The sequence below is a fragment of the Roseateles sp. P5_D6 genome (assembly GCF_054049415.1).
This window is the reverse complement of sequence record NZ_JBFUMK010000017.1, coordinates 1-57,510: the sequence shown is the minus strand read 5'-3', so window position 1 is coordinate 57,510 and position 57,510 is coordinate 1. Positions and strand designations below refer to the sequence as shown.

General features: G+C 66.7%; 46 protein-coding genes (1 of these 46 only partly in view). 30 read left to right on the top strand and 16 right to left on the bottom strand.

The window, feature by feature from the left end; translation table 11 throughout:
• The 7 genes from ACXJKM_RS21200 to ACXJKM_RS21170 form a co-directional block, all read left to right on the top strand.
• Positions 1-436 carry the 3' portion of a carboxymuconolactone decarboxylase family protein gene (locus tag ACXJKM_RS21200; RefSeq protein ID WP_457354985.1) on the top strand. The gene continues 44 nt to the left of window position 1, outside the view, so the window shows 436 of its 480 coding nt (coding positions 45-480); its start codon lies beyond the left edge, outside the window; the stop codon is at positions 434-436.
• 138 nt (positions 437-574) lie between these two features.
• Positions 575-1,648: an NAD(P)-dependent alcohol dehydrogenase gene (locus ACXJKM_RS21195; RefSeq protein ID WP_457354983.1), complete on the top strand. Its 1,074-nt coding sequence runs from the start codon at positions 575-577 to the stop codon at positions 1,646-1,648.
• Between the two features lie 7 nt (positions 1,649-1,655).
• On the top strand, positions 1,656-4,313 hold the full coding sequence (locus tag ACXJKM_RS21190) for a bifunctional acetate--CoA ligase family protein/GNAT family N-acetyltransferase (protein WP_457354981.1): 2,658 nt from the start codon (positions 1,656-1,658) through the stop codon (positions 4,311-4,313).
• Between the two features lie 39 nt (positions 4,314-4,352).
• Positions 4,353-6,401, top strand: coding sequence for an arsenical pump-driving ATPase (gene arsA / locus ACXJKM_RS21185; protein WP_457354979.1), 2,049 nt, complete (start codon positions 4,353-4,355; stop codon positions 6,399-6,401).
• Positions 6,402-6,423: 22 nt separating this feature from the next.
• A complete protein-coding gene (locus tag ACXJKM_RS21180; protein ID WP_457354977.1) occupies positions 6,424-7,392 on the top strand; it encodes a DnaJ C-terminal domain-containing protein in 969 nt (322 codons plus the stop codon).
• A 5-nt stretch (positions 7,393-7,397) separates the two neighbouring features.
• Positions 7,398-7,715, top strand: coding sequence for a chaperone modulator CbpM (locus ACXJKM_RS21175; RefSeq protein ID WP_457354975.1), 318 nt, complete (start codon positions 7,398-7,400; stop codon positions 7,713-7,715).
• Positions 7,716-7,719: 4 nt separating this feature from the next.
• The gene (locus tag ACXJKM_RS21170; protein WP_457354973.1) at positions 7,720-8,493 is read left to right on the top strand and encodes a cation transporting ATPase C-terminal domain-containing protein; all 774 of its coding nucleotides are present in this window, start codon (positions 7,720-7,722) and stop codon (positions 8,491-8,493) included.
• Between the two features lie 123 nt (positions 8,494-8,616).
• Here ACXJKM_RS21170 and ACXJKM_RS21165 read toward each other — a convergent pair whose 3' ends face one another.
• Complete coding sequence (locus ACXJKM_RS21165; RefSeq protein WP_457354971.1) at positions 8,617-11,043, bottom strand: AAA family ATPase; 2,427 nt, start codon at positions 11,041-11,043, stop codon at positions 8,617-8,619.
• Positions 11,044-11,453: 410 nt separating this feature from the next.
• Here ACXJKM_RS21165 and ACXJKM_RS21160 point away from each other — a divergent pair, with 410 nt between their 5' ends.
• On the top strand, positions 11,454-12,359 hold the full coding sequence (locus ACXJKM_RS21160; RefSeq protein ID WP_457354969.1) for a hypothetical protein: 906 nt from the start codon (positions 11,454-11,456) through the stop codon (positions 12,357-12,359).
• A gap of 96 nt (positions 12,360-12,455) precedes the next feature.
• Here the strand turns inward: ACXJKM_RS21160 and ACXJKM_RS21155 are convergent, their stop codons facing one another.
• From ACXJKM_RS21155 to ACXJKM_RS21145, 3 genes are read right to left on the bottom strand one after another with little or no spacing between them, the layout of a single operon-like run.
• Positions 12,456-16,034, bottom strand: coding sequence for a PAS domain S-box protein (locus tag ACXJKM_RS21155; protein ID WP_457354967.1), 3,579 nt, complete (start codon positions 16,032-16,034; stop codon positions 12,456-12,458).
• A gap of 27 nt (positions 16,035-16,061) precedes the next feature.
• Entirely contained in the window at positions 16,062-17,123 is a 1,062-nt protein-coding gene (locus ACXJKM_RS21150) for a diguanylate cyclase (protein ID WP_457354966.1), read from the bottom strand.
• The gene (locus tag ACXJKM_RS21145; RefSeq protein ID WP_457354964.1) at positions 17,120-19,123 is read right to left on the bottom strand and encodes a response regulator; all 2,004 of its coding nucleotides are present in this window, start codon (positions 19,121-19,123) and stop codon (positions 17,120-17,122) included. Before ACXJKM_RS21145 ends, ACXJKM_RS21150 begins: the two co-directional genes overlap by 4 nt.
• 305 nt (positions 19,124-19,428) lie before the next feature.
• Between ACXJKM_RS21145 and ACXJKM_RS21140 the strand changes: the two genes are divergently transcribed.
• The 5 genes from ACXJKM_RS21140 to ACXJKM_RS21120 all read left to right on the top strand — a co-directional run bounded on the left by ACXJKM_RS21140 (position 19,429) and on the right by ACXJKM_RS21120 (position 25,358).
• The gene (locus tag ACXJKM_RS21140) at positions 19,429-20,340 is read left to right on the top strand and encodes a DUF6929 family protein (RefSeq protein WP_457354962.1); all 912 of its coding nucleotides are present in this window, start codon (positions 19,429-19,431) and stop codon (positions 20,338-20,340) included.
• Positions 20,341-20,373: 33 nt separating this feature from the next.
• On the top strand, positions 20,374-21,618 hold the full coding sequence (locus tag ACXJKM_RS21135; protein WP_457354960.1) for a M28 family metallopeptidase: 1,245 nt from the start codon (positions 20,374-20,376) through the stop codon (positions 21,616-21,618).
• 310 nt (positions 21,619-21,928) lie between these two features.
• Complete coding sequence (locus tag ACXJKM_RS21130; protein WP_457354958.1) at positions 21,929-23,782, top strand: thiamine pyrophosphate-binding protein; 1,854 nt, start codon at positions 21,929-21,931, stop codon at positions 23,780-23,782.
• Positions 23,779-24,579 carry a citryl-CoA lyase gene (locus ACXJKM_RS21125; protein WP_457354956.1) on the top strand — a complete coding sequence of 267 codons (801 nt, stop codon included), beginning with the start codon at positions 23,779-23,781 and terminating at the stop codon, positions 24,577-24,579. Before ACXJKM_RS21130 ends, ACXJKM_RS21125 begins: the two co-directional genes overlap by 4 nt.
• Positions 24,576-25,358, top strand: coding sequence for a citrate synthase family protein (locus ACXJKM_RS21120; RefSeq protein ID WP_056196054.1), 783 nt, complete (start codon positions 24,576-24,578; stop codon positions 25,356-25,358). The genes ACXJKM_RS21125 and ACXJKM_RS21120 overlap by 4 nt, the downstream gene beginning before the upstream one ends.
• Here the strand turns inward: ACXJKM_RS21120 and ACXJKM_RS21115 are convergent.
• Entirely contained in the window at positions 25,346-27,457 is a 2,112-nt protein-coding gene (locus tag ACXJKM_RS21115) for a TonB-dependent receptor plug domain-containing protein (RefSeq protein ID WP_457354954.1), read from the bottom strand. The two genes, ACXJKM_RS21120 and ACXJKM_RS21115, sit on opposite strands and share 13 nt — an antisense overlap.
• A 492-nt stretch (positions 27,458-27,949) precedes the next feature.
• On the opposite strand from ACXJKM_RS21115, the gene ACXJKM_RS21110 reads away from it, so the two are divergent.
• A complete protein-coding gene (locus ACXJKM_RS21110) occupies positions 27,950-28,882 on the top strand; it encodes a hypothetical protein (RefSeq protein ID WP_457354952.1) in 933 nt (310 codons plus the stop codon).
• Positions 28,883-28,891: 9 nt separating this feature from the next.
• Entirely contained in the window at positions 28,892-30,559 is a 1,668-nt protein-coding gene (locus ACXJKM_RS21105) for an ATP-binding protein (RefSeq protein WP_457354950.1), read from the top strand.
• On the opposite strand, the gene ACXJKM_RS21100 is transcribed toward ACXJKM_RS21105, so the two are convergent.
• The 7 genes from ACXJKM_RS21100 to acnA all read right to left on the bottom strand — a co-directional run bounded on the left by ACXJKM_RS21100 (position 30,556) and on the right by acnA (position 39,637).
• Positions 30,556-32,928, bottom strand: coding sequence for an ATP-binding cassette domain-containing protein (locus ACXJKM_RS21100; protein ID WP_457354948.1), 2,373 nt, complete (start codon positions 32,926-32,928; stop codon positions 30,556-30,558). The genes ACXJKM_RS21105 and ACXJKM_RS21100 overlap by 4 nt on opposite strands.
• On the bottom strand, positions 32,929-33,339 hold the full coding sequence (locus ACXJKM_RS21095) for a VOC family protein (protein ID WP_457354946.1): 411 nt from the start codon (positions 33,337-33,339) through the stop codon (positions 32,929-32,931).
• A 40-nt stretch (positions 33,340-33,379) separates the two neighbouring features.
• Entirely contained in the window at positions 33,380-33,823 is a 444-nt protein-coding gene (locus tag ACXJKM_RS21090; RefSeq protein ID WP_457354944.1) for a helix-turn-helix transcriptional regulator, read from the bottom strand.
• On the bottom strand, positions 33,820-34,923 hold the full coding sequence (locus ACXJKM_RS21085; RefSeq protein WP_457354942.1) for an acyltransferase family protein: 1,104 nt from the start codon (positions 34,921-34,923) through the stop codon (positions 33,820-33,822). The genes ACXJKM_RS21090 and ACXJKM_RS21085 overlap by 4 nt, the downstream gene beginning before the upstream one ends.
• A 71-nt stretch (positions 34,924-34,994) precedes the next feature.
• The gene (locus tag ACXJKM_RS21080) at positions 34,995-35,447 is read right to left on the bottom strand and encodes a hypothetical protein (protein ID WP_457354940.1); all 453 of its coding nucleotides are present in this window, start codon (positions 35,445-35,447) and stop codon (positions 34,995-34,997) included.
• A gap of 145 nt (positions 35,448-35,592) precedes the next feature.
• On the bottom strand, positions 35,593-36,666 hold the full coding sequence (locus tag ACXJKM_RS21075; RefSeq protein ID WP_457354938.1) for a M35 family metallo-endopeptidase: 1,074 nt from the start codon (positions 36,664-36,666) through the stop codon (positions 35,593-35,595).
• A gap of 259 nt (positions 36,667-36,925) precedes the next feature.
• The gene (gene acnA, locus ACXJKM_RS21070; RefSeq protein ID WP_457354936.1) at positions 36,926-39,637 is read right to left on the bottom strand and encodes an aconitate hydratase AcnA; all 2,712 of its coding nucleotides are present in this window, start codon (positions 39,635-39,637) and stop codon (positions 36,926-36,928) included.
• A 345-nt stretch (positions 39,638-39,982) separates the two neighbouring features.
• Here acnA and ACXJKM_RS21065 point away from each other — a divergent pair, with 345 nt between their 5' ends.
• The 12 genes from ACXJKM_RS21065 (at position 39,983) to dut (ending at position 51,678) form a co-directional block, all read left to right on the top strand.
• Complete coding sequence (locus tag ACXJKM_RS21065; RefSeq protein ID WP_457326192.1) at positions 39,983-41,332, top strand: MATE family efflux transporter; 1,350 nt, start codon at positions 39,983-39,985, stop codon at positions 41,330-41,332.
• An 81-nt stretch (positions 41,333-41,413) separates the two neighbouring features.
• Complete coding sequence (locus tag ACXJKM_RS21060; protein ID WP_457354934.1) at positions 41,414-42,397, top strand: BMP family lipoprotein; 984 nt, start codon at positions 41,414-41,416, stop codon at positions 42,395-42,397.
• Between the two features lie 8 nt (positions 42,398-42,405).
• A complete protein-coding gene (locus ACXJKM_RS21055; protein ID WP_457354932.1) occupies positions 42,406-43,938 on the top strand; it encodes an ABC transporter ATP-binding protein in 1,533 nt (510 codons plus the stop codon).
• On the top strand, positions 43,935-45,038 hold the full coding sequence (locus ACXJKM_RS21050; RefSeq protein ID WP_457354931.1) for an ABC transporter permease: 1,104 nt from the start codon (positions 43,935-43,937) through the stop codon (positions 45,036-45,038). Before ACXJKM_RS21055 ends, ACXJKM_RS21050 begins: the two co-directional genes overlap by 4 nt.
• Positions 45,038-46,003 (top strand): ABC transporter permease, encoded by a 966-nt coding sequence (locus ACXJKM_RS21045; protein WP_457354929.1) that lies wholly within the window; start codon positions 45,038-45,040, stop codon positions 46,001-46,003. The genes ACXJKM_RS21050 and ACXJKM_RS21045 overlap by 1 nt, the downstream gene beginning before the upstream one ends.
• 1 nt (position 46,004) lies before the next feature.
• Positions 46,005-46,421, top strand: coding sequence for a cytidine deaminase (cdd, locus tag ACXJKM_RS21040; RefSeq protein WP_157281421.1), 417 nt, complete (start codon positions 46,005-46,007; stop codon positions 46,419-46,421).
• Between the two features lie 9 nt (positions 46,422-46,430).
• A complete protein-coding gene (locus tag ACXJKM_RS21035; RefSeq protein WP_457354927.1) occupies positions 46,431-47,267 on the top strand; it encodes a purine-nucleoside phosphorylase in 837 nt (278 codons plus the stop codon).
• Positions 47,264-48,028: a deoxyribose-phosphate aldolase gene (deoC, locus tag ACXJKM_RS21030; RefSeq protein ID WP_056196095.1), complete on the top strand. Its 765-nt coding sequence runs from the start codon at positions 47,264-47,266 to the stop codon at positions 48,026-48,028. Before ACXJKM_RS21035 ends, deoC begins: the two co-directional genes overlap by 4 nt.
• Before the next feature lie 2 nt (positions 48,029-48,030).
• Positions 48,031-49,341 carry a thymidine phosphorylase gene (gene deoA, locus ACXJKM_RS21025; RefSeq protein WP_457354925.1) on the top strand — a complete coding sequence of 437 codons (1,311 nt, stop codon included), beginning with the start codon at positions 48,031-48,033 and terminating at the stop codon, positions 49,339-49,341.
• Positions 49,341-50,027: a tRNA (guanosine(46)-N7)-methyltransferase TrmB gene (gene trmB / locus ACXJKM_RS21020; RefSeq protein WP_457354923.1), complete on the top strand. Its 687-nt coding sequence runs from the start codon at positions 49,341-49,343 to the stop codon at positions 50,025-50,027. The genes deoA and trmB overlap by 1 nt, the downstream gene beginning before the upstream one ends.
• A complete protein-coding gene (gene coaBC / locus ACXJKM_RS21015) occupies positions 50,027-51,229 on the top strand; it encodes a bifunctional phosphopantothenoylcysteine decarboxylase/phosphopantothenate--cysteine ligase CoaBC (RefSeq protein ID WP_457354921.1) in 1,203 nt (400 codons plus the stop codon). The genes trmB and coaBC overlap by 1 nt, the downstream gene beginning before the upstream one ends.
• Positions 51,229-51,678 carry a dUTP diphosphatase gene (dut, locus tag ACXJKM_RS21010; protein ID WP_056196106.1) on the top strand — a complete coding sequence of 150 codons (450 nt, stop codon included), beginning with the start codon at positions 51,229-51,231 and terminating at the stop codon, positions 51,676-51,678. The genes coaBC and dut overlap by 1 nt, the downstream gene beginning before the upstream one ends.
• 172 nt (positions 51,679-51,850) lie before the next feature.
• On the opposite strand, the gene ACXJKM_RS21005 is transcribed toward dut, so the two are convergent.
• Complete coding sequence (locus ACXJKM_RS21005; protein ID WP_457354919.1) at positions 51,851-52,372, bottom strand: FKBP-type peptidyl-prolyl cis-trans isomerase; 522 nt, start codon at positions 52,370-52,372, stop codon at positions 51,851-51,853.
• Positions 52,373-52,411: 39 nt separating this feature from the next.
• Between ACXJKM_RS21005 and ACXJKM_RS21000 the strand changes: the two genes are divergently transcribed.
• The 3 genes from ACXJKM_RS21000 (at position 52,412) to ACXJKM_RS20990 (ending at position 54,386) form a co-directional block, all read left to right on the top strand.
• On the top strand, positions 52,412-53,527 hold the full coding sequence (locus ACXJKM_RS21000) for a JmjC domain-containing protein (protein ID WP_457325208.1): 1,116 nt from the start codon (positions 52,412-52,414) through the stop codon (positions 53,525-53,527).
• The gene (locus ACXJKM_RS20995; RefSeq protein ID WP_457354917.1) at positions 53,524-54,018 is read left to right on the top strand and encodes a hypothetical protein; all 495 of its coding nucleotides are present in this window, start codon (positions 53,524-53,526) and stop codon (positions 54,016-54,018) included. The genes ACXJKM_RS21000 and ACXJKM_RS20995 overlap by 4 nt, the downstream gene beginning before the upstream one ends.
• A 164-nt stretch (positions 54,019-54,182) precedes the next feature.
• Positions 54,183-54,386, top strand: a complete 204-nt coding sequence (locus ACXJKM_RS20990; protein WP_082532587.1) for a hypothetical protein — start codon at positions 54,183-54,185, stop codon at positions 54,384-54,386.
• 128 nt (positions 54,387-54,514) lie between these two features.
• Here the strand turns inward: ACXJKM_RS20990 and ACXJKM_RS20985 are convergent, their stop codons facing one another.
• The 3 genes from ACXJKM_RS20985 to dapA all read right to left on the bottom strand — a co-directional run.
• Positions 54,515-55,294: an MBL fold metallo-hydrolase gene (locus ACXJKM_RS20985; RefSeq protein ID WP_457354916.1), complete on the bottom strand. Its 780-nt coding sequence runs from the start codon at positions 55,292-55,294 to the stop codon at positions 54,515-54,517.
• A gap of 148 nt (positions 55,295-55,442) precedes the next feature.
• Complete coding sequence (gene bamC / locus ACXJKM_RS20980) at positions 55,443-56,630, bottom strand: outer membrane protein assembly factor BamC (protein ID WP_235531938.1); 1,188 nt, start codon at positions 56,628-56,630, stop codon at positions 55,443-55,445.
• A 65-nt stretch (positions 56,631-56,695) separates the two neighbouring features.
• Positions 56,696-57,510 (bottom strand): 4-hydroxy-tetrahydrodipicolinate synthase (gene dapA, locus ACXJKM_RS20975; protein WP_457354914.1); only part of this gene is annotated, 815 nt, incomplete at its 5' end.

Below are 57,510 nucleotides of genomic sequence, written 5' to 3'. Positions count from 1 at the left end.
CGACCTGTCCAAGAAGTACCTGGACTTCAGCATGGCCTTCCGCATGGACAAGACCCTGGCCGTGCTGATCGACATCCGTGCCTCCCAGCTCAACGGCTGCGCCTTCTGCCTGGACATGCACGTCAAGCAGGCCAAGATGCACGGCGAGCGCGAGCTGCGCCTGCACCACGTCGCCATCTGGCGCGAGTCGACGCTGTTCACGCCCAAGGAGCGCGCCGCCCTGGCCTGGACCGAGCTGCTGACCCGCATCCCGCCTGAAGGCATTTCCGACGCCGCCTATGCCGAGGTCAGCGAGCATTTCTCCCCGGAAGAGCTGTCCGAGCTGACCTGGCGCGTTGCCGCCATCAATGGCTGGAACCGCATGAATGTGGCGGTGCGCAATGTGCCGGGCTCGGCGGACAAGATGTTCGGGCTGGACAAGGCGGGCCTGAACTGATCTGGCGCAAAGCGGCCGCCGGCTTCGCGTCCTACCCTGCAACGGCGCTCCCACCCTGCACCTGGGCAAGGCCTCGGAGTAGGGTGGCCTGACGTCATGGAACCTTCCAGGCGCGTAGCGCCTTTTGGAGGATTTCCCATGGCCATGATGAAAGCCGCTGTCTTCGTCGAGCCCGGGCGCATCGTGCTGGAGGACAAGCCCATGCCCGATGTCGGTCCGCAGGACGCGCTGATCCGCGTCACCACGACGACCATCTGCGGCACCGACATCCACATCCTCAAGGGCGAGTACCCGGTCGCACGCGGCCTGACCATCGGCCACGAGCCCGTGGGCGTTATCGAGAAACTCGGCTCGGGTGTGCGCGGCTACCGCGAGGGCCAGCGCGTCATCGCCGGCGCCATCACGCCCAGCGGCTGGAGCACGGCCTGCCTGTGCGGCTGCGGCTCGCAGGACGGCGCCGGCACGTCGCATGGCTGGAAGGCCATGGGTGGCTGGAAGTTCGGCAACACCATCGACGGCTGCCAGGCCGAGTACGTGCTGGTGCCCGACGCCATGGCCAACCTGGCGCCGGTGCCCGACTCTCTGACCGACGAGCAGGTGCTGATGTGCCCCGACATCATGTCCACCGGCTTCAGCGGGGCCGAGAGTGCCGGCGTGCGCATCGGCGACACGGTGGCGGTGTTTGCGCAAGGCCCCATCGGCCTGTGCGCCACGGCCGGCGCCAAGCTCAGCGGCGCGTCCATGGTGATCGGCGTCGACCGGCTGGCCAACCGCCTGGCCATCGCCACGCAGATGGGCGCCGACCATGTCATCGACGCCAGCAAGGTCGACCCCGTGGAAGAAATCATGCGCCTGACCGATGGCCGCGGCGTCGACGTCGCCATCGAGGCCCTGGGCACGCAGCAGACCTTCGAGGCCTGCCTGCGCGTGCTGCGGCCGGGTGGCACGCTGTCCAGCCTGGGCGTCTACTCCACCGACCTGACCATCCCGCTCGGCGCCTTTGCAGCAGGCCTGGGCGACCACAAGATCGTCACCACCCTCTGCCCCGGCGGCAAGGAGCGCATGCGCCGGCTGATGTCCGTCATCGCCGCGCGGCGCGTCAACCTGGAGGCCATGGTGACGCACCGCTTCAAGCTCGATGACATCGAGGCGGCCTACGAGCTGTTCGGCCACCAGCGCGACGGTGTGCTCAAGGTGGCGATTACCCCCTGACATCCGCATGAGCATCCGCCACCTCGACCAGCTTCTGTCACCGCGCTCGGTCGTGGTGGTCGGCGCCTCCAACCGCCCCGGCAGCGTCGGGGCGACCGTCTGGCGCAACCTCCGTGCCGGCACGTTTGCTGGCCGTGTTTTCGGCGTCAACCCCAAGCACGCCGAGCTCGACGGCGTGGCGCTGGCAGGCCGCATCGGCGACCTGACCGAAGCGCCGGACCTGGCCGTGCTGTGCACCCCGCCGGATACGGTGCCCGGCCTCATCGCCGAGCTGGGCCAGCTGGGCACGCGCGCCGCCATCGTCATGACCGCCGGCCTGAACGCTGTTCAGAAGCAGGCCGCGCTGGACGCCGCCCGGCCGCATCTGCTGCGCCTGCTCGGCCCCAACTGCCTGGGCCTGCTGTCGCCGCGCATCGGCCTGAACGCCAGCTTTGCCCATGTCGACGCCTTGCCCGGCGACATCGCCTTCGTGTCGCAGTCGGGCGCGCTGGTCACGGCGGTGCTCGACTGGGCGCGCTCGCGTCGCATCGGCTTCTCGCACATGGTGTCGCTGGGCGAGCGGGCCGATGTGGACTTCGGCGACCTGCTCGACCACTTCGCCAGCGACCCGCACACGCGGGCCATCCTGCTCTACATCGAGTCCATCGAGTCGCCGCGCAAGTTCATGTCGGCGGCGCGCGCGGCGGCGCGCAACAAGCCGGTCATCGTGGTGAAGGCCGGTCGCGCCGGCAATGGCTTGCAGGCTGCCGCGTCGCACACGGGTGCGCTGGCGGGGTCGGACGTGGTCATAGACGCGGCCATCCGCCGCGCCGGCATGCTGCGCGTGGACACGCTGCAAGACCTGTTCATGGCGGCCGAAACGCTGGCGCATTTCCGCGGCAGCCCACAGCGCGGCCTGACGCTGATGACCAACGGCGGCGGCGCCGGTGTCATGGCGGCCGACGCGGCCGCGCTGGCCGGCGTCGACCTGCCACCGCTGAGTGACGCGCTTCGCGCAAAGCTGGACGCCGTGCTGCCGCCCACCTGGTCGCACGGCAACCCCGTCGACATCATTGGCGACGCGCCGGTCGAGCGCTACACCGCCACGCTGCGCGCGCTGCTCGACGACCCCGACACCGGCACGGTGCTCTTCATGCACGCACCGACGGCCATCGTGCGCAGCGAGGACATCGCCCTTGCCTGCGCACCACTGGCCCGCGAGGCCGCCGGTCGCCTGATGAGCTGCTGGCTGGGCGACGCCGGCGTGGCCGAGGCGCGGCGCACCTTTGAAGGCGCGGGCGTGGCCGGCTACGACACGCCCGAGGAAGCTGTGCGAGCGTTCGCCATGCTGGCCCGCTACGCCAGCAACCAGGCGCTGCTCACCGAGGCGCCCACCGCCAGCGAGGCCGGGCCGGCGGACCGCGCGGCGGCGCGCGCCGTCGTCGAGGCGGCGCTTGCCGATGGCCGCGAGATGCTCGACGAGCTGGAGGCCAAGGCCGTGCTGCAGGCCTATGGCATCCCGGTCGTGCCGACGGTCGCGGTGGGTCCCACCGCTGACGAAGCGGTGACAGCCGCAGTCGCCATCGGCTACCCGGTCGCGCTGAAGATCCTGTCGCCCGACATCAGCCACAAGTCGGACGTGGGCGGCGTGGTGCTGGGCCTGAGCGACGACGCGGCCTTGCGGCTGGCCGCCCGGCAGATGCTGGCGCGGGTGCGCTCGATCAAGCCGCTAGCACACATTGCCGGCTTCACGGTGCAGGCCATGGTGAGCCGGCCGCATGCGCAGGAGCTGATCGTCGGCGCCAGCGTGGACCCGGTGTTCGGCCCGGTCATCCTGTTCGGCCAGGGCGGCACGGCGGTGGAGGTGATGGCCGACCGCGCCATCGGCCTGCCGCCGCTGAACCGCGTGCTGGCCCGCGAGCTGGTGGCCGGCACACGCGTGGCCAAGCTGCTTGCCGGCTACCGCGACCATGCACCCGCGCGCATGGACGCCATCTGCGACGTGCTGGTGACCGTCTCGCAAATGCTGGCCGACCTGCCCGAGCTGGCCGAGCTGGACATCAACCCGCTGCTGGCCGACGGCGACGGCGTCATTGCGCTGGACGCCCGCCTGCGCGTCACCCCTGCGGCCAGTGCCGGGACATCGCGCTTCGCCATCCAGCCCTATCCGGCTGAACTTGCCGAGACCTGGACGTGGCAGGGCCGGCAGCTGCAGGTGCGCCCGATCCGGCCCGAGGACGAGGCGCGGCACCTCGCCTTCGCCGGGCAGCTCGCACCCGAGGACATCCGCCTGCGCTTCTTCAGCATGCGGCGCGAACTGCCGCGCAGCGAGCTGGCCCGCCTGGTGCAGATCGACTACGACCGCGAGATGGCTTTCGTCGTGATTGAGGCGCAGGCCGACGGCACGCAGTGCACGCTGGGCGTCGTGCGCGCCGTGGCCGATCCCGACAACGTCGAGGCCGAGTTCGCCATCATCCTGGCCACCGAGCTGCAAGGGGAGGGCCTGGGGCAACGGCTGCTGGACAAGATGGTGGGCTACCTGCAAGGCCACGGCACGCAGCGCCTGGTGGCGCTGGTGCTGCGCGAGAACGTAGGCATGCGCGAGCTGGCGACGCAGGGCGGGTTCAGGCTCGACAAGGCCGGGTCTGACCATGAAACCCTGCGTTATGTGCTGGACCTGATTTGAAACGTTGAACAGTCTTTCGGCCCAGCACGAGGAGTCCCAATGCAGATCATGGTTCTAGGTTCGGGTTGCAGCAAATGCCGCAGCACCATCGCGATGATCGAGCGGGTGGCGAAGGAGCAGGGCGTCGAGGTCGAGATCCTCAAGGTCGAGGATCACGATGCGATCCTGAGTCACGGCGTCAGCGCGACGCCGGCGGTCGTCATCGACGGCCGGGTCGTGCACAGCGGCGGGCTGCCCTCGCATGCCGAGGTGCAAGCCTGGCTGATGCCGGCCGCGCAAGCGCCGGGCTTCCTGACCCAGGCCACACGGCACCTGTTCTTCACCGGCAAGGGCGGCGTCGGCAAGACCTCGCTGTCCACCGCCGCCGCGCTGACGCTGGCCGACGGGGGCAAGAAGGTGCTGCTGGTGAGCACCGATGCGGCCTCCAACCTCGATGAGATGATGGGCATCGAGCTGCGCAACACGCCAACGCCGGTGCCCGGCGCGCGGGGGCTGTCCGTGCTCAATATCGACCCGGACACGGCGGCCGAGTCCTACCGGCAGCGGGTGCTGGCGCAGATGGGCGCTGGCGCCAGTGACGCCGAACTCTCCACCGTGCGCGAGCAGCTGTCCGGCGCCTGCACCACCGAGATTGCCTCGTTCGACGAGTTCGCCGCGCTGCTGTCCGACAAGGACGGTCGCTTCGATCACATCGTCTTCGACACCGCGCCGACCGGCCACACGTTGCGGCTGCTGAGCCTGCCCAAGGCCTGGAGCGGCTTTCTCGACGGCAACGACCGGGGCGCCTCCTGCCTGGGCCCGCATTCGGGGCTGAAGATGCAGGAGGAGCGCTTCAAGGCGGCGCTGGAAGCGCTGAGCGACCCGGCCCAGACCACCGTCATCCTGGTGACGCGGGCGGACAAGGGCGCGATCAATGAAGCGGCGCACACCTCGGCCGAGCTGCATGAGCTGGGCTTGCACAACCAGCGGCTGGCTATCAACGGCGTGTTCCACGCCAGTGAGCGCAGCGACGCCGTGGCCTGCGCCATCGAAGACCTGGGGCAGCAGGCGCTGGACGCGATGCCAGCATCGCTGCGTGCACTGCCGCAGGACCGCGTCCCGCTGCGGGCCTTCGACACGGTCGGCCTGCCCGCGTTGCGCGCACTGCTGACCCTGGATGCCGGCCCGATCGCGCCGCCCATGGCTGCGGTCGTGGAAGCCAGCGGCAAGCTCCCAGGTCTTGACGCGCTGGCCGACGAACTGGCCACCGCCGGGCACGGGCTGATCATGGTGATGGGCAAGGGCGGCGTCGGCAAGACGACCGTGGCGGCGGCGCTGGCCCTGGGGCTGGTCGAGCGCGGCAAGACCGTGCACCTCAGCACCACCGATCCGGCGGCCCACCTGGCTTCGACGTTGGCCGGCGATGTGCCCGGTTTGAGCGTCAGCCGCATCGACCCCAAGGTCGAGATGCAGCGCTACATCGACAAGATCATGGCGGCCAGGTCACCGAAGCTCGACGCGGCCGAGCAGGCGCTGCTGCTGGAAGACCTGCAATCGCCCTGCACGGAAGAGGTGGCCGTCTTCCATGCCTTCTCGCGCATCGTCAGCGAGGGCCGCAGTGCCTTCGTCGTGCTCGACACCGCGCCCACGGGCCATTCCATGCTGCTGATGGACGCCACCGGCGCCTATCACCGCCAGATGATGCGGGAGTTCGAGGGGCCGGGAGCGGCCCGGGTGGTGACACCCTTGATGCGGCTGCAGGACGGCACGTACACCAAGATCATCCTGGTCACGCTGCCGGAGGTGACGCCCGTGTCGCAGGCGGCTGCGCTGCAGGACGACCTGCGCCGCGCCAGCATCGAGCCCTATGCCTGGGTGCTGAACAAGAGCGTGCTGGCGGCCGGAACGCGCGACCCCTTGCTGGCAGCGCGGCTGGCGGGCGAACGCAAGCAGATGGCACGCATGGCCAATGGCCTGGCCAGGCGCCTCTTCACGCTGCCCTGGCTGACCGTGCCGCCGATCGGATTTGCCGAGTTGTCCAGGCTGGTCGCCAAGGCATCCAACGCTGAAGCACCCACGCCTGAGCCTTTACCAGCCGGCTCCAACTGACGACACCGCACAGGGGAACCCAATGGAATTCAAGGACTACTACGCCACGCTCGGGGTGCAGCGAGACGCCACCCAGGACGAGATCAAGCGGGCCTACCGCAAGCTGGCACGCAAGTTCCACCCCGACGTCAGCAAGGAGGCGGATGCCGAATCGCGCTTCAAGGATGTGGCCGAGGCGCATGAAGCCCTGATCGACCCCGAGCGCCGCGCGGCCTACGACGACATCAGCCAGCGCCACGCGCGCGGCGAAACCTTCGAGCCGCCCCCGGGTTGGGACAGCGGCTTCGAGTTCAGCGGCCGGGGCGGCGCCGGGCCCGGCGGGCAGCAAGCGCCCAGCGCCGAGGACTTCAGCGCCTTCTTCGAATCCATCTTCGGGCGCGGTGGGCCGGGCGCACGGCCCGCTGCAGGCGGCCGCCGGCAGGCGCCCGGCAGCGACCACCACGCCAAGGTGATGATCGACCTGGAAGACAGCTATCGCGGTGCACGCCGCACGATCTCGCTGCGCGTGCCGGTGGCCGACGCCCAGGGGCATGTCGCCCTGCATGACCGCCAACTGGAGGTCAACATTCCGCCCGGCGTGCGCGAGGGGCAGCACCTGCGCCTGGCGGGCCAGGGCGGCCCTGGCCACGGCGGCGAACCTGCGGGCGACCTGTACCTGGAGATCGCCTTGAAGCCGCACCCGCAGTTCCGGATCGATGGCCGAGACGTGTATGTCGACCTGCCGGTGTCTCCCTGGGAAGCCGCGCTGGGCGCCACCGTCGCAGCGCCCACCCCCTCGGGTGAGGTGCACCTCACCATTCCCGCCGGCTCCACCCAGGGCCGCAAGCTGCGCCTGAAGGGCCGCGGCCTGCCGGCCAAGCCGCCGGGTGACCTGTATGCCGTGCTGACGCTAACGCTGCCGCGCGCGGACTCCGACGCGGCCCAGGCGGCCTATGCCGCGCTGCGGGCGGCGTTTCCGGACTATGACCCGCGCGTCGCGCAGGAAGGATGACAACCATGGCCGAAAACTCAAGTGATGTGATCGACGCTGTCATCGTCGAGGAAGAGATCGTCTTCAGCCTGAGCGGCCTGTGCCAGGCCGCCGGTGCGAGCCCGGCCCAGGTGCTGTCGCTGGTCGACGAAGGCGTGCTGCAACCCGAGGGCGACGCGCCGCAGCAGTGGGCCTTCACGGGGCCATCGCTGCGCATGGCGCGCACGGCCTTGCGCCTGAACGCCGACCTCGCCCTCGGCACCGCTGGCGCAGCCCTGGTGCTCGACCTGCTGGAGGAGATCAATGCCTTGCGCGCCAGGCTGCGGCGCGCCGGCCTCGAATGACGCGTTGCAGCGGACCCTCGCCGACGACAGCTTCGCGACCATCGTCGACGCCGTGCGCGAGGGCCGCGCGCTGTTCGACAACATCCGCAAGTTCCTGCGCTACCTGCTGTCGTCCAACATGGGCGAGGTGCTGACCGTCTTCCTCGGCGTCGTCGGTGCCAGCGTGATCGGCCTGGGCGCCGGGCCAGGCGAGCACCTGGTGCTGCCGTTGCTCGCCACACAGATCCTGTGGATCAACCTCATCACCGACTCCGGCCCCGCACTGGCCATGGGCGTGGACCCGCAGACCGAGGACGTGATGGCCCGCCCGCCGCGCTGGCCCGATGAGCGCGCCATCGACGCGCCGATGCTGTGGGGCGTGGTGTGGACGGGCCTGACGATGGCGCTCGCCACGCTGGCGACGATTGACCTCTACCTGCCAGGCGGCCTGATTGCGGGTGTGAGTTCAGAGGAGGGCGACCTCGCCGCCGCACGCACGGCGGGGTTCACCGTGCTGGTGCTGGCGCAGTTGTTCAACTGCTTCAACGCCCGCTCCGAGACGACCAGCGCCTTCCGCAATCTCTTCGTCAACCGCCGGTTGTGGGGCGCGATTGCGCTGTCTCTGGGGCTACAGGTGGCGGTGGTTCACTTCGCGCCGCTGAACCTGGCGTTTGGCACTGCGCCGCTGAGCTTGCAGCAATGGGCGGTGTGCGTGGGGATGGCGAGCAGCGTGTTGTGGGTGGGGGAGCTGCGCAAGGGGGTGATGCGGGTCGGAAGGCGTGAGAAGGCGGCGCGTTGATTGCGCAAGTCTGGCAATGCGCCTGCATGCCTTGCCGCTTGCGGTCGTAACTCTGGAGCGAGCGGTGCGCTTCGGTCGTCGAAGGCGCGGCCCGCGCGCATCGGCATTCCAGATATTTGCAGATCAAGCAGCGCGTTCGGGTTCACCAATGCTTTTCAGTAGAGCGTTATATTGAATCGCGTCAGCAATATATATTTTGTCCAAGACGTAGTTCGCTACTTTGGCTATCTCAGGAATTTCCACTGGTTTAAAGCCTCTGTCTGGAACGGCCTCCAAATGGGAGAACTCATTGTTCAGCCGATTGACAAGGGCAATGGCAGTGTCTTCCTCTTCCCCGAAAAATTTCTTTATCCGTTCAAAGGCGTCATTCCGATCATCATGATAGGGGTACTTAAAGAATAGAAATGCTTCAAGGAATTTGCGCAGATTGTTGCCGAATCCAAAGAAAGGCTCGTGGCTTATTTGTGCATTGGCCTGATCTTTGCATTTATAGATCTGATGGAAAAGGTAGTGAAATTCAGTGATGTAGTCTTTGAGATAGGACGGCATAAGCAGGATATTGCTTGCGGCCCCGTTTCGCTCAATCATGAATTGCTCATGGTCGTCAACGCTCTTGGTCTTGCCCTCACCAGCAGGAATTTTCTTCTTAGGAATGGACAAGCGCTTGAGGTATTTCAGGAAGTCTAGGTTGTGCGTTGAAATAAAAAGCTGTTTGTAGCGGTACGCATTTGAGTTGTCAGAATTTTTGATTGGCTTGGCGATCAAGCTCTCAATCAAGCTGAACATAAAAAATATATGATTGCTGTCTAGGCTTGAGATTGGGTCATCGATGTAGATGATCAGTTCTTTACCCTTGCTCTCTGGATCGTCCAACTTGGCAATGAAGTAGCAGAAGGCAATCAAACTGCATTCGCCTTCGCTGAGGTTGTACGCGGGCCTGCCGTTTCGCGTAATCTCAAATTTGACAGACGCTTTATTAGCATCCTCACGAGCCTCAAGCTTGATGCCATCATGGCCGAAGAAGTTATTGAGCAGCGAGTTGACTCGCTCGGCTCCTTTTCGCTCATCCTTCTGCTTGGCTCTTAAGGTTTCGGCTTCGGCCTCGGCGTCGCGAATCTCTTTTTCGGCGTTTGTATAGGCGGTGCTCGCAGTGTCTGCACCCGCCTTGAGGGTAGCTATGCGGGCAAGTTCCGTGTCATAGGTAATCGCGCTCGCAAATGCACACACGTCGGCCAACCGAAGCGCGTCTCTGGCGGCAGTCTTGTCTTTTTCCAGCGTCTTCGTCTTGCCGTTGTTTATAGCGATTAATGTATTTATGGCGCCCACATGCTTCTGGATTTCTTCAGAGTCATGCTTTAAAGGCTTTAGTCCCACGGGTTGGAACAGATTGCTCTTCCGTGTTTCCAGTAAATTCTTGAGTGCTTCCAAGTCTTTCTTATAGACGCCCAATGCTTCGCCAAGCGCTTTGTTGCTCGTATCAAAGGCAGTGCGTTCCTCCGTGTAGAACTGATCGCTCCTTAACGATACGAATCCAGCGACGGCGGCAATATCGCCCTCGACTAAAGTGATGACATTGTCCAGAGCTGCTTCAAGATCACCGGATTCCTTGCTGAAGTGCTCGTCTAGCGTCTGCCAAATGTTATGCGGCAGGCTTTGGCGGCAGAAAGCACAGGTGTCACGTTTGTCGCGGTGGTGGGCGATACCTTGCTTGACCCACAGTTGCAAAACACTGTCGTTGAGCAGTTCTTGAATGGGTTTTGTCGGTGTAATCGCTTTGGAAAGCAGAGGCTCAGCTTTGCCCTTCAAGGAATCATGCTGGAGGGCGATGGCAAGCGCGCCTGTGATGTCGGGCAACGCTTCTTGCTTGAGCAGTGCAAGCTTTCCGGCCTGCTCCTCAAGCGTAAGCGCAACGAAGCCAGCCTTCTTGGTTGCAGCAATGTCGCGTCTGATGTGATCGATGTTGTAGACGGGAACACCGTAGTGGCGGTTCTTCTTGATCTTGTCGGCGGCATGCGAACGAAGCTTGCCTTCCAAAGCGTCAAATGCGGTGTTGTGGTTGTTCTTGCTGCGGTCGCGCTCTTTTCTCTTGGCCTCGAGGTCAAAGCGAAGGCCAGCCTTGCCTTCAATGCTTCCCAGCTTCGCTTCTACGGCGGCAATGGCATCGTCAATCTCTTTGTTCTGCTCACCGACGATGGCGAAGGTCTTGATCACTCCACCGACGTCCTGATTGACCAAGAAACTGAGGTTGTCGGTCACGAAGTCGCGGTTGTAGACCCGCACGTCATAGTTGTGGGTCGGCAGGTCTCCGCAGGTGACTGCACCCTTGTCGCCCACAACGGTGAAGGACGAGCCAACGAAGTTAAAGGGCAGCTTGTGTGTTTCCAGCGCACGAAAGACACGAGATAGGGTCGTCTTGCCTGAGTAGTTGCGCCCATAGAGGATGTTCAGACGCTGGAAGGTCTTGACGTTCTTTCCGCTGTCCCGAACGGTTTTTTTCCAATCTAGCCCGGAAAAGCTCCCGAAGCTTGCGATGTCTATCTGAGTAATCACCGGTCCTCCCTGGGTCGTTTCTCGATGCTTGTAACCGATAGTGCTTTCAATCTACAAGGAGCACCTTAGAGCGGCCCGTGGAAAGCCGGCGCTTCTGACCAAACGCCGACCTTCTTGTCGCGGTGCGGGACCTGGAGGCGCTGGCCCATCTGCCGCCCTGGCCGGGCTTCCCACGGGGCGCGCTAGCTGCCATCCACTGAAGAGAGTGCGAACGTCATTCGCCGACACCTTCGACACCTACGGTCCGCCTCAGGCTGCCGCGACCGCCGCTCGCGGCACACTCAAGGCGAACGCGCTGGCCCTGGGCTGCAACCAAGACAAAGGGAAAGACGAAGATGGATTCGAATGGAGCCTCCAGCTCGAACCCGCAGCGCGGCCGCGCTGTGTGGGTTGCAAGTGCTGCCGCGCTTGTGCTGGCCGTCGGCGGTGGCTGGTTGCTGAGCCGGACGACGAACGCGTTGGCACCCTCCGTCGGCGTGCCTGCGGCATCGGCCCCAGGTGCGCTGGAACCGTCGCGCACCGAGGTGACGGCCGAAGCGGCCGCTGCGCCGTTGCCGGCCGCGTCCACGGTGCCGACACCCATCCCGCATCCCCACGGGGCCACGCCGACCAGTTCGTTTGCGGAGGCGCTGCGCAAGGTTCAGCTGACATTGCAAGGCCACGGCACGCCGAAGGAGATGCTGGAGGCTGCGACGATGCTCTCGGCATGCGAGGGCATGGACGCGGCGATGGAGGGCACCTACAGAGCGCGCGACCAGAACGACCCCACATTTCGGCGGGCCAACAGCAGCGCCGGCGTTTCCAGCGAGCAAGCGATAAAGCATATGGAGGACGTTCGGCGCCGCTGCCAGGTCTTTGACGCCGCCGCGCTGGCGCGCAGGGGCGAGTTGCTCAAGGGTGCCTATGAGGGCGATGCCGAGGGCTCGGCGCTGCCTTACCTGGTATGGATCAACGCGAGCCAGCAGGCGATCAACCCCGAGCTGCGCGGCAAGTTGCAGCGTGACGCGCGCCAGACTGCTGAGGACGGCGACCGGATAGCGCTGGCGCAGTTCAGCCTTCCATTCAGCACGGCCGCCCTCGGCATCACCGAGGTGCAGCGGCAGGCCTACAGGGAGGCCGGCTTGCGCATCACCGGCGAAGCGTCGGGAGCCGAGGAGGAGAAGTCCAGCCGCGCCTCGAGTGACGACACCGAGAAGATGATGGCCAAGTGGGGACGCATGCCGCCGCCGCTGACCCCTGAACAGCAGCGTGAAGCCGGCGCGCTGGCGGCAAAGGTGGTCGACGCTTGGCGCAAGCGCCAGGCCAAGGGTGGTTGAGGCCGAGGCGGACGCCGGCCTAGCAGTGGGCCGTCTGCGTGGCCATGGCCAGCAGCGTGCTGTGGGTGGGCGAGCTGCGCCAGGCGGTGACGCGGGTTACAACGGGCCCGCCTCCAGCGCATCGGCGGCATCACTGAACTGCAGGTCGTCAATGTGCTGGCGCACCAGTTCGAACGTGCCCTTGCTCAAGAACCGTTGCAGCTGTGGGGAGAGACCATTGAAACGTTCGATCGCCGACATGCTTTGCTGGCGCAGCAGGCCGACGAAATCGGCCAGGACCTGCGGCTCGAGGCTGTCGCCGCCGGTGGCCGCAGACGGATCCTCGGCCTGGGCCGGCGCTGTCACGAGCAACGGCGCCACACATTCCCCCAGCCGGTGCAGCTTGATGGCAAGTCGCGTCGCGAGATCGATGAATCTCTCGACGTTTCCTGCGGCACAAGCCGTCTCCGCCTCGCCCGCCAGTTGATGGATCTCCCTGGCTCCGAGGGTGCCCGCGCTGCCCCTCAGTTTGTGCATGCGACTGGCATGAATGGCGAGGTCGATCGGGGCTTGCGCTGCGATCGGAATTGAGATGTCCGGGAACTCATCGAGCAGCCGCTTGAGCATCAATTTGAACAAGCCGAAGTCATTGCTCAGGCGTTCGCGCACGTCCAACCCGTCGATCCCCTCGATCTCCGGCCACGGCTGCGGCAGCGAATCCGGCGCCGACGTGTCGGGCGAGCCAGCAATCAGGTGCACGGGCCGGCCGTTCACAGGTGCAACGCGGCGCAGGATGCTGGCCACCAGGGACCGCGGGTCGAACGGTTTGACAAGATAGTCGTCCATTCCGGCCGCCGTGGCGCGTTGTCGCTCGCTGCTCAGCGCACCGGCAGTCAGGGCGATGATCGGCAAGTCCGCCAGGTGCAGTTCCAGGCGGATTCGCCGGGTGGCGTCGTGGCCGTCGAGTACCGGCATCTGCACATCCATCAGCACCACGTCGATGGCGTGGGGCTGGGCCTCAAGAAGGTCGAAGGCTTCCTGTCCATTGTTTGCGAGCAAAACCTTCGCACCCTCCAGTTCGAGAATGCGCTTCGTCACATCCAGGTTGATGTCGCTGTCGTCAACGACCAGCACTCGGATGTCCAGCAGCGCGCGTTCACCGGCTGCTGCGGGAGGTGCCTCCAACCGCGCCACCGCATCCGGCGAGGCGAGTGCAAAGTCCAGCACGACGCTGAACACGCTGCCGACGCCGGGCGTGCTCTCCAGACTCACGTGCCCGCCCATCAGGTTTGCCAATCGCTTGACGATCGACAACCCCAGCCCGGTGCCACCGAAGCGCCGTGTGATCGACGCATCCGCCTGAGCAAACGGCGCGAACAACTGCGTCTGAACTTCGGGCGCGATGCCGATGCCGGTGTCTTGCACGGCAAACGACAGCGTCGCATGCTGGGCCGTGGCGGCAAGCATCCGCACGTGCAGCTCGACACTGCCTTGCTCGGTGAACTTGATCGCGTTGGACAGCAGGTTGGTCAGGATCTGGCTCAGGCGCGTCGCATCGCCCTCCAGCACCACCGGCAGCTCGTCCTCGACGACGATCTCGAAGGCGACGCCCTTGGCCTCGGCCTGCACCGCCATCACGTCGCTCAGCTCCTTCAGCAAACTGCGCAGGCTGAATGCGGTGTTCTCGACGATCAACTCGCCGGCTTCGATCTTTGACAGATCGAGCACGTTGTTCAGCACCACGAGCAGCGACTTGCTCGCGAGCTTGACCTTCGCCAGAAAGGCCACCTGCTCCTCGTCCAGCGAGGTCTCCCCGAGCAAATAGGTCAGGCCGATGACCGCGTTCATTGGGGTGCGGATCTCATGGCTCATGTTGGCGAGAAACTCGCTCTTGGCACGATTGGCCTGTTCGGCCTTTTGCGTTGCGTGACGCAGCGATTCCTCGTACTGCTTGCGCTCAGTGATGTCGCGCGCCGCCGCGAAGACGCCTTGCAGCTGCCGGTCGCGGTCATGAAAGGTGGTGGCGTTGTACGACACCACGGTGAGCTTGCCGTCCCTGGCGCGCACGGTGAGTTCGTAGTTGGTGACCTTGCCCTCGGCCAGCACGCGCTTGATGCCTGCTTCCGCCCGGTGTGGCGCGGTGAAGTAGTTCTTGAACGGCGCGCCGATCAGCTCGTCGCGCGTGCAGCCGGTCAGGGCCTCCGTCTGCTTGTTGACGTCGGTGATGATGCCGCGCGGGTCGGTCGTCATCAGCGCGTCGATGTTGGATTCGATCAGCGAGCGCGTRTAGAAGTGCTGGTCGCGYARKCGYTGGTCGAGCTTCTGSCGCTCCTCTTCGACCTGCTGGCGSGCGGTGTTGTCGGTGCCGATCAAGAGGTAGCCAATGATGGCGTCTTGCGCGTCGCGCAGCGCAGTCACCGACACCACCGCTCCGAAGCGGCTGCCGTCCTTGCGGATATAGGTCAGCTCGTAGATGTCCTCGATGCCGCGCGAGGCCTTGAACACCAGCGCCTCGAAGCCGGGGGCGATCGGGGTTTCGAGTTCGACGCTCAGCGCCTTGGCCCGCTCAATCAATTCCGGCGGGTCGGAGATGTCTGCCGGCGTGATCTTGTTCACCACGTCGGCGGCCGTGTAGCCCAGCATGCGCTCGGCGCCGACGTTGAAGATCTGGATCACTCCCTTCGCGTCGGTGGCGATGCTCGAGAAGTTGGCACTGTTGAAGATCGCGTTCTGCAAGGCGCCGGCCTTSAGCAGCGCYTCTTCSGCSCGCTTGCGCGCGGTGTTGTCGGTRCCGATCARSAGRTARCCRATGATGGCGTTYTGGGCGTCGCGCARCGCSGTSACCGACACGACGGCYGGMAAGCGGCTKCCGTCCTTGCGGATGTARGTCAGCTCGTAGATGTCCTCGATGCCRCGCGAGGCCTTGAATACSAGCGCCTCGAAACCCGGCGCAATGGTGGTCTCGAGTTCGACGCTGAGTGCCATGGCGCGCGCGATCACCTCCTGTGGGTCGGAGATGTCGGCCGGCGTGATCTTGTTCATCACGTCGGCGGCCGCGTAACCCAACATGCGTTCGGCGCCGACGTTGAAGATCTGGATCACACCTTTCGCGTCGGTGGCGATGCTGGAAAAATTGGCGCTGTTGAAGATCGCGGATTGCAGGGCACCGGCCTTGAGCAGCGCCTCTTCGGCCTGCTTGCGGGCCGTGTTGTCGGTGCCGATCAGCAGGTAGCCGATGATTCGATCTTCGACATCGCGCAGCGCCGTGACTGACACGACCGCCGGGAAGCGGCTGCCGTCCTTGCGGATGTAGGTCAGCTCGTACATGTCCTCGATGCCGCGCGAGGCCTTGAACACGAGGGCTTCGAAGCCCGGCGCGATCGAGGTGTCGAGTTCGACGCTGAGCGCTTCGGCACGCGCGACCAATTCCTGCGGGTCGGAGATGTCGGCCGGCGTGATCTTGTTCATCACGTCGTTGGCCGAATAGCCCAGCATGCGCTCGGCGCCGACGTTGAAGATCTGGATCACGCCCTTCGCGTCGGTCGCGATGCTTGAGAAGTTGGCGCTGTTGAAGATCGCACTCTGCAGTGCGCCCGTCTTGAGCAATGCCTCCTGGCGCCGGACCTCGTTGAGGTACTCCACGGTGCCGTCGACGGGATTGGGAAGGGTGGGGGTATCGCCGGCGATTCTGGGCATGGGCAACCTTGTTGAGAGCGTGATCAATCAGCCCGACGGGAATGCGGTGCCGAGGAGTGCGCCGTGCTTCAGTTGCTCGGAGTCGTGACCGGCCGGAGGGCGGCGTGCCTCGCGCACCCCCTGCGGCGCATCCACGTCACAGATGTCCAGCAGCATGGCCCGGGCCCGGCCGGCGCGCTTGGCGCAATACATGGCCTTGTCGGCAGCGCGCACCAGGTCAAGCGGGGAGTGGCCCCTGCCAAGACCAGCGGCGCGAGAGTCGGCCGAGGGCTCTGCCCAGCACTCGCTCGCGTTGTCGTAGCAGGCGACGCCCACGCTGACGGTGACGTGGCATGCGGCCGACGAGGCGTCGTGACGAATGCTCAGCGCTTCGACGGCAGCCAGGATGCTGTGGGCCACGTGCTCGGCGCCCAGGCGCGGCGTCTGCGGCAGCAGCACGACGAATTCCTCCCCGCCGTAGCGCGCAACCAGATCCGCCGGGCGCAGGCTGGTGCTCGCCAGGGTCTGCGCGACGGCCCGCAGGCACACATCGCCCGCCGGATGACCATAGTGATCATTGAATGACTTGAAGTGGTCGACATCGATCATCAGCACGGCCAGCGGGTCACCGGCCCGCCGGGCGCGGCGCCATTCATGCGCCAGCGCGTCGTCGAAACCACGCCGATTGGTGACACCGGTCAGCACGTCGATCGTCGCGATCCGGCGCAGCTCGTCGGCGATGCGCTTGACACGCAGCTGGGTCTTGACCCGCGCCACGACCAACGGTGCGCTCACGGGCTTGGCGATGAAGTCGGCCGCGCCAAGCTCGAACCCAGACAGTTCGAATTCGGGCTCGCTGTGGCTGGTCACGAAAATCACCGGCACGTCCTCGAGTCCCGGGTCTGCCTTGAGCGCTTCGAGAATCTCGAACCCGCTCATGCCGGGCATTTCTGCATCGAGCAGTACCAGATCGGGCGCCGACTCTCTCGCAAGTCGCAGCGCATCCTCCCCGCTGGTCGCGAAGCGCAAGTTGCCCACGTCCGCCAGCATATGACTCAGCAGACGAATTGCGGATGGGTCGTCGTCGACCAGCAGGATGTTGTCGCTCATGGACCGTCGTTGACGTCGTGCGAAACGGCGTCACCCGCTCGAAGAGCGGCGTTTGATGATGCGTGGTTGATGGTGTCTTCACCGGGGTCGGGCGCACCGGGCAGCGAGATGGTGAAGCAGCTTCCCTGACCCGGCTCGCTCTCGACGCGCAACTGACCGTTCATCGCCTCCACGAACTGACGCGTGATCATCAGCCCAAGGCCTGCGCCAGGCGTCGAGCCCAGCTGTCTGCCGAGGCGGTTGAAGGGTTCGAACAGGTGCTGGCGCTGCAACGCGTCCATGCCGAAGCCGTTGTCGCTCACGGCAATCGCGACTGCTTGCGAGTCGCCGGTCACCGCTATCCTTGCCCAACCGCCGGGCCGGTTGTACTTGATGGCATTCGTCAGCAGGTTCAACAGGCACTGGTGCAGCCGTCCGACGTCGGCGGCGCAGCGGGCGGGTGCCGACGGGAGCGGGCATGTCAGCGTCACGCCGGCCCGCTGCGCCAGCGCCGAGACCGCCTCTGCGGCGTCTTGCGCGCACCGGGCGGCGTTCACTGGGCGCAACTCGACCGTCAGCTTGCCGGTCTCCAAGCGGCCGAGGTCCATCACGTCGCGCATCAGGACTTCCAAGTGCTTGCCGCTGGCCAGGATCTGCGTCAGGCGCTGGGCCTGGACCGCAGACATCGGGTGCTTCTCATCGGCCGCCATCAGCTGGGCGAAACCGAGCATGCCATTCAAGGGGTTACCCATCTCGTGGGCGATGTAGGACAGCATCAGCGTCTTGGTGCGGCTGGCCGTTTCGGCTTCGATGCGCGAGCGTGATTCGGCCTCGAGCCGATCACGGTCGCTGATGTCGCGCAGCATCACGGTGGTCAGGCGGTCCGGACCTTCGCCAACCCGCGACACCGACATCTCGGTCGGGAAGCATTCACCGCTCGCACGCGTGACCGTGGTGCGGACCGGGGCGTTCTGAGCTTGGTTGTCGATCAACGCAGCCTCGCCCAACAGCGCTTGCATCGGCGACCCGATGGCCTGCTGGTGCTCGACGGCGAACATGCGGCAAGCCGCAGCGTTGATCAACACCACCTTGTCGTCGGCATTGCAGCTGACGATGGCGTCCGATGCGGCGCCGACGATGTCTGCGACGCGTGCATCACCCACGCGCTGCAGGTGTTCGCGCACCGACTCCAGCTCGGCATCGGTGCGTCGCTTCAGGTCGAGCAGGTTGCGCACGCGTGCCTGCAAAACGGCCCGGGTGTAGGGCTTGGCGATGAAATCTGCCGCACCGAGATCGAGCGCACGCATCTCGCTGCGCGGATCGGAGAACCGGGTGATGAAAGCGATCGGCACGTGCCTGAAGGCGGCTTCCGCCTTGAGCGTCCTGCACACGTCGAATCCGTCGATACCCGGCATGTGCGCGTCGAGCAGGATCAGGTCCGGCAGCAGGCGACGCGCGAGGTCCAAGGCTTCCTCGCCGTTCTTGGCAAAGTAAAAATCGCCCATTGCGGCCAGCGTCTTGCGCAGCACGTAGATCGATGCAACGTCATCGTCAACGACCAGCAGTCGCGGAGTCTGCGTGCCTGGCGGCGGCGGCGCGGCACCCGATGCGAGGCTGTCGCGTTGCAGATCCTCGATCAGCAGTTTGGTGCGCAGGTGCGCACGCACGCGGGCTGTCAACTGGACCGCGATCAGCGGCTTGGTGACGAAATCGGACCCGCCCTTGCGGAAGGCCGTGACTTGCAGCAGGGTCGTGGGGTCGTGGCTGGTCGCGAAGATGACAGGGACATCAGCCAAGACGGGGTCGGCCTTCAGCGCCTCACACACGTCGAGCCCGGTCATGCCAGGCATGTCGACATCCAGCACGATGAGATCAGGGGTCAGCTCACGTGCCAGCCGCAGTGCGGCTTGGCCTGATGTGGCGAAGCGCTGATCGGGGTACTCCGACAACATCCGCGCCATGACCTGGATCGCGGACGGGTCGTCGTCGACCAAAAGCAATCGAACCTCACGCGGTGCCATCAGAGCCTTTCAGGTTCGTGTGCGGTTCGCCGCTCAGTATGGGGTTTAGCGATCGATCCGATCACCCGTACTGCCGACCATTCATCGGCTGGTGCTAGAGATTTCGTGACGAAATGTGCACATCGAGCCCTTCATCTGGAACACAGGACTGGTGTCGGGACGCGTGTGGAGGTAGGCGGTGGACGTCATCGAGCTGATGCACACCCTTCCAAACGCGCCCCAGCTGGCGTTCCCACCTCAGCCTGGCGTCGATGCTGCTCTCCGGGCACGACTAGCATCGCCGGCACGCTTGCCGGAGTTTTGCCATGCTGGAGGTCCGAGTCATCCGAACACTGTCCGTCGAGACGGACGCCGCTCTGGGCCACCTCAGCGCAGCCAGCGGGTTGGTTCAGGCGGGGCAGCGGCTGTTTGTCGTTGCCGATGACGAGCACACGCTGGCCGTCTTTGGCTTGTCTGGCGACCGCCCCGGCCGGCTGCACAGGCTCTTCGACGGCGAACTGCCTGACAAGCCCAAGGCCCGCAAGGCCGCCAAGCCCGACCTGGAGGCGCTGGCCCGCTTGCCGCCCTGGGCGGGCTGCCCGCAAGGTGCGCTGCTGGCCTTGGGTTCCGGGTCCCGGCCCCAACGCCAACGCGCGGCACTGCTGGCGTGCAACGCGGCGGGTGAGCTCCATGGCGCTGTCCGCGAGATCGACCTCTCGCCCTTGTACGCACCGCTGCACGCGCGGCACGAGGGCCTGAACATCGAGGGCGCCTTTGTCGCGGCAGGCCGCTTCTGCCTGCTGCAGCGAGGCAACCAGGCCAGCCCGGTCAATGTGCTGATCAGTTACGACTGGCTGGCGATCCAGGCCTGGCTGGACGGCGCTGGGCAGGCGCCCGAGCGGGTGTCGAGCACGCCGTACGACCTGGGTGACATCGACGGCGTGCCGCTGTGCTTCACCGATGGCGCGGCGCTGCCAGGTGGGGGCTGGGTGTTCTGCGCGGCGGCGGAGGCCACGGATGACAGCTATCTGGACGGCCCGTGCCGAGGGTCGGCCGTCGGGGTCGTGGCGGCGGATGGGCGCTTGGTCGGCATGTGGCCGCTGTCCTTGCGCTGCAAGGCCGAGGGCATCGCCGTGACCGTCGAGAAGGGTGCCCTGCAACTGTTGCTAGTGACCGACCCGGATGACCGCGCCACGCCGGCCTTGCTGCTGTCGGCGAGCCTGGGGCTGCCGGCCTAGGATGCGTGCCTGCCCGACTCAACTTCGCCAGCCATGTCCTTCAAGACCGCCACCGTCGCCGCCGCACTGATCGCTGCCACCGGCCTGGCCCAAGCGCAAGCCGCCGATGCGGCCGATCCCGTCGCCACCCTGGTCAAGCACCTGGAGCTCGAGAAGTACAAGGCCACTATCAAGGGCCTGACGCAGTTCGGTGACCGTCGCCAGGGCACCGCGCGCAACCGGGCGGCGCTGGACTGGATCGAGGCGCAGCTCAAGAGTTACGGCTGCACCAACACCGAGCGCCTGCAATACCAGTTCACCGAACCTGCCAAGCGCACACCGGCCGCGCCGCGCGGCCCGCTGGCCGGTGGCCCGGCGGGGCAGGGCGGCAGCACGCTGTTCGGCAAGCGCGCGCCCATCGGCGTGAATACCGACCCGCTGGCCCAACCCGACGAGCGCCTGCGCAAGCTCAATGCCGAGCCGACGCCCGAGGGCACTTCGCTGCGCGAGAACGTCTACTGCACCAAAGTCGGCACCACTCGGCCCGACGAGATGTACATCGTCGGCGCGCACATGGACGGCATCGGCTGGGGCGAGGCGGCCAATGACAACGGCTCTGGCACTGCATTGGTCATGGAGCTGGCGCGCATCTTCAGCCTGCCCGGCGTGACGACGGAGCGCTCCATCCGCTTTGTGCTGTGGAACAACGAGGAGACGGGCCTGAACGGCGCCTATGCCTATGTCGAGCAGCGCAAGGGCTTGCAGGGCATCGAGTCGCCCAAGGGCTCAGGGCTTTACCCGGAGCCGAAGTGGCTGGGCATGATCCAGCACGACATGATGATGTTCGACCACGGCATGCCGGTCCCAAAGCTGGACGCGGCGGGCAAGCCAGTGCTCGATGCCAAAGGCCAGCCGGTCTACGCGCCGCCGAAGGAGCAGCGTGCCGAGGCCGACGTGAACATCGAGTATCAGTCCACGTCCAAGCATGCGGACGGCGCGGCCAAGCTGGCCTGGCACTTCCGCGCTGCGAACGACAAGTACGCGACGAACTACCCAGCGGCCGTGGGCTTTCACATGACCAACACCGACTCCACACCTTTCATGGACGAGGTACCGGCCATCTCGCTGCGCGAGAACGAGCGCGGCCAGCAGATCGGCGCAGGCTGGAACCCGCATTGGCATCAGCCGACCGACCTGTTCGTGAACTACTCGGACAAGGATTTCCTGCTCGGCCTCAACGCGGCGCAGACAACACTCGCAGCTGTCGCGCAACTTACAGGAGTGAAGGTCAAGCCCTGACCCTGTGATGTCCTGCCGCCCGCATTCGCGGGGATGTAGTTTTGTTGCATATGGATACAGTTGCGGTCATTGCGCGGTTGCGGAAACGTATTCACGTGCTGGCATAGATGTCGCAGGGCCAGGTGTAGTCAGCACCGGCGCCCCAAGCGCACGTAGGGAGGAGCGAGGTTGTCCGAATGGTTTCGGACGACCGTTCTGGGTTCATCGATGGTGGACTCATCCTTCCCGATGTCGTGCCGACAAGCAGGTGCATGGCGCTCTTCGCAGCGCCATGCGGCCTTCCGGTGCGGTGTCTATCGACTGCTGCAACGTGGAATCAAATACTGCTCTCGCCCCGTTCTATACCGAGGCGTCCCATCCGGCGTCGGATGGGGCGCGCGAACCTGCCGTGCGCGACGCCGCCGATTTGCTGGTCGATGCATTGGCCGCGCTGGGCGTCGAATATGTGTTCGGCGTCCCGGGCGGCGCCATCGAACCGCTCTACAACGCCCTGGCGCGCAGCGCTCGCCGCGGTGGCCCACAGGCCGTCGTGGCCCGCAACGAACAAGGTGCGGCTTACATGGCCGACGGCTATGCCCGCGAGACCGGCCGCATCGGCGTGTGCATCGCTACCTCGGGGCCGGGTGCCACCAACCTGATCACCGGCGTGGCCTGCGCCTATGACAACAACGTGCCCATGCTGGTCATCACCGGCCAGCCGCCGATCAAGAACTTCGGCAAGGGCGCGCTGCAGGAATCGAGCTGCACCGGCATCAACACAATGGCGATGTTCCGCCCCTGCACGCGCTACAACTCGCTGGTCTCACACGCCGAGCAACTGCCCACCAAGCTCTTCAACGCGCTGATGCAGGCGCAGCGAGCCCCCAGCGGCCCCAGTCACCTGTCCATCCCGGTGGACATCCTGCGCGAGCCTCTGCCCGACGGCATGGAAACGCCGGACTTCGCCGGCCTGCTGCGCCGCGCGCCGGCCATGGTTGACCTGCCCTCCGTGCGCCAGCTCGCGCGCCTGCTGTTCTCGGCCCGCCAGCCCGTGTGGCTGATTGGTGATGGATGTGGCGATGCCGCCAACGAATTGATGCAGCTGGTGCAGCTGACCGACGGCAGCTTCATCACGACGCCCGACGGCAAGGGCTTCATCAACCCGCGTCACCCGCGTTTTCGCGGTGTGTTCGGCTTTGGCGGCCACGCCAGCGCGGCCGAGCTGCTGTCGAGCGAGCCCGATCTGGTCATCGCCCTGGGCACGGGCTTCGGTGAGTTCAACAGCGGGGGCTGGTCGGCCGCGCTGCTGAACAGCCGCCTCGTCCATGTGGACGACAGCGACGAGAACCTGATGCGCTCGCAGATGGCGCGGCTGCATGTGCGCGGCCACATCAAGTCGGTGTGCGAGCAGCTGATGACGCTGCTGGCCCCGTCGCAGAACGGTCCGGAAGGGCAACTGCTGCCCTTCATGCATCCGCAGGTGGCGCGCCAGGCCTACGAGGCCATGGTCGACAACCCGCAAGCCATCCACAGCGACAGCGCGCCGGTGAAGCCGCAGCGCCTGCTGGCCACCCTGAGCGAGCGTTGCCCGCCGCAGACCCGTTTCGTCGCCGACGCCGGCAACAGCGCCGCCTGGGCGGTGCACTATCTGGCGCCGCACGACCAGCGCGCCCGCATGCCGGGTGGTGCCTATCTGCCGGCCGGCAAGGAAAGGCGCTCGCGCAGCTCCAGCTGGCTGCGCGTGACGATGGACTTTGCGCCCATGGGCTGGGCCATCGGCTCGGCCGTCGGCATCGCGATGGCCAACCGCCGCTGCCCGGTCGTGTGTCTGACGGGCGACGGCAGCTATCTGATGAACGGCCAGGAGATCACGGTGGCCGCCGAGCTGGGTCTGCCTGTGCTCTATGTCGTGCTCAACGACGGCGCGCTGGGCATGGTCAAGCATGGCCAGCGCCTGGCGGGCGCGGAGCCCATCGGCTTCCAGCTGCCCAAGGTCGATTTCGCGATGATGGCCGCCGCCATGGGCATCCCGGGGCATGTGATCCGCTCGCCGCAGGACCTGGACGCGCTGGACTTCGACGCACTGCTGTCGCGCCAGGGGCCGACGCTGCTGGACATCCGCATCGACGGTGAGGAAGTGCCGCCGATGAATCTGCGCATGAAGACGCTGGGTACGGCGCGATGACAGCGCTGCAACGAGTGCACACGCGCATCTGGCTGGAGGAGCCCGAGCCCGGCAACGCCTTCGCCACGCGCGCCGCCTACTGCCACGGTTATGACGTCTATGGCGAGATGCTGGGGCGTGCGCGTTGGGTCGAGATGCTCTTCCTGCTGTTCCGCGGTGAAGCGCCCGAGCCCGCGCAGGCTGCGTTGCTGGAAGACCTGGCACTTGCGCTGGCCAATCCGGGGCCGCGCGACCCGTCGGTGCATGCGGCGATGTGCGCCGGCACCGGTGGTTCGACCGCCGCCGCCAGCCTGATGGCCGCGCTGGCGGTGGGCGCCGGCCAGCAAGGCGGTGCGCGCGAGGTCTTCCATGCGATGCAACTCTGGCAGCGCTGCGGCACCGACCTCGCGCCGTGGACGCAGGCACTCCGCCAGACCGACGCTGGCGTGGCCAGCATCTGGCCCGAATGCAATCACCTGCCGGGCTTCGACGCGCACGCCGAGCGCATGGCGCCCCTCGCCCAGCAACTGCTGGCCCACCTGGCGCGCAATACCAGGAGCCTGCGCAGCGCCTGGCTGGCAAGCCAGCAGCCGGCGCTGGAAGCCGTGGCGGGCATGCCGCTGGCAATGACGGGCGTGGCCGCCGCCGCCTTGACCGACCTGGGCTTCACGGCAGAGCAGGGCGAGATGCTCTACCTGCTGCTGCGTCTGCCCGGTGCCGCCGCGCATGCACTGGAGCAGCGCGGCATCGGCCCCAAGCAGTTCCCGTTCTTCGAGCTGGACCTGCTGAACGACCCTGCCGAACAGGTGGCCGCATGAAGCCGTTGGCAACACGCGCCGGCAAGGCCTTTGTCGGCACCCGTGCGGTCTTTCTTGGCCATGACCTGCACGAAGACCTGCGGCACGCAGACTGGGTCGAGCTCTACATGCTGTCGATCACCGGCCGGCGCTTCGACGAACCGGCGCTGAAGCTTCTGCACGCGATGTGGGTCTGCACAAGCTACCCTGATGCGCGCCTGTGGAACAACCGCGTCGCGGCGCTGGCAGGCAGTGCGCGCAGCACGCCGGCGCTGGGCATGTCGGCCGCGCTGGGCATGTCGGAGGCGACCGTCTACGGTGGCCATCCCTGCGTGCGGGCGATCGACTTTCTCATCAAGGCGCAGCGCGGCGTCAGCGCGGGTGAACCGCTGGCGGACATCGTGCAGCAGGAGCTGGCGCAGCGGCGCATCTTTGGTTACGGCCGCCCCATCCACTCGACCGATGAGCGCCTGCCCTGGCTGCTGGGCATTGCCCGCGAGCTGGGGCTGGCCGGCGGACCCCACCTCGCCCTGGCGCACGAGGTTGAGCGCTTGCTGGTCGCACGCGATGCGCGGCTGAAGATGAACTATGCGGCTTTCACCGCGGGACTGGCCGCGGACCTGGGCCTGTCGGTCACCGAATTCCACCACTTCCAGGTGCCGATGCTGCTGGCGGGCATGACGCCCTGCTATATCGAGGCTGCCGAGCGCCCCGCGGGCGCGCTGTTCCCGCTGTCCTGTGATCACATGGCCTATGAGGGCGCGCCCAAGAGGCGCTGGCCTGGAACTCAGAACTTGTAGCTGGCTTGAGCTGTCAGCGAGCGCCCCGCCATGGGCAGGTCGTTGGCAATGCCGGTGCTGGGCAGGCTGGGTTCGCGCACATCGGCGTTGAGGGCGTTCAGCAGCGCGAGGGAYAGCTCCCAGCCTGTCTTGGCAAGTGCGGTCCTGAGGCTCAGGTCCAGCGTCGTGTAGCCGGGCAGGTTGGGGCGGGCATCGCCGTAGACGCGCACGCGGTCGCCCACGCGGTTGACCCGTCCGCTGAGGGTGGAATCACCCACGAATGACCAGTCGAGCCGTGCATTCAGGTGGTGGTGCGGGGCATAACCGGCGTCGGTCCGGTTCAACTCGTCGATGGAGCGCTGGTAGGCATAGTTGCCGGTGAAGCGCAGATCGCGCCGCGCATCCCACACCCACTCGACCTCGGCGCCGGTGCCATGCTGCGAGCCGGCATTGCGGAAGGTCGCGCCGGGTGCGGGCGCCGGGTTGGAGGTGGTCTTGATGATGTCCCCCATGGCATAGCGGAAGACATTGAAGTTCAGCTGCAGCTCCCGGCTGGCATGCCACTGCAGCGCGGCTTCGACCGTGCGCATGGTCTCGGGCCGGATGGCCGCATTGCCGCTGGCCACCGGGTTGACGCCGTATTGCTCGTTGAACGACGGCGCCCGGAACGCGCTGCCGTAGAGCAGCTTGGCGGTGAGGTCCAGGCTGGCGTCCCACACCAGCGCGACGCGCGGGTTGGTGGTGCGGCCGAAATCGGAATAGCGGTCCTGCCGCACGCCGGCCGTCAATGTCCAGTCCCTGGCGAAGCTCCATTCGTCCTGGATGTAGGCGTAGTCGACACGGCGCTGGTGAGGCGCCAGGAAGGAGTCGTTCACCGGCGCCTCGATGAGCTGGCCGCCGGGTGTGGGAACCGGCACGCCGGTGAGAGGCCCCGACGTGATGACGTTGAAGTTCCTCAACTCCCGGGTGCGGTAGAGATTCAGGTCGTCGTGACCGAGACCGATGCGCCAATGATGGCCGGCCCAGCCGCTGTAGGTGAGGGCGGTGGACAGGCGCGCCTGCCGCTCCCAGGTGTTGGGTGAGCCGAACACGCCGTTCGGGAATGAGCCGCCAAAAGCCCCGGGCGGGAACAGTTGGACGGGCACGGAGAGCTTTTGCGTGTAGTGCAGATAGCTGGCGTTCACGCTCAGCCGCCACCCCGACGACAGGTCGACATCACTGAGACCCGTATCGAGTTCGGCGCGTTGCGATCCCATCCGCCCCACGGGATCGAGGGCGCCGGCGATGCCCGCGCCTGTGCCCACGTCGCGGCGGTCCTTGTAGCCGGCGTGCAGCCGCCACTTGCCGTAACCCAGCTCCAGGCCGCCATCGACGGCGTGATAGCCCGTGCTGACGGGGCCCGGCGCCAGGCTGGCGTGGGTGCCGAACACGGCGTCCAGGCCGGTCTGGGCGTCCGACTCGACGATGCGCCTGAAACCATCGCTGCGCCCGACGCGCAGGAAGGCGGCCAGGTCAAGGGCGCCCAGCTTGCCGCCATGTTGCAGCCAGGCGTCCCGGGTGCTGAAGGAGCCGGCGCGCAGGCCCAGCTCGGTGCCTTGGATGTCCTGTGCGCTCTTGGTGATGATGTTGATGACGCCCGAATAGGCGTCGGCGCCATACAGCGCCGAGCCTGGGCCGCGGATGATCTCGATGCGCGCGATGTTCTGCAGCGGCAGGCCGCCCCAGATGACGCCACGGCTGCCGACATACAGCGTGGTCATGGGCACGCCGTTCTGCAGCATCAGCACCTGCGGATTGAAATCGCTGGCCACGCCGCGGATCAGGTACTGCGGCGAATAGGCCCCGGTGCTGCGGCTCACGTGCAGGCCCGGCACGGTCTCCAGCACCTCGTCCAGGTCGGCGGCGCCCATGACGGCAATGTCCTGGGCCGTGATGACGGTCGCCACGGCGGGCGCGCGGCGCAGGGTCTGGGCCGTACCGGTGGCGATGCTGATGGTGGTCTTGTCGCCGTAGACCTGGGCCAGTTCTTCCTCTTCGCTGGGCCCCTGTGCGAGGGCAGGTGACGACGCGGCCGTCAGGCAGACGCCGCCGAGGATCACCAAGCCAAAGAAAGGTCGCATTGCCAGCTTCTCCGAGGTGGATGGTGGTGGGCGCGTATTGTGCTGTTACCCAGGGGCGGTCCGGCTAGTCGCGTCAGAGACTGTGGCGCGATCGTGAACTCCTCCCGGAGCGGAGCGCATGAGACCTGTGGCCGTCTGCATAATGCCCCACCTTGCGCCCGGCGTCGGAACGCTCAGAGCCCCATTGATTGCCTCCGGTTGCCTATCGAAAGCCCCTTGCCATGCGCCGTTGCGACGGGCTTTCGGCGTCGTTGCGGTGGCGTTTGCCGCTGTGCATCCGCCTCGGCATCTGCAGCCTGTTCATGCCTGAACCGCTGCTGCGCAACGGCATGTCGAGGACGACGCTGTTCCTCGGCGCGCGCCGCTGTTCCGGCTCTGTACCGCCAAGGCGTCCGGGCCTTTGCATAATGCCGCCCACCTGTCCCGACCCTGCCACGCAGCGTTCTTCTTTTGACTGAGCCCGGTTGCCTTCGCCCCGCCACGCGCCGCGCCTTGTTGCAGCAGGCCCTGGGCGGTGCCGTGGTGCTGACCGGTGGTTCGGCCGCGGCGGCCGAGCTCGGGCGCTCGCTGGTGGTTGTCTATCCCGAACTCGGCGAGCCCTTTCGCCAGGTCTTCACCACCATCATCGAGGGCATCGAGGACAGGCTCGGCGGCTCGGTCACGAGCTTCGCGTTGGCCAGCAACGCCAATCCGGCGCAGGTCGCCGACGAGGTGCGCAAGCGAGAAGTCAAGGTATTGATCGGCCTGGGGCGCGGCGGCATGCGCGTCGCGGCGGCGCTGGCCGACGAGCTGGCCGTGATGGTCGGCTGCGTCGTGTCGGTGCAGGAGTCCGAGGCCCGCAACTTTCCCATCCACACGCTGGCGCCCGACCCGGCCTTGCTGCTCGCGCGACTCCGGCGCCTGAAGTCGTCCACGCGTCGTGTGCACCTGGTCTACGACCCCAAGCTGAACACCTGGCTGGTGAAGCTGGCGCGCGAGGCGGCCCGGGCCGAAGGCCTGGAGCTGCTGGCCCAGGAAGCCGCCGATCAGGCCGAGGCTCTGCGCGCCTACGCCCAGCTGCTGGCCTCGGCCGACCCGGCCCGCGACGCCGTCTGGCTGCCGCAGGACCCGACGACCGTGGACGACAACGTCGTGCTCACGCTGGTGCTCAAGGAAGGCTGGAACCGCAACATCGCCGTGTTCTCCAGCCACCTGGCGCATGTGAAGCGCGGCGCACTGTTTTCGCTCTACCCGGACAACCATGAACTCGGGCGCTCACTGGCCGTGTCGGCCCAACGCCTCGCGTCCAACCCTAAAGCGGGCGCGGCCGGCGTGCTGCCGTTGCGCCAGGCACGCGCCGCCATCAACATCCGCACCGCCGCGCACCTGGGGCTTGACGTCGCCACCGTGCAGTCGGGATTCGATCTGGTCTATCCCTCCAGCTGAGGTTCGAGAGTGACGCCACCCGTTCCACTGGACAGCCAGCCGCCCCTCATCCTTCGGGATGAAAGCGTGCCTGTGGCCGCGCCGCCGCAGCGGTCGTGGCCGCTGCGCGTCTATGCGCGCTGGTTGCGCGAGACCTCGTTCCGCCGCCATCTCAGCGTCGCCGTCGCGCTGGGCACGCTCTGCCTGGCCTTGCTGATGGCGGTCGTCAACGCCTGGCAGGGTGGCCGCCAGGTGCGGGCCATGCTGATGGAGCAGGGTGGGCGCGTGGCGGCCAATCTGGCGTCCAACAGCTCGCTGGCCCTGCTGTACGCCGCTGCCGACAACGCCGAGGAGGCCGTGCGCGCCTCGCTGGCCTTCCCGGATGTGATGGGCATCGAGATCCGCGACACCAAGGGCCGGCTGCTGCTGGCGCTGGGCCCCGAGCGGGACCGCCTGCCCACAACCACGTCACCGGCCGTGCCCGACCCGGCGGCCAGCGAGCCGTGGCTCGACCAGGAGACGGAAGACAGCTGGGCCTTCGCCGCACCGGTCTGGACCCGCCCCGAGGCCTCACCCTTTGACGTGACGCTGCGCCCCGCGCAACTGCTCGGCCATGTGCGCATCGTGCTGAGCAAGGCGACGCTGCACCGCACCCAGGCCTCGCTCTTCCTCGCCAACTTCGGCGTGGCCGTGCTGTTTGCAACCATCTTCCTGCTGGCGGTGCGCTTCCTGATCCTGCGCCTGACGCGGCCGCTGGGTGCCTTGTCCGAGGCCATGGAGAGGGTCGAGCTGGGCGACAACGATGCACGTGCGCCGGCTGGTGGCCCGCGCGACATCGCAGCGATGGCCGAGACCTTCAACCGCATGATCACGGCGCTGCAGGAGCGCGAGACCGAACTTGGCGCCCACCGTGACCACCTCGAGGACCTGGTGACCGAGCGCACGCTGGAACTCAGTGACGCCAAGGAGCGCGCCGAAATCGCCAGCCGTGCCAAGAGCCAGTTCCTGGCGCGCATGAGCCACGAGCTGCGCACGCCGCTGAACGCCGTCATGGGTTATGCGCAGATCCTGAAGATGGACGACGGCCTGACGCCGAAGCAGCGCAACGGCCTGGACATCATCCACAGCAGCGGCCAGCACCTGCTGACGTTGATCGTCGACATCCTCGACCTGTCGCGCATCGAGGCCGGCAAGGCCGAGTTGCGCATCGGCCCCGTCGAACTGGTCCCGCGCCTGCAGGCCGTGATCGACATCGTGCGCGTGATGGCCGAGGGCAAGCACATCACGCTCGATCTGCAGCTCGACCCGCAGCTGCCCGCTGTCGTGCTGGCCGACGAGAAGCGGCTCAACCAGATCCTGCTGAACCTGCTGGGCAACGCGGTCAAGTTCACCCATGTCGGCGGCGTGCTGCTGATGGCACGCGCCCTGCCGCCGCTGGCCGACACCGAGCCGGGCCATGTACGGCTGTGCTTCGAAGTGCAGGACACCGGCGTGGGCATCGCCGACGACCAGGTCTACCGCCTGTTCGAGCCCTTCGAGCAGGCCGGCAACGCCGAGCAACGTGTCGGCGGCACCGGCCTGGGCCTGGCCATCAGCCGACAGCTGGTGCGCATGATGGGCGGCGAGATCAAGCTGGAGAGCCGGCTGGCGCAAGGCAGCCGGTTCTGGTTCGAGATCAGCGTGCCGGTGCAGGCCTAGGATTTCTTGGCTCGCCCCTTGGGCTTGGTCGCGCCGACGTAGTCCGCCAGATGCTCGCCCGTCAGAGTGGAGGGCTTGGCAATCAGATCGGCCGGTGTGCCCTCGAAGACGACCCGGCCACCGTCATGGCCCGCGCCTGGGCCGAGGTCGATGATCCAGTCCGCATGCGCCATGACGGCCTGGTGGTGCTCGATGACGATGACGGACTTGCCGGCGTCCACGAGGCGGTCCAGCAGGCCGAGCAGTTGTTCGACGTCGGCCAGGTGCAGGCCGGCTGTCGGCTCGTCCAGCACATAGACGTCGCCCTTCTCGGCCATCTGCGTCGCGAGCTTGAGGCGCTGGCGTTCGCCACCCGACAAGGTGGTCAGCGGCTGGCCGAGGCTGAGATAGCCCAGGCCGACGTCTGACAGCCTTTCCAGAATCGCATGCGCAGCGGGCGTGAGCTTGGAGAAGAATGCCGCCGCCTCGGCAACCGACATGGCCAGCACTTCGCTGATGTCTTTCCCACCCAGCTTGTATTCGAGCACGGCCGCCTGGAAGCGCTTGCCGCCGCAGTCTTCGCAGACCGTGGACACGGTGGCCATCGGCCCCAGGTCCGTGAAGATCAGGCCGTTGCCGTTGCAGGTCGGGCAGGCGCCCTCGGAGTTGGCGCTGAAGAGGGCGGGCTTGACGCCGTTGGCCTTGGCAAAGGCGCTGCGGATGGGGTCGAGCAGGCCGGTGTAGGTGGCCGGGTTGCTGCGCCGCGAACCGCGGATGGCGGCCTGGTCGATGGCGACGACGCCATCCAGCTTGGACACCGAGCCGTGGATCAGCGAGCTCTTGCCCGAGCCGGCCACGCCGGTGACGACGCAGAGCACGCCGAGCGGGATGTCAACGTTGACCTTCTGCAGGTTGTGCGTGCTGGCGCCGCGAATCTTCAGCGCGCCAGCGGGCTTGCGCAGCTTGTCCTTCAGCGCGGCGCGGTCGTCGAGGTGTCGGCCCGTCAGCGTGCCGCTCTTGCGCAGGCCGGCGACGCTGCCTTCATAGACGACCTCGCCGCCGGCCGCACCGGCACCGGGACCGAGGTCGACGACATGGTCGGCAATCGCGATGACCTCGGGCTTGTGCTCGACGACGAGCACGGTGTTGCCCTTGTCGCGCAGCCGGCCCAGCAGCTCGTTCATGCGCTGGATGTCGTGCGGGTGCAGGCCGGTGGTCGGTTCATCGAAGACATAGCTGACATCGGTCAGGGACGAGCCGAGGTGGCGGATCATCTTCACGCGCTGGGCCTCGCCACCGGACAGCGTGCCGGTTGACCGGTCCAGCGACAGATAGCCCAGGCCGATCTCGGCAAAGGCATCGAGCAGATGGCTCAGGGCCTTCAGCAGCGGTGCGACCTCGGCGCCCTTCAAGCCGCGCACCCAGTCGGCCAGGTCGCTGATCTGCATTGAGCAGGCGTCGGCGATGCTGTGCTTGCCGATCTTGCAGGACCGTGCCGCCTCGCTGAGCCGCGTGCCGTGGCATTCGGGGCAGGTCTGGAAGGTGATGACGCGATCGACGAAGGCGCGGATGTGGGGTTGCAGTGCGTCCACGTCTTTCGACAGGAAGGACTTCTGGATGGACGGGATCAGACCGGCATAGGTCAGGTTGATGCCGTCGACCTTGATCTTGGTCGCCTCCTTGTGCAGCAGGTCATGCAGCTCTCGCTTGGTGAATTTGGCAATCGGCTTGTCGGGGTCGAAGAAGCCGCAGCCGCGGAAGATGCGGCCGTACCAGCCTTCCATGCTGTAGCCGGGGATGTTGATGGCGCCGCTGTTGAGGGACTTGCTCGAGTCGTAGAGCTGGTCGAGGTCGAAGTCCGACACCGATCCCATGCCCTCGCAGCGCGGGCACATGCCGCCGGTGCGCGAGAAGGTCTGCTTGACGGCCTTGCTCGCGCCGCCCTTGTCGACCGTAATGACGCCGGTCGCCTGCACCGAGGGCACATTGAAGGCAAAGGCGCTGGGCGGGCCGATGTGGGGTTTGCCGACGCGGCTGAACAGGATGCGCAGCATGGCGTTGGCGTCGGTGGCCGTGCCGACCGTGGAGCGGGCATTGGCGCCCATGCGCTCCTGGTCGACGATGATGGCCGTGGTGATGCCCTCCAGCACGTCCACCTCGGGCCGCGCCAGCGTGGGCATGAAGCCCTGCACGAAGGCGCTGTAGGTCTCGTTGATGAGGCGCTGCGACTCGGCTGCGATGGTGCCGAAGACGAGGGAGCTCTTGCCCGAGCCGGACACGCCGGTGAACACGGTCAGCCGCCGCTTGGGGATGTCGACGCTGACGTCCTTGAGGTTGTTTTCCCGCGCACCCTGCACGCGGATGCGGTCGTGGTTGTCAGCGTCGGCCATTCAGCGCTTCTCTTGAATGCGCAGCAGGTTGCCGGCGGGGTCGCGGACGGCGCAGTCGCGCACGCCGTACGGTTGCATCGTGGGCTCTTCGACGATCTCGGCGTCCTCGGCTTGGAGCTTGGCGAAGGTCTTGTCCAGGTCGGCCGTGGCGAGGATCAACATGCCGAAGGTGCCCTTGGCCATCATCTCGGTGATGGTGCGGCGCTCGTCCTCGGTGACGCCGGGCGTGACGGCCGGCGGGTGCAGCACGATGGAGGTGCCCGGCTGGCCGACCGGGCCGACCGTGATCCAGCGCAGGCCGTTGTAGCCGACGTCGTTGCGCACCTCGAAGCCGAGGGTGTCGCGGTAGAAGGCGAGCGACGCTTCCGGGTCGGATTGGGGCAGGAAGCTGGAGTGAATGCTGATGTCCATGGGGTCAATCTCCGTGGGTGGTTAAGGCACGGAAAGAAGTCTAGGTTTCGCTCGATTCCGGCGCTTCTCGATTCCTGATCGGTTTCGTTACCTGGCGCGCGACGCACGACGGCATGCCCGCCGTCGCCTGTGCCTGGTCGCGCTTGTAGGCGCTTGGCGACTGGCCCACCAGCTCGCTGAAGCGGGTGCTGAAGGTGCCGAGCGATGAGCAGCCGACGGTGAAGCAGACCTCGGTGACGCTCAGGTCGCCACGCCGCAGCAGGGCCATGGCGCGTTCGATGCGCCGCGTCATCAGATAGCTGTAGACCGATTCGCCATAGGCCTGGCGGAACTGCCGGCTGAGGTGGCCGCCCGACATGTGCACGCCGTGGGCCAGGGCCTCGACGTCCAGCGGCTGGGCGTACTCGCGGTCGATGCGGTCGCGCACGCGGCGCAGCCGGGCGAGGTCGCGCAGGTGGAGTTCGGAGCCGGGTTGGATCGTCATGCCGGCATGCTGCCAGTTTCAATGGTTCGCGGCGAGCGGGCCAGGCGGTCGCGCAGTTGCAGGCCCGGCTTCTCGACGAGATAGTGCAGGGCGGCGCCAACGGCCAGGATGACGACGGCATAGACCGGGAACAGGGCCGGTCCCTGCAGCGGCAGCGCCGGTGCGATCCAGACATGCACGACGTGCATCGCGATCTTGTGGCTCAGGTAAAGGCTGTAGGAGATGGCTGCCAGCCAGCCCGTGCCGGGCAGGGCCCAGGCCCGCGGCGTGCTGGCCGCCAGTACGAGCAGGCCGAAGCCGAACGAAAGCAGCGGCCAGCCAACCGCGTTGGCAACCAGGCCGGTGCGGTCGCGGAACAGCCAGAAGGCGAGGGCGGTCATGGCCAACCCGGTGAACAAGAGCGCCGTCGAGCGCGCCTGCAGCCGCGTCCACAGCTGCGGCCGGTAGACGCGTAGCGCGGCCAGCATGATGCCCATCAGCAGTCCGTCCAGCCGCGTCCAGGTCGGGTAGTAGATGTCCTCGATGAACCAGGGTCGCTGCGGCTGGATGGCGTCGTTGTGCAGCCAGATGCCGGCGCGCAGCGCAATGCCGCCCAGCACCAGGGCGGCGCACAGGCCGGCGAAGCGTGCAGAGGAGGGACGACGTGTGATCCACCAGGCCAAGAGCGGGAAGAGCAGATAGAAATGCTCCTCCACGCACAGCGACCAGGCATGCGAGAAGGCCTGGTTGTGGCCGTAGTCGATCAGCAGGTTGAGCGTGAAGCTGGCGAACTGCCACCAGGCTTCCAGGTTCGGCTCCTCGCGCAGCACCGGGAAGGTCACGTAGACGGCCAGCACGACGGCAAAGGCCGGCAGGATGCGCCAGGCCCGGCGCCAGTAGAAGTCGCTCAAGCGCAACGCTTCGCCCCGCTGCAGCTTGCGCAGCAGCTGCGAGCCGATCAGGAAGCCGCTGAGCACGAAGAAGATGTCCACGCCCGCCCAGCCGAAGCGGGTCAACCAGGTCCAGTCCGGCCCCAGGCCACCGATGAGGAAGGTGTGGAAGAACATCACCCAGACGATGGCGATGCTGCGCAGGAGGTCGAGGCCAGGAAGGCGGTGCATGGAGGGCGGGGGAGCGAAAGGGCGGCAGCGTAACGCCGCTGTCGGCGGCAGTCGTTCGTCAGGTGAGGCCGTCAGCGGTTCAGCGTGACTTCGCCGCAGTCCTGATCCAGACCGCGGTGTTGAGCGCGCGGCCGTGGCGGTGTGCCGCGGAGCATCATGTCGTGCCAATGCCAGTGGGCCTTCAATCGCAGGGTGCCGGTGGGAGGCACCGTGAAGGCGTCGTTCAGCGTCAGTTCCGCGCTCAGGCTCTCGCCGGCTGGCAGGTGCAGATAGTCCTGGGCCGACGGATCGCCGCGTTTGCGCATCGCGCCCTGGAAAGTCAGTTTCCCCTGTGGCGTGCTGGCCTGTACGAAAGGTCCGAACCAGGCGCCCTCGAAGGGGCTGCCCCAGCGCAGCAGGTGCAGATCGCGCTTGCCGTTGTTGCTCAGCTTGAATTGCAGCAACACCTGGCCGTCGGGCTTGGGTGTGGCCTGGAACTGGCAGCTCAGCTCGGCATGCTGCAGGGGCGTTACGGCAAGGGCCATGGACGAAAGGCAGGCTGTGAACAAGGCTGCGGTTGCGAGATATAGGCGGTGAAGACGCATGGTTGCGAGCCTAGCCCAGGGCCGCACGATCGGCAGCCCCCAAAAAAAGCGCCGCCCGAAGGCGGCGCGTCAAACGCGAGGGAACTCAGTTCTGGAAGGGGCTGTTCTCAGCGAAGTATTCGTGGTTGTCCGAGTTGTCCAGCGCCTTGGTCGGGTTGGACTTGGCCAGGCTCTTGGCCGCGCTCTGGCCATAGGCCCAGTCGTCGGTACCAGCGATGACGTTGAAATGCATCATCTCGTGCACCAGGGTGCCGCCCTTGCTGTCGGTGCCCGTCATCGGCGCGCTCCAGAAGGCGCCGCAGACGTAGATCTTGTACGGCTGCGTCGGGTAGACATAGGCGTAGGTGCCGCTGTCCTTGCAGCTGCAGTCCAGCGTCAGGGCGGCGGTCTGGAAGGCGTTGCGGGCCTTGGTGAAGTGATCCTTGGCCGTGTTCCAGCGTGACGAGGTGTAGGCGCCGAACCAGCTCGTGTAGCGCGGCGTGCCCGACGGCGTGCCGTTGAGGTAGGTGGTCGAGCTGGACGCGTAGTTGGTGGCTGCCGTGACGGCTGAGGCCAGCGAGGACTTCTGGCTGCTGGTGCAGGAGCCGGTGTAGGAGATGCTGGCGGCTGCCGCGGTGGCGTTGGCGCGCATCGTGGTGGCCGCCTCGTCGTCGGCGCTGGCAGCGTCCAGCTTCTCGTTGCGGCCCTGCGCCCACAGGTAGGTGGTCGTCGCGCTGTGCATGGACTGGGCGCCCGAGCCGTGGGTGCCGCGGTCGCTGTGGAACTCGATGGCGTAGCGGCCGTTCTTGCTGAAGTCGTAGTGGCCGGTCAGTTCGACCTTGTAGTTCAGCGTGGCGCCAGCGGCGATCTCCACATAGTCCTTGGCCTGGGGCGCCGCGCGCTTGATGACGGCGCCGGTGTAGCGAACCGGGCGGTCGTCGCGCGTCACGGTGAACAGCGAGCCGCTCATGGTGTCGCTGGGCAGCTGCCAGCGCAGCACCTGCACGGCGGTGCGGCATTGGTTGGTGACGGCGACATCCACGTGGACGTCGACGTCGCCGTTCACGACGGGCGAGGCGTTGCTCACGCGCACATCCAGGCATTCGGCGTTGGCGGCATGGCTGGCGCTTGTGGCGACAACGGCAAATGCAGCGGCGGTCAACTTGAACCAGGTCTTCATGCAAGCTCCTGTCGGCCCCGGGTCGGGGCACTGGGTTGAAGAAGCCGCGGATTCTGGTGAGGTGGATGGTGTGCGTGTCGTGGGACAAACCTGTCCCATAAACCTGCTGCGTACTTGTCTAGACAGGGGGAGGACTTGCGGGTCGAGCGCCGGGCCGCTCCCTAGCCGGCCCGCGTTGGGCGATGTGCTTGCCGGTCAATCCGGCAAGCATCGCCGTCTCCTCGGGAGACCGACCAAGGTACTCCTTGGGCGAGAGGTCTCAGGCCGCGAGCAACTGTCTCAACACGAACGGCAGGATGCCGCCGTGGTAGTAGTAGTCCACCTCGATGGCCGTGTCGATGCGCAGCGTCAGCGGTACCTGCCTGACCGATCCGTCGGCGTAGGTGATCGTCATCGCCGCGTCGCCTTGCGGCTTGATCACCTCGGCCAGGCCGATGTCTATCGTCTCCGCGCCTGTCAGGCCCAGCGACTCCCAGCTCGTGCCGGCCTTGAACTGCAGCGGCAGCACACCCATGCCGATCAGGTTGCTGCGGTGGATGCGCTCGAAGCTTTTGGCGATGACGGCCTTGATGCCCAGCAGTTGAGTTCCCTTCGCGGCCCAGTCGCGACTCGACCCGGTGCCGTATTCCTCGCCCGCGAAGATGACGGTGGGCGTGCCTTCCTGGATATAGGCCATGGCGGCGTCGTAGATGGTGGTCTGCTGGCCGCCCTTCAGCGTGTAGCCGCCTTCCTCGCGCGAGCCGTCGGGCCGGGCGGGCAGCATCAGGTTCTTCACGCGCACATTGGCGAAGGTGCCGCGCATCATCACGTCATGGTTGCCGCGGCGCGCGCCGTAGGAATTGAAGTCGGCCTTGGCCACGCCGTTGGCCGTCAGGAACTGGCCGGCCGGCGTCGTCTCCTTGAAGGAGCCGGCCGGGCTGATGTGGTCGGTGGTGATCGAATCGCCGAACAGCGCCATGACCTTGGCGCCCTTGACGCCCGACACCAGCGCCGGTGGGACCATCGTGAAACCCTCGAAGAAGGGCGGCTGGGCGATGTAGGTGCTCTTGGGCCAGTTGTAGACCTGGCCCTTGACGCCCTTGATGGCGTCCCACAGCTTGCCGGGCTTGGTGGCGACCTGGTCGTAGTTGGCCTTGAAGGCAACGGGGTCCATCGCATGCTTCATCAGCGCGTAGATCTCGTCGCTGCTGGGCCAGATGTCGCCCAGGAAGACGGGATGGCCCTTGCTGTTGTAGCCCACGGGCTGCGTCATCAGGTCGCGGGTCACGGTACCAGCGATGGCATAGGCCACGACCAGCGGCGGGCTGGCCAGGAAGTTGGCCTTGAGGTTGGGGTGGATGCGGGCCTCGAAGTTGCGGTTGCCCGACAGCACGGCCGCACAGACGAGGTCGTTGTCCTGGATGAGCTTGTTCAGCTCGGGCGTCAGGTCGCCGGCGTTGCCGATGCAGGTCGTGCAGCCATAGGCGGCGACGTTGAAGCCGAGCTTTTCCAGATAGGGCAGCAGKCCKGCCTTCTCSAGGTAYTCGGTGACGATGCGCGAGCCMGGCGCGAGSGAMGTCTTGATGTGCGGCGCCACCGTGAGGCCGGCTTCCACCGCCTTCTTGGCCAGCAGGCCCGCGGCCAGCAGCACGCTGGGGTTGCTGGTGTTGGTGCAGGAGGTGATGGCAGCGATCAGCACGTCGCCGTTCTTCACCGGCAGGCCGGATTCGGTGACGAAGTTCTGCGCCAGCTTGTCCGCGGGCTGGTTGAAACCGTTCTCGGCGGTGGGCTTGCTGAAGAGCTGCGCGAAGGTGGAGGCGAGATTCGTGATCTCGATGCGGTCCTGCGGGCGCTTGGGGCCGGCCAGGCTGGGCGCCACGGTGCCCAGGTCCAGCGAGACCACCGAGGTGAAGTCGATGTCGCCCGCCTTGGGCACGCCGAACATGCCTTGAGCCCGCCAATAGGCCTCGAAGGCCTCGATCTCGGCGGCGGTGCGGCCGGTGCCCTTGAAGTAGTCGACGGTCTTCTCGTCGACCGGGAAGAAGCCCATGGTGGCGCCGTAYTCGGGCGCCATGTTGSCRATSGTSGCGCGGTCSGGCAGGGCCAGCGTGCGGGTGCCTTCGCCGAARAAYTCGACRAACTTGCCGACGACCTTGTGCTTGCGCAGGATCTCGGTGACGGTGAGCACCAGGTCGGTGGCTGTSACGCCYTCRCGCAGKYGGCCSGTCAGCTCRAAGCCSAYCACGTCGGGCGTSAGGAAGTAGACCGGCTGGCCCAGCATGSCRGCCTCGGCCTCGATGCCGCCSMMGCCCCAGSCSACSACGCCGATGCCGTTGATCATGGTSGTGTGGCTGTCGGTGCCGACGAGACTGTCCGGGTAGAAGACGCCGTCCTTGCCCTTGTGCACGCCGCGCGCCAGGTAYTCGAGGTTGACCTGGTGGACGATGCCGAAGCCGGGCGGTACGACGCCGAAGGTGTCGAAAGCCTGCATGCCCCACTTCATGAACTCGTAGCGCTCGCGGTTGCGCTSGAACTCCAGCTTCATGTTCAGGTCCAGCGCCTTCTTGGTGCCGTAGTAGTCGATCATGACCGAGTGGTCGACGACGAGGTCCACCGGCACCAGCGGTTCGATGGCTTTGGGGTTCTTGCCCATCGCGGCGGCCACGTTGCGCATGGCGGCCAGGTCGGCCAGCAAGGGCACGCCGGTGAAGTCCTGCAGCACCACGCGAGCGACGACGAAGGGGATCTCATCGACGCGGGCGGCATTGGGCTTCCAGTTGGCCAGTTGCTCGACATGCTCGGCCGTCACTTTCTTGCCGTCGCAGTTGCGCAGCACGCTTTCCAGCACGATGCGCATCGAGATCGGCATGCGCGCCACGTTCGGGTAGGCCTCGGCCAGCTTGGGCAGGGAGAAAAACTGCCCGGACTTGCCTGCGGCGAGCTTGAACTTGGCCTGGGTGTTTGCAAACGCGTGGGCCGCGGGTTTCGGCATGGTTACTCCTATAGGATGACTGGGGTCTATTGGCCTGTGAGTCGTCCCCGCGTGAGGTCCCGCTCAGGGCCAAATCTAGGCGCAAGGCGCAGTCGGGTTGGTGACCCGGCGAGCACTTGCAACAACGAGTTGGCCCTGAGCGGGACCTCACCCTTCGGGCTGGGGTGGCCAAGGGCGCAGCGCGTTGTTGCAGCCCTTGCCCAGGCGGCCAGCCTGGGCGGCGGACTGCGCCTAGCTCTGCACCCTTGGCCACCCCAGCGCGGGGACGATTCACAGGTCAATAGACCCTAACCATTCTGGCGAGCTTGTCGTGACTTGTGTGAATCCCGTCGTTAAGACCCGGTAATGACCGCCTTGTCCGCTCGTCCCCGTCTGTTTGCGCTGACCTGGCCGATGCTGCTGGAGCTGCTGCTGGGCATCGGCATCGGCATCATCGGCACCGGCCTGGCCGCCCGGCTGTCCGACAACAGCGGCGCCGCCTTCGGCCTGGCCAACCAGGTGTTCGCCGCGGTCTTTGTATTGTTCCGTGTCATCGGTGCCGGTGTCAGCGTGGCTGTCACCCAGGCCCTGGGTGCGGGCCGGCGCGACCAGGCCGATGCGGTGGCCCGCGCCGTGGTCGGCGCCAGCACCTGGCTGGGCGTGGGCGGGGCCGTGGCGGCATTGATTGCGGCAGGCCCGTTGCTGACGCTGGTGAACGCGCCGCCCGAAGTGGCGCCGCTGGCCAAGACGCTGCTGCAGGCGCTGGCGCCGGCGCTGCTGCTGGACGCCTGGAACGCCAACATGTCCAGCGTCATGCGTTCGCACCTGCGCAGCCGCGAGGCGCTGGCCGTCGTCGTGCTCATCCAGGTCGTCACGCTGGTGGTGGCCCTGCTGGCCATGCCGCGCCTGGGCCTGGTGGGCTATGCGCTGGCCTGCACCTGCGGGCGCGGCATGGGCCTGATGCTGCATATCTTGCTGTGGCGCACGCGCTTGAACCTGCGGCTGCGCGCGGCCGACTGGTGGCGGCTGGTGCGCAAGCCGCTGAAGACCGTGCTGCACATCGGCATCCCCGGCGCGGCGGAGAACATCTCCTGGCGCCTGGCCTTCATGACCAGCCTGGCTGCCGTGGCCCAGCTTGGCGCCCATGCGCTGGCCACGCACGCCTATACGACGCAGTTCCTGCACGTGATCCTGATGTTCAGCCTGGCCATCAGCTTTGCGGTGGAGATCATGGTCGGCCACATGATCGGCGCGGGCAAGTTGCGTCGGGCTGACCGGCTGGTGCGGCGTTCCCTGGCGCTGGGCATTGCGCTGGCGCTGGTCGTCTCGACGGCTTTTGCGCTGGCAGGGCCCTGGCTGCTGACCCGCTTCACCTCCGACCCGGCCATCATTGCGCTGGGTTGCACGCTGCTGTGGTGGACGGTGCTCGTCGAGCCTGGGCGCAGCTTCAACCTCGTCGTCATCAACGCGCTGCGGGCCGCCGGAGACGCACGCTACCCGGTGATGGTGGGCTCGGCCTCCATGGCCATCGTGCTGGCGGGCGGCAGCTGGTTTCTCGGGGTTTACCTGGGGTGGGGCCTGGTTGGCGTGTGGATTGCTTATGCCGCTGATGAATGGATTCGCGGCCTTTTGATGTGGCGGCGTTGGGCGACACTCGGCTGGCTGCCCCATGCCCGTGCGGCTCACCGGCGGCTGCGCCACAGCCGGGCCCATTGATTCGCGTGAATCGGTATTTTCCTATCCAGTAAAACTTGAGGGATGTTTTCTACAATGCGCCCCTTCCGCCTTGCTCACCCCATGCCCATGACGACCTCTCTGCCCCGTCTTGCTGCCTTGACCCTGCTGGTCGCATCGGCCATGGCCCAGGCCCAGCAGCCCGCGGTGATCTTCGACATGGGCGGCAAGTTCGACAAATCCTTCAACCAGGCCGGCTACCAGGGCGCCGAGCAGTGGAAGAAGGAAACCGGCAAGACCTATCTCGAGTTCGAGATCAGCAACGACACCCAGCGCGTGCAGGCCATCCGCCGCATGGCCGAGCGGGGTGCCAGTCCCATCATCAGCATCGGCTTCGCCCAGGCGTCGGCCCTGCAGCAGGTGGCCAAGGACTTCCCCAAGACCCAGTTCGCCATCATCGACGCCAAGGTTGACCTGCCCAATGTGCAGTCGCTGCTGTTCAAGGAGCACGAGGGCAGCTACCTCGTCGGCGCCATGGCGGCCCTGGTCACCAAGACCAACAAGGTCGGCTTTGTCGGCGGCATGRACATCCCGCTGATCCGCAAGTTCCAGTGCGGCTACGAGCAGGGCGCCAAGGCGACGAACCCCAAGATCGAGGTGTTCGCCAACATGACGGGCACCACATCGACCGCCTGGAACGACCCGACCCGCGGCGGTGAGCTGGCCAAGAGCCAGTTCGCCAAGGGTTCGGACGTCGTCTTCGCCGCCGCCGGCGGCACAGGCGTCGGTGTATATCAAGCTGCCAAGGACGCCGGCAAGCTCGCCATCGGCGTGGACAGCAACCAGAACCACATCCAGCCCGGCACGATGCTGACCTCCATGGTCAAGCATGTGGACGTGGCCGTCTACAACGTGCTGAAGGCCTGGAAGCCCGGCGTCAGCGTGCTGGGCCTGAAGGAAGGCGGCGTCGACTATGCGCTGGACGACAACAACGCCAAGCTCATCACGCCACCGCTGAAGGCCAAGGTTGAAGCCATCAAGGCCGACATCATTGCCGGCAAGGTGAAGGTGGCCGACTACATGGCGGACAACGCTTGTAAGTTCTGAGCGGCGCGATGACGCCCGCCGTCCGCCTCCGGGCGATTTCCAAGCGCTTTGGCGCGGTCCAGGCCAACCGCGAGGTGTCCTTCGACATCGCCGCGGGCAGCGTGCATGGCCTCGTGGGCGAGAACGGCGCGGGCAAGAGCACGCTGATGGCCATCCTGTATGGCTACTACCACGCCGATTCAGGCCATATCGAGGTCAACGGCCAGCAGGTCCACATCGCCAATTCCCAGCAGGCCATTGCCCTGGGTATCGGCATGGTGCACCAGCACTTCATGCTGGTCGACACGCTGACCTGCCTGGAAAACATCATGCTGGGCGCCGAAGGGCGCTTCTTCCTGGCGCCGGCCAAGGCCGATGTGCGCAAGAAGCTGCAGGCGCTGATGCAGGAGACCGGCCTCACCGTGCAGCTCGATGCCGTGGTGGCCGACCTGCCCGTGGGCGAGTTGCAGCGCCTGGAAATTCTGAAGGCGCTGTACCGCGGCGCCAAGATCCTGATCCTGGACGAGCCGACGGCCGTGCTGACGCCGCAGGAGACCGACCAGCTTTTCGTCACGCTGCGCCGCTTGAAGGAGCGCGGCACGACGCTGATCCTCATCACGCACAAGCTGCGGGAAGTCATGAGCCTGTGCAGCGCCGTCACGGTGATGCGGGCGGGGCAGGTGGTCGAGACGCGTGCTATCTCCGAGTGGAGCGAGGAGTCGCTGGCCGAGTCCATGGTGGGCCGCAAGGTCACGCTGGGTCGCCCTGAAGGCATGGAAGTGCATGCCGGCGAAGTGCGCTTGCAAGCCTCCGGCCTGAGCCTCAAGCACGCCAACGGCGTACCCGCGCTGAAGGACGTCAGCCTGACGCTGAAGGCCGGCGAGATCGTCGGCGTGGCTGGCGTGTCGGGCAATGGCCAGAGCGAGCTGCTGGAAGTTCTGTCCGGCCTGCGGTCGCCCGAGGGTGGTCGCCTGGAGCTCGGCGGCGCGAGCTTCACGCCCGAGGCCTGGTTGGACACGGCCCGCGCCCGTCCGCTGCGCCTGGCGCATGTGCCGGAGGATCGCCACGCCGTCGGCCTCGTCATGAGCTTCCCAGCCTGGGAGTCGGCCGTGCTGGGCTACCAGAATCTGCCCAAATACCGCAAAGGCGCGGCGATGAACCACGCCGCGATGCGCGATGCGACGCGTGCCATGCAAGAACGCTTCGACGTGCGCCCGCGCGACGAGAACCTGGGCTCGTCCAAGTTTTCCGGCGGCAACCAGCAAAAGCTCATCCTGGCGCGCGAGATCGGCGAGCAGCCGACCGTGCTGCTGGTGGGCCAGCCCACCCGTGGCGTCGACATCGGCGCCATCGAATTCATCCACGGCCAGCTGCGCGCCCTGCGCGATGCCGGCTGCGCGGTGCTGCTGGTCAGCAGCGAGCTGGACGAGATCCTGGCCCTGGCCGACCGCGTGATCGTCATGAACTGCGGTCGCATTACCGGCGAGCTGGCGATTGAAGACTGCGACGAAAAACGTTTGGGCCTGCTGATGGCCGCACAAGAAGAACGAGCTGCCGCATGAGCCAGCCTTTGACTCTCCCCCGCTGGATCGACATCGGCCTGCTGCCGCTTTGGAACCTGGCCATCGCCCTGGTCGTGGCCGGGCTGGTCGTCCTGGTCATCGGCCACAGCCCCTGGCAGGCGCTGACCGTGCTGCTCAACGGCGCCCTGGGCAGCGTGCGCGGCCTGGGCTACTCGCTCTACTACGCGACGACCTTCATCTTCACCGGCCTGGCGGTCGCGGTCGCCATCCACGCCGGCCTGTTCAACATCGGCGGCGAGGGCCAGGCGACGCTGGGCGGCGTGGGCGTGGCCCTGGTTGCGCTGTGGCTGGGCGCCAAGCTGCCGGCCGTCGTCATGCTGCCGCTGCTGGTCATCGCCGCGGCCTTCTTCGGCATGCTGTGGGCGGCGCTGCCCGCGTATCTGCAGGCCTGGCGCGGCAGCCACATCGTCATCACGACGATCATGTTCAACTTTCTCGCTGCGGCGCTGAACGGTTATCTGCTAGTGAACTGGCTGCGCCCGGCCGGCAGCATGTCCGTCGAGTCGGCCGAGTTCAGCGAATCCGCTCGCATGCCGGCCCTGCACCAGATGGCCGCCGCGCTGGGCTATGAGCTGCCGTCTTCGCCGCTCAACCTCAGCCTTGTCATCGCGCTGATCGCCTGCGTCTTCGTCGGCTGGTTCCTGTGGAAGAGCGCCGCCGGCTACGCGGTCCGCTCAGTCGGCAGCGCACCGCGCGCGGCCCACTACGCTGGCATCCGCCCGCGCGCCCAGGTGCTGATCGCGATGGCGATTTCCGGTGCGCTGGCCGGCATGGTTGGCATCAACGAGATTTCGGGCGTGCAGGGCAAGCTGACGCTGGACTTCGTCGCCGGCGCCGGCTTCACCGGCATCGCCGTGTCGCTGATGGGCCGCAACCATCCGGTCGGCATCGTGCTGGCCTCGCTGCTGTTCGGCGTGCTCTACCAGGGCGGCGTCGAGGTCTCGTTCGAGCTGCAAGGCTTCAGCCGCGAGATGGTGGTCACGGCGCAGGGCCTGATCGTGCTGTTCTCGGGCGCGATGGCCACGGTCAGCGCGCCGCTGTTTGCGCGCCTCTACGGCATGGTGAAGGGAGGCCGCTGATGGATGAAGTCCTGATTGCCTCGGTGCTGGCGTCCACGTTGCGCGTCAGCGCGCCGCTGCTGCTGTGCGCGATGGCGGGCGTGCTGTCCGAGCGCGCCGGCGTCGTCGACCTGGGCCTGGAAGGCAAGATGCTGTTCGCCGCCTTCGCGGCCGCGGCCGCCGCCTCGGTCACGCATTCGACGGCCTATGGCGTGATGGCCGCCATTGCCGTCGCCTGTATTGCCTCGCTGTTGCATGGCTTTGCCTGTGTGACCAACCGTGGCGATCAAGTCGTCTCCGGCGTCGCGCTGAACATGATTGCCGCCGGCCTTACCGTCGTGCTCGGCATCGCTTGGTTCCAGCAAGGTGGCCAGACGCCGCCCATCGAGCCCGACGTGCGCCTGACCGCCCTCGCCAAGGGCTTTGCCGAGCCGCAGCCGGGCAACTGGTTTGCCTCCGTCTTCGGCCACGGCCTGCTGAGCCACAACGTGCTGGTCTACGTCGCCTTCCTGATGGTTGCTGCGGTCTGGTTCTTTCTGGAGCGCACCCGACCGGGCCTGCGCCTGCGCGCCGTGGGCGAGAACCCGGCCATGGTGGAAGCGGCCGGCATGTCCGTGCAAGGCCTGCGGTACCAGGCGCTGCTGATGAATGGCGTGCTCTGCGGCCTGGCCGGCTCCTACCTGACGCTGGCGCAGAACGCGTCCTTCTCGCCCAACATGACCGCCGGCCGCGGCTTCATTGCGCTGGCGGCGATGATCTTCGGCAAGTGGAAGCCGCTGCCGACGATGGCGGCCTGCCTGCTGTTCGGCTTCCTGGATGCCGTGGCGATCCGCATGCAGGGCGTGCAGTTGCCTGGCATCGGCGAAGTACCCGTGCAGCTGATCCAGGCTTTGCCCTATATCTTGACGGTCGTGCTGTTGGCTGGCTTCATTGGTTCTGCCATCGCCCCCAAGGCGCTGGGCAAGCCCTACGTGAAGGAGCGCTGAAATGGAATTGACCCAGGACCTGCTGAACCGCCTGCTCGCCGAATCGCTGCGCGCCCGCGAGTTCTCGCATTCGCCGTATTCGAAATACAAGGTCGGCGCGGCCATCCTCGACGAGCAAGGCCGCATCCACATCGGCGCCAACATGGAGAACGCGTCCTACCCCCAGGGCTGGTGCGCGGAACCTTCGGCGCTGACGGCCATGATCATGGCCGGCGGCAAGCAGGCCCGGGCCGTCCTCGTGACCGGCCCCGGCCCCGATGTCATCACCCCCTGCGGTGGCTGCCGCCAGAAGCTGCGGGAGTTCTCCGTTCCCGAAGAGCTCATCGTCATTGCCGGCGATCCTGGCGGCATCCGCCAACGCTGGACCCTGGCCGAATTGCTGCCCCACAGCTTCGGGCCCAGTCACTTGCACATCTGAGGTTTTCCCATGATCGACAACAAAACCCTCGACGTCGCCATCTCCGCGAACGTCGAGAAGCTGCAATCCCTGTTTGGCGACGCCCCTGAAGTCGCCGTCGTGCTCGGCTCCGGCTGGGCCGGCGCGGTCAGCCATGTGCAGGATGCCAAGAACCTGCCCTATACCGAGCTGCCGGCCTTCCCGCAGCCCAAGGTCGAGGGCCATGTCAACGAGATCGTCGTCGGCAATATCGGCAAGCAGCGCGTCATCTTCCTGCGCGGCCGCGCCCACACCTATGAGAGCGGCGACTGCACCGGCATGGCGGGCGCGTTGCGCACCCTCAAGCGCTGGGGCGTGAAGCTGCTGGTGCAGACCAATGCCTCCGGCTCGCTGCGCGGCCACATGCCGCCCGGCAGCCTGATGCTGATTGCCGATCACATCAACGCACCGCAGCGCAGCCCGCTGGTGGGCGAGCAGGGCAGCCATCGCTTTGTCGACATGGTCAATGCCTACGACGCCGACCTGCGCAAGCACGCGCTCGCCTTGGCCAAGCGCGAGAACCTGATGCTGGGCGAGGGCACGTACTGCTGGGCCCTGGGCCCACAGTTCGAGACGGCCGCCGAGATCCGCATGTTTGCGGCCTGGGGTGCTGACGCAGTGGGCATGAGCACCGTGCCTGAGACCATCCTGGCCCGCCACGCCGGCCTCAAGGTGATGGGCATCGCGCTGATGACCAACATGGCGGCTGGCCTGTCCGCTGAGGCGCTGACGCATGATCTGACGCTGAAGCAGGCGCAGCTCTCTGGCGAACGCGCCGCGAGCTTTCTGGCGGCCCTCATTGCGAGCTTTGCCGAGCTGACGCTATGACGGCCGATCTGAAGGCCGCGGCCCGTACGGCGCTGGCCTGCCTGGATCTGACCAGCCTGAACGACGCCGACACCGCCGCCGACATCGACGCGCTGTGCCGCCGTGCGCAGTCGCCGCATGGCCCCGTGGCTGCTGTCTGCGTCTGGCCGCGTTTCGTTGCCCAAGCGCGCGCCGCCTTGCCGGCATCCATCAAGGTCGCGGCGGTTGCAAACTTTCCCGATGGCGCTTTGGACCAGGCTCGCGCGCTGGCTGATGTCACGGAGATTGCGCAGGCGGGCGGAGATGAGGTCGACGTCGTGCTGCCCTGGCGCGCGCTGATTGCCGGTGACAGCACCGAGGTGAGCGAGTTTCTTTCCGAGGTCCGCTTCGCCAGCCGGCCGCTGACGCTCAAGGTCATCATCGAATCCGGCGAACTGGCCACGCCCGAGCGCATCGCCCAGGCCACGCGCCTGGCGCTGGCGGCCGGTGCCGACTTCGTCAAGACGAGCACCGGCAAGACCCCAGTCGGCGCCACGCCGGCCGCGGCGGCCGTGATGCTGAAGGAGATCGCCGCGAGCGGCCTGTCCGCCGCCGGCTTCAAGGCCTCGGGCGGCGTGCGCTCGGTGGCCGACGCCGCGGGCTATATCGCCCAGGCCGAAGCCGCCCTGGGCGCTGCCGCTCTCAACCCGCAACGCCTGCGCTTTGGCGCCAGCGGCCTGCTCACCGACATCGAAGCCGTGCTCTCCGGCGCTCAATCCGCCGCTGTCACCGCGGCCTACTGACCATGCTTGCTCAAGAAATCATCCGCGCCAAGCGCGACGGCCAGGCGCTCAACGAAGCGCAGATCAACCATTTCGTCCGCGGCCTCGTCGACAACTCCTGGAGCGAAGGCCAGGTGGCCGCCCTCGGCATGGCCGTGTTCCTCAAGGGCATGGGCCGCGACGAAGCCGTGCTGCTGACCCGCGCGATGATGAACTCCGGCCGCGTCATGCGCTGGCCCGACATGCCCGGCCCCGTGCTGGACAAGCACAGCAGCGGCGGCGTGGGCGACAAGGTCAGCCTGATGCTGGCGCCCATGGTGGCGGCCTGCGGCGGCTATGTGCCGATGATTGCCGGCAGGGGCCTGGGCCACACCGGCGGCACGGTCGACAAGCTGGAGGCCATTCCCGGCTACACGACGACACCCGACCCGGCCCGGTTCGACCAGATCGTGCGCTCGCTGGGTTGCGCCATCATTGGCCAGACGGCCGACCTCGCCCCCGCCGACAAGCGCTTCTACGCGACGCGCGACGTGACGGCCACTGTCGAGAGCGTGCCGCTGATCACCGCCAGCATCCTGTCCAAGAAGCTGGCTGCCGGCCTCGAAGGCCTGGCCATGGACATCAAGTGCGGCAACGGTGCCTTCGCGTCCACGCCCGAGTTCGCCAAGGAGCTGGCCGAGAGCATCGTCGCGGTCGCCGGTGGCGCGGGCCTGAAGACGCGTGCGCTGATCACCGACATGAACCAGATCCTGGGCAGCGATGTCGGCAACTCGCTCGAAGTGATCGAGACCATCCGCTACCTGAAGGGCGAGGCCCGCGAGCCGCGCCTGCACGAAGTGACGCTGGCGCTGTGCGCCGAGATGCTGGTGCTGGGCGGCCTGGCTGCCAACACCGCTGGCGCTCGCGTCAAGCTGCAGGCTGCGCTGGACTCCGGCGCCGCTGCCGAGAAGTTCGCCAAGATGGTGGTTGCCCTGGGCGGCCCGGCGGACCTGATGGAGCGGCCCGAGGCTTATCTGACCGCCGCGCCCGTCGTGAAGCCTGTCCGCGCATTGCGCGCCGGCGTCATCACGACGATGTCGACCCGCGACCTGGGCGTGGCCATCGTCGAACTCGGCGGCGGTCGGCGCAAGGCCGGTGACGCCATCGACATGCGTGTCGGCTTCTCGGAAGTGAAGCCGCTGGGCACCCGCGTCGCCGCCGGCGAGCCGCTGGCGCTGGTCCACGCCGCGGACGACGCGGCGGCTGAGCGTGCCATCGCGTCCTATCTGGCCGCGTGCACGCTGGGCGACGCCGACATCGCCGCCACGCCCATGGTGATGGCTGAGGTCGGCTGATGGAAGAAAAAGAGGACCCGCCGCGCCGGGCGATCAAGAGCTTCGTCACGCGTGCCGGCCGCATGGGCACGGGCCAGATCAAGGCCCTGGCCGAACTGGGCCCGAAGTTCGTCCTGCCCTACAAGCCCGAACGCCTGGACGCTGAAGCCATCTTCGGCCGCAAAGCCCCGCTGGTGCTGGAGATCGGCTTCGGCATGGGCGGCGCGACGGCCGACATTGCGGGCACGCTGCCCGACCATGACTTCATCGGCTGCGAGGTGCATGAGCCGGGTGTCGGCGCTCTGCTCAAGCTCATCGATGAGAAGCAGCTCACCAACATCCGCATCGTCCAGCACGATGCCGTGGAGGTGCTGCGCGACATGATCGGCCCAGACCTGCTGGCGGGCGTGCACATCTTCTTCCCCGACCCCTGGCACAAGAAGCGTCACAACAAGCGGCGGCTGATCCAGCCGGAGTTCGTTGCCAAGTTGATCCAGCACATCGCGCCAAGCGGTTATCTGCACTGCGCGACCGACTGGCAGCCGTACGCTGAGCAGATGCTTGAAGTGCTGTCGGCCGAGCCCCAGCTCCTGAACACCGCGGCCGGCTATGCTGACAAGCCCGCCTACCGCCCGCTGACCAAGTTCGAGAACCGCGGCATCAAGCTCGGACATGGCGTGTGGGATCTGGTGTTCAGGAAGCGTTGATGACATCACCACTGCAAGGCAAGCACGTCCTGCTCGCCATGACCGGCGGCATCGCCGGCTACAAGATCGCGGAGCTGACGCGCCTGTTCGTGAAGGGCGGCGCGACGGCGCAGGTCATGATGACCGAGGCCGCCGAGCAGTTCATCACCGCGGTGACCATGCAGGCCCTGTCCGGCCGGCCGGTCTACACCAGCCAGTGGGATGCGCGTCCCGACAACAACATGGCCCATATCAACCTCAGCCGCGAGGCCGATGTGATGCTGGTGGCGCCTGCGAGTGCCGATGCCATCGCCGCGCTGGCGCAGGGCAGGGCGGACGATCTCGTCAGCCTGACGGCGCTGGCCCGCCGCATCGCTGAGTGCCCGCTGCTGGTCGTGCCGGCGATGAACCGAGAGATGTGGGCTCACCCCGCCACACAGCGCAATGTCGCGCAGCTCAAGGCCGACGGCGCGACCGTCATCGGCCCCGCCAACGGCGACCAGGCCTGCGGCGAGATCGGCGACGGCCGCATGCTGGAGGCGCAAGAGATCTTCGACGACGTCGAGGCCTTCCTCGCGCCCAAGACGCTGCTGGGCAAGAAGCTGCTGATCACGGCCGGCCCGACCTTCGAGCCCATCGACCCGGTGCGCGGCATCACCAACCACAGCAGCGGCAAGATGGGTTTCGCCATCGCCCGCGCTGCGGCCGAGGCCGGCGCCGAGGTCACGCTGGTGGCGGGCCCAGTGCACCTGGCGACACCGCGCGGCGTGCAGCGCATCGACGTACAGAGTGCGCAGCAGATGTTCGACGCCGTGCTGCCGCTAGCCACCCACCAGCATGCTTTCATAGCGACGGCAGCGGTGGCTGACTGGCGCCCCGCCCAGGCGCACGAACACAAGCTGAAGAAAGCCGAGGGCGGTGCGACCGCGCCGACCATCGCGATGGCCGAGAACCCGGACATCCTCGCCGCGGTTGCCAAGCTGCACATGCCCCCTTTCTGCGTCGGCTTCGCCGCCGAAAGCGAGAAGCTCGCAGAACACGCCGACGCCAAGCGCCGCCGCAAGGGCATCCCGCTCATCGTCGCCAACCTCGGCCCCGCCACCTTCGGCCGTGACGACAACGCGCTGCTGCTCATCGACGAGCAGGGCCAGCGCGAACTGCCCCGGGCCGACAAGCTCAGCCTGGCGCGCGAGCTGATGACCGAACTTTCCAAAAGACTCTGATGACCCCGATTGATTTGCAAGTGCTCGACGCCCGCATGGCCGAGCAGATCCCCGCTTACGCCACGCCCGGCAGCGCCGGCCTCGACCTTCGCGCCTGCCTGAGTGAGCCCATCACGCTCGCTCCCGGCCAGACGACGCTGATCCCTACGGGTCTGGCCATCCATATCGCCGACCCGGGCCTGGCGGCCATCATCCTGCCGCGCTCGGGTCTGGGCCACAAACACGGCATCGTGCTGGGCAACCTGGTCGGTCTGATCGACAGCGATTACCAGGGCCAGCTCATGGTCAGCTGCTGGAATCGCGGCCAGACGGAGTTCGTCATCCAGCCCTTCGAGCGCATCGCCCAACTGGTCATCGTGCCGGTTGTGCAGGCGACCTTCCGTCGCGTCGACAGCTTCGACTCGTCCGAACGCGGAGCAGGCGGCTTCGGCTCCACCGGCAAGGCATAAGCAGGGCGCCAAGACGCGCGCACTGAACCGTATTTCGGGCCGAGCGCCGGGCCGCTCCCTAGCCGGCCCGCAAGGCGATGTGCGTGCGGCTCGATGCCGCAAGCATCGCCGTCCCCGCGGGGGACCGACCAGACTCGCCCGCGTTCAGCGGCGCGAGGCTGGTCGAGGGGCCTCAATGCAGTTGCTCGTCCGGCGGCGCGCCGGTCTGCACCATGAAGATAGGCTCGCCAACTGAACCGGCCTCGACCTCCTGCTCGGTGGCCGCGCGCACGTCCAGCAGCGTCAGGTGCATGCGCAGGCCGATGCCGGCCAGCGGGTGATTGCCGTCGAGCACGACATGCTGAGGGTAGACCTCGGTGACGGTGTAGACCACGTCCTCGGGCATGCCTTCGGTAGCGGCGCCTTCGGGCAGGCCCTCGATCTGCAGCCCGGGCTCGACGCCGTCCGGGAACAGCCCGCGGGCTTCGAAGCAGACGAGACCGGAGTCGTAGTCGCCGAAGGCCTCCTCGGGTTGCAGTGCGAGGCTGGTCTCGAAGCCGGCCTCCTGGCCCTCCAGCGCTTCCTCGACCTTGGCAAACAGGTCGTCACCCCCCAGCAGGAATTCCATGGGCTCGGCCAGCTCGTCGATGAGCTGGCCTTGGGCATCTTCGAGTCTCCAGCGCAGGGAGACAACACAGGGGCGGGTCGCTTGCATGGGAGAGATTTTCCCACACCACCCTCGGCACAATAAGGCATGCAGATTGCCTTACCCACAGCGATGCTCGCCGGCCTGAGCCCGGAGCAGTTCATGCACAAGCACTGGCAGAAGAAGCCGCTGCTCGTGCGCCAGGCCTTCAATCCCGCGCCGTCGCCGGCTTCGCTGAAGGAGCTGGCCGCGCTGGCGGCGCGCGACGATGTCGAGTCCCGCCTCGTCACTGCCTTTGATGGCGAGTGGAAGCTCAAGCAAGGCCCCATCGCGCGCCTGCCGGCGATGAGCAAACCCGGTTGGACCCTGCTGGTGCAAGGCCTGGATCAGCATTTGGCGGAAGGGCGCGCGCTGCTCGACCTTTTTCGCTTTGTGCCCGAAGCGCGGCTGGACGACCTGATGCTGTCCGTGGCCAGCGACGGCGGAGGCGTCGGTCCGCATTTTGATTCCTACGACGTCTTCCTGATCCAACTCGCCGGACAGCGCCGCTGGCGCATCGCCGCCCAGCGCGATGCCGTGCTGCGTGACGACGTGCCTCTGAAGATCATTGCCAATTTCAAGGCCGAAGAGGAATTCGTGCTGCAGCCGGGCGACATGCTCTACCTGCCGCCAGGCTGGGCGCATGACGGCGTCGCGGTCGGCTCCGGCTGCATCACCGGCTCGGTTGGCTTTCGAGCGTCGAGCGTTGAGGGTCTGGCGGCTGAGCTGCTGCCGCGACTGCTGGACGACGTCGACAGCGCCAGCAAGCTCTACGCCGACCCACGCCAGGAGGCCACCGCCGAGCCTGCCCGGGTGCCGCCTGCTTTGCTGGATTTCGCCCGCCGCGCCGTCGAAGCCGCCGTGCAGCGGCCGCAGGCGCTGGAGCGGGCTCTGGGCGAGGCGCTGACCGAGCCCAAGGCCACCGTCTGGTTCGAGCCCGGCGAACCCCTGGCGCCGGGCCGCGATGCGGTGCTCGACCGCCGCAGCCGCATGCTCTACGACGCTGCCCATGTCTTCCTGAACGGCGAGAGCTTTCGGGCTGGCGGCCGCGACGCAGCGCTGATGCGCAGCCTGGCCGACAACCGGGTGCTGGGGGCCGCCGAGGTCGCGCGCCTGTCTCCCGACGCGCGCGAGCTGCTGGACCAATGGACCGAGGATGGCTGGGTTCAGCCACAGACGCCATGAACGCACAAACTTTTGCCGGCCGGGCCGATTTCCAGCGCCTGCTCACCGAAACCCTGGCCTGGGCGGGCGCACAGGCTTGTCGTGAGCTGCACGCCTGGGATGCAGACTTCGTCGAGTGGCCGCTGTCCGAAGCGGCGGCCCTGGCCGCCCTGACCGCCTGGGCCCGCACCGGCCGCCAGTTGCACCTGCTGGCCCTGCAGTACGACGACGTGGTACGCAGACACCCGCGCTTCGTCCGCTGGCGCCGTGACTTCGCGCATTGCGTGACGGCCCGGGCCGTCGAGCCGGAACTCAGACTCGAAGCAGCGCCGGCGAGCTTGCTGCTGGCTGTCGGGGCCGAATCGACCTTGAGCCTGCGGCTTTTCGATCGTCATCTATGGCGCGGCGAATTGAGCCTGGACCCAGCTGAGCGCCTGCGTGGCCTGGAATGGTTTGATGCCCTCGCACAACGCTCCAGCGACTCATTTGCGCCCACGACTTTGGGGCTCTGAGTGTTTGTGACGTGCAAACCCCTATAATCACGGGCTAGGCGAGGGAAGCGCTCGAGGTTTTCCGCGTCTTGTTCTGTCGGGGTCGGCCGTTAGTGTGCAAAAAGCACTGGCGCACGACCCCAAAATTATGGTGTGCACCGTCGTTTAAACGTTTGAGGACAAGTATGAATAAGTCGATCCTGTTGGCTTCCCTGCTGGCTGCTGCTGCTCTGACCGCTTGCAGCAAGAAGGAAGAACCCAAGGTTGAGGCCCCCGCGGTCGTGACCCCGGCTCCCGCCGCTTCTGAAGCTGCCTCGGCTGTTGCCGAAGCTGCCTCGGCTGCTGCCAGCGCTGTTGTCGACGCTGCTGCGTCCGCTGCTTCGAAGTAATCGCTTCGTCCCCACGGAAAGAGCCGTCGCTGCGCAAGCAGCGGCGGCTCTTTTCTTTTTCGCGACGCTTTGGCGGGTGTTACGAGCGCGATTACAAAACTTTGCCTGATGCGGTCGCGCCGCCCGGCTCAGTTCAGCACCACCCAGTCCAAACCCAGGGTTGGATGGGCAATGCGAATATCTGATTCCACCTCGCCGAGAATTTCGGCCAACGCGGCGCGCGCCAGTTCGGGCGTGTTGTTGTGTTCGCTGAGATGGGCTGCGGCCACAGTCTTCAAACCGGTATGCAGGCAGCGAGCCAGCAGATCGGCCGCCGCGGCATTCGACAGATGGCCGTGGCTGCCCAGAATGCGCTTTTTCAACGCCGGGTGATATGGCCCGGTGCGCAGCATGCCCTCGTCGTGGTTGCATTCCAGCAGCAGCGCCTGGCAGCCAGCCAGCGCTTCGGCCACGCTTGCTGGTGCGCAGCCCAGGTCGGTGACCAGTCCCAAGCGCAGCGCGCCGTCGTCCAGCACCAGTTGCAGCGGCTCATTGGCGTCATGGGGCACCGTGAACGGCCGCAACGCCATATCGCCCAGTTCCATGGCCTCGCCGCCCCTGGCGATGCGCAGCAAAGCGGGATCGAAGTCCGCGCTGCCAACCGCCCGCCAGGTGCCACGGCTCATGACCAGCGGGATGCGGTAGCGCATCGCGAAGGCGAGTGCGCAACCGATGTGGTCGCCGTGCTCGTGAGTGATGAAGACGGCGTCGACATCCTCGGGCGCGCTGCCGGCGCGGGCGAGGCGTTTGACGAGTTCGCGGACGCTGAAGCCGGCATCGACGAGCAACCGCGTGCTCGTGATGCCCTGGCTGGCCTCAATCAGGGTTGAGTTGCCTCCGCTGCCGCTGCCGAGGCTGCAAAAGCGCATCACGCGAACGCTCCTGTGAGCATTGCAGCGGGAAACGGGCGGTTCATCGAGGCAACCTGATCTTCACCGAGTGGCTCCAGCAGATCCGGCTTTGCCGGGCTGCTTGGAGCGCCCCTTGGAGGGGCCGGCGAAGCCGGTAGGGGTGGTCTTACTTCAGGTCGTCCATCAGCAACGACAGAATGCGCTTGGCGTTGTCGTCGGAAATGGCCTGACCGCGGTCGTCCAGCACACGCACCGTGCTCTTGACACCGTCTGCCTTGACCGAAACGCGATAGCGCATCGGCGCGGCAGCCTTGGCGCCGAACAGGCGCTGGAAGAAGTTGGGTTCGTCCTTGCCAGCCTGCTCGGGGTCGGCGTAGCGCAGATAGAAGAGGCCAGCAGCGCGGTCACGGTCCTCGATGGTGAAGCCATGACGGTCCAGCGACAGGCCGACACGGCGCCAGGCGCGGTCGAATCCGTCATTGACGGCAAGGCTGTCAGGCACTTCGGACAGCGGGCGGCGGGCGCGTGGGGCGTCGCCGCCGACCTTGATCGTGCTCGGCGTCGTGGCTGCGGCGGGCGAGCCCGCTTCGGCGACGATGGCCTTGGCAGCGTCTTCCTTGCCGCCGAGCTTGAGCATCAGGCGCGACAGCATCTCGGCTTCGAGATACGGGTCGGCCGGGCGGTTCTGCCAGGCGGTCGAATCACGGCCTTGGGAGGTGTAGATCTCCTGCATGCCGCGGTGGCTGATGAAGATGTCGGTGCCGCTTGTGCCTCGTTCGACACGGGTGCGGTACATGTCGCGCTCGCCGGTGGAGTACAGGCCGTCGAAGACCTTGCCGATGGTGGAGCGGATGAAGTCCTGCGGCAGCTTGGCGCGGTTCTCGCCCCAGTTGGTCTCCATGACACCGACCTCGGGCTGCTCCTTGACGACTTCAAGGCCGCGTTCCTGCCAGAAGGTGCGGATCTGCGGCCAGAGCTGCTCGGGCGAAGCCGAGGTGTGCAGCCAGCGCTCGGCGCCGCTGCGCTCGAGGCGAACATCGCCAACCGCATTGGCGGCGACGCTGCCGGAGACCAGCGACTGGGCGTTGGTCGAATTCGCGGGCTTGACCGCCGACAACGCCGAGGCGGTGATGGAGCCGCCCTGCACTTGAGCGCGGTTGTCCTTGGCCAACTGGGTCAGGTCGGGCGGGACGTCCAGACCCTGGGTCTGGCGCGAAGCGGCGCGGTAGTCGACCTTGTCCGTCGAGAACATGCTGTCGATGGTGCTGCAGCCGGCGAGGGACAGGACAAAGGCCGTGCAGGCCAGACGGGTCGCCGACGGGCGAAGCGAGCAAATCGGGGAAAGGGACGTCACGCTGGAGATCTCCGAGGGAACTGGTTGCCCGCTTGAAACGGGCAGCCGCGCATTAGACCAGAGGCTCAGAGCAGTCCGGCTTCAACCATTGCCTCGCCGACGCTGGCCTGGCCGGCAGCCGTCAGCGGCGTGATTGGCAGGCGCAGCGCACCGCCGCAGCGGCCCAGGCGCGACAGCGCCCACTTCGCCGGGCCGGGGCTGGGCTCGCAGAACAGCTGCTTGTGCAGACCGAGCAGCTTGAAATGGACCTTGCGCGCCTCGACGGCGTTGCCGTCGATGGCCAGGCGGCAAAGTTCAGCCATCAACTCCGGCGCGACATTGGCCGTCACGCTGACGTTGCCGTGGCCGCCGAGCAGCATCAGCGCGACCGCCGTGCCGTCGTCGCCCGAGTAGACGTGGAAGCCCGCCGGGGCGTGCTTGATCAGATAGGCCGCGCGCTCAATATTGCCGGAGGCTTCCTTGACGCCGAAGACGCCGGGCAGGCCGGCGCAACGCAGCGTCGTCTCAGGGGCCATATCGGCAACAGTCCGGCCAGGCACGTTGTAGAGCATCATGGGGATGTCCACGGCCTCGGCGATGGCCTTGAAGTGCTGGTAGATGCCTTCCTGCGAGGGCTTGTTGTAGTAGGGCACGACCGACAGCGTGCAGTCCGCGCCGACCTCCTTGGCATAGCGGCTCAGCTCGATGGCTTCGGCGGTGGAATTGGCGCCGGTGCCAGCCAGGATGGGGATGCGGCCCTTGGCATGCTCGACCGCGACGCGAATGATTTCGCGGTTCTCTTCCATGCTGACCGTGGGCGACTCACCGGTCGTGCCGACGACGCCGACGCAGGAGGTGCCGGACTCGACATGCCAGTCGATCAGGCGGCGCAGGGCGGGGT

What these genes read in the sequence shown, in the direction of transcription:
- ACXJKM_RS21195 (WP_457354983.1), top strand. Translation starts at nt 575, where the DNA reads ATGGCCATGATGAAAGCCGCTGTCTTCGTCGAGCCCGGGCGCATCGTG.
- ACXJKM_RS21190 (WP_457354981.1), top strand. Translation starts at nt 1,656, where the DNA reads ATGAGCATCCGCCACCTCGACCAGCTTCTGTCACCGCGCTCGGTCGTG.
- arsA (WP_457354979.1), top strand. Translation starts at nt 4,353, where the DNA reads ATGCAGATCATGGTTCTAGGTTCGGGTTGCAGCAAATGCCGCAGCACC.
- ACXJKM_RS21180 (WP_457354977.1), top strand. Translation starts at nt 6,424, where the DNA reads ATGGAATTCAAGGACTACTACGCCACGCTCGGGGTGCAGCGAGACGCC.
- ACXJKM_RS21175 (WP_457354975.1), top strand. Translation starts at nt 7,398, where the DNA reads ATGGCCGAAAACTCAAGTGATGTGATCGACGCTGTCATCGTCGAGGAA.
- ACXJKM_RS21150 (WP_457354966.1), bottom strand. Translation starts at nt 17,123, where the DNA reads ATGAGCGACAACATCCTGCTGGTCGACGACGACCCATCCGCAATTCGT.
- ACXJKM_RS21145 (WP_457354964.1), bottom strand. Translation starts at nt 19,123, where the DNA reads ATGGCACCGCGTGAGGTTCGATTGCTTTTGGTCGACGACGACCCGTCC.
- ACXJKM_RS21140 (WP_457354962.1), top strand. Translation starts at nt 19,429, where the DNA reads ATGCTGGAGGTCCGAGTCATCCGAACACTGTCCGTCGAGACGGACGCC.
- ACXJKM_RS21135 (WP_457354960.1), top strand. Translation starts at nt 20,374, where the DNA reads ATGTCCTTCAAGACCGCCACCGTCGCCGCCGCACTGATCGCTGCCACC.
- ACXJKM_RS21125 (WP_457354956.1), top strand. Translation starts at nt 23,779, where the DNA reads ATGACAGCGCTGCAACGAGTGCACACGCGCATCTGGCTGGAGGAGCCC.
- ACXJKM_RS21120 (WP_056196054.1), top strand. Translation starts at nt 24,576, where the DNA reads ATGAAGCCGTTGGCAACACGCGCCGGCAAGGCCTTTGTCGGCACCCGT.
- ACXJKM_RS21100 (WP_457354948.1), bottom strand. Translation starts at nt 32,928, where the DNA reads ATGGCCGACGCTGACAACCACGACCGCATCCGCGTGCAGGGTGCGCGG.
- ACXJKM_RS21095 (WP_457354946.1), bottom strand. Translation starts at nt 33,339, where the DNA reads ATGGACATCAGCATTCACTCCAGCTTCCTGCCCCAATCCGACCCGGAA.
- ACXJKM_RS21090 (WP_457354944.1), bottom strand. Translation starts at nt 33,823, where the DNA reads ATGACGATCCAACCCGGCTCCGAACTCCACCTGCGCGACCTCGCCCGG.
- ACXJKM_RS21085 (WP_457354942.1), bottom strand. Translation starts at nt 34,923, where the DNA reads ATGCACCGCCTTCCTGGCCTCGACCTCCTGCGCAGCATCGCCATCGTC.
- ACXJKM_RS21080 (WP_457354940.1), bottom strand. Translation starts at nt 35,447, where the DNA reads ATGGCCCTTGCCGTAACGCCCCTGCAGCATGCCGAGCTGAGCTGCCAG.
- ACXJKM_RS21075 (WP_457354938.1), bottom strand. Translation starts at nt 36,666, where the DNA reads ATGAAGACCTGGTTCAAGTTGACCGCCGCTGCATTTGCCGTTGTCGCC.
- ACXJKM_RS21065 (WP_457326192.1), top strand. Translation starts at nt 39,983, where the DNA reads ATGACCGCCTTGTCCGCTCGTCCCCGTCTGTTTGCGCTGACCTGGCCG.
- ACXJKM_RS21055 (WP_457354932.1), top strand. Translation starts at nt 42,406, where the DNA reads ATGACGCCCGCCGTCCGCCTCCGGGCGATTTCCAAGCGCTTTGGCGCG.
- ACXJKM_RS21050 (WP_457354931.1), top strand. Translation starts at nt 43,935, where the DNA reads ATGAGCCAGCCTTTGACTCTCCCCCGCTGGATCGACATCGGCCTGCTG.
- ACXJKM_RS21045 (WP_457354929.1), top strand. Translation starts at nt 45,038, where the DNA reads ATGGATGAAGTCCTGATTGCCTCGGTGCTGGCGTCCACGTTGCGCGTC.
- cdd (WP_157281421.1), top strand. Translation starts at nt 46,005, where the DNA reads ATGGAATTGACCCAGGACCTGCTGAACCGCCTGCTCGCCGAATCGCTG.
- ACXJKM_RS21035 (WP_457354927.1), top strand. Translation starts at nt 46,431, where the DNA reads ATGATCGACAACAAAACCCTCGACGTCGCCATCTCCGCGAACGTCGAG.
- deoC (WP_056196095.1), top strand. Translation starts at nt 47,264, where the DNA reads ATGACGGCCGATCTGAAGGCCGCGGCCCGTACGGCGCTGGCCTGCCTG.
- deoA (WP_457354925.1), top strand. Translation starts at nt 48,031, where the DNA reads ATGCTTGCTCAAGAAATCATCCGCGCCAAGCGCGACGGCCAGGCGCTC.
- trmB (WP_457354923.1), top strand. Translation starts at nt 49,341, where the DNA reads ATGGAAGAAAAAGAGGACCCGCCGCGCCGGGCGATCAAGAGCTTCGTC.
- coaBC (WP_457354921.1), top strand. Translation starts at nt 50,027, where the DNA reads ATGACATCACCACTGCAAGGCAAGCACGTCCTGCTCGCCATGACCGGC.
- dut (WP_056196106.1), top strand. Translation starts at nt 51,229, where the DNA reads ATGACCCCGATTGATTTGCAAGTGCTCGACGCCCGCATGGCCGAGCAG.
- ACXJKM_RS21005 (WP_457354919.1), bottom strand. Translation starts at nt 52,372, where the DNA reads ATGCAAGCGACCCGCCCCTGTGTTGTCTCCCTGCGCTGGAGACTCGAA.
- ACXJKM_RS21000 (WP_457325208.1), top strand. Translation starts at nt 52,412, where the DNA reads ATGCAGATTGCCTTACCCACAGCGATGCTCGCCGGCCTGAGCCCGGAG.
- ACXJKM_RS20995 (WP_457354917.1), top strand. Translation starts at nt 53,524, where the DNA reads ATGAACGCACAAACTTTTGCCGGCCGGGCCGATTTCCAGCGCCTGCTC.
- ACXJKM_RS20990 (WP_082532587.1), top strand. Translation starts at nt 54,183, where the DNA reads ATGAATAAGTCGATCCTGTTGGCTTCCCTGCTGGCTGCTGCTGCTCTG.
- ACXJKM_RS20985 (WP_457354916.1), bottom strand. Translation starts at nt 55,294, where the DNA reads ATGCGCTTTTGCAGCCTCGGCAGCGGCAGCGGAGGCAACTCAACCCTG.